Below are 52740 nucleotides of genomic sequence, written 5' to 3'. Positions count from 1 at the left end.
AGCGCAGCGGCCGGCGCCGCGACCATCACCATCGGCATCCTGGGCGACGGCACCGACCCGGGAGTCTCCAGGCTGGCCGCGGCCTTCCGCCGAAGCCGCCCCGGCATCGACGTCCGCATCCGCGAAGCCGACCTGAGTGACCCCACCTGCGGGCTGCGCGCCGGACTGGTCGACGTCGCACTGACTCGGGCGCCGTTCGACGAAACCGCCCTGACGGTCCGTACGCTGCGGGCCGACCCGGTCGGCGTGGTCCTGCGCGCCGACGATCCACTGGCCCGCCGCGACGGCCTGCAACTGGCCGAGCTGAGCGACCGCCGCTGGTTCCGGTTCCCGCAGGGCACCGACCCCGTCTGGCAGTCGTACTGGAACGGCGGCATGCCGCGCGGGGGCCCGGTGGTGCGTGCGGTCCAGGAATGCGTACAGGCGGTCCTGTGGAACGGCACGGTGGGCCTGGCCCCGCTCGGACACGAACTGTCCCCGGAGCTGGTCGTGGTGCCGCTGATCGACATGCCGCCGAGCCGAGTGGTGGCGGCGTGGAACGAGGGCGACACCAACCCCTTGATCCGGTCCTTCATCGAGACCGCGATGACCGCCTACCATCCCTGAGCACCGGCAACCGGCCTTCTCGCTGCGCACGTTGGCCCCTTGGGCGGGCCTGTTACGCGGTCAGCCGACAGAGGCCAACGGTCGGCGTGGTACGTCGTAGGCTGTAGCACGCCGCGGCGGGGGCAGGTAGCGCAGAGGTCGACGCGCCCTCTTGCCAGGAGGGGATGACGCCGGTTCGAATCCGGCCCACCCCCGCCGCGCGCCGTCGAGGTGCCGCTGTGCGCCCGTCCCGGTCTCGGTCTCCCCCTCGGGCCGAGTACCCGCCGCAGTCACAGGGCCGGGCTCGTCACTCGGCTTCATCGCCGAAGTCGTAGGGCGGGATCGCCCATCGCAGTGCCATCTCCCCCGCCTCATCGGCTTCGAGCGTGACCGGATAGACCTGGCTGGCTTCCCGCTCACCCCGATGCCGGATCGAGTGGTCGCCTTGGTCCCATTGAATGCCGAGCACCTGGCAACCACCCACGTCGATCGCACCCGCGTGGAGCGGATGGTGCCACCCGGCCCGCTCGAAGCGATGGAAGTCGGTGTGCTCGTTGACCGAAACCATGAGGCCCTTGCCGCCGTGCAGGCGGTCGCTCCAGGCCTCGAGCCCGGCCGCACGCGCCGCCGCCTCGGCCACCGGAAGGTCGAGCCACCCCTGCGGCCCGTCAACGCCGCGCCGCGCAATCCGCTCACCACCGAACTCCGCATGTGCGTCGTCCGCGTAGAGGCCCCAGCAGAAGACATCGGCGAGCCCGTCGGCCGGCTCGTCGTGCATTCCCGTCCAGGCATCCAGCCCTGAAGCATCGCCGACCACCATGCCGCACCGATCAACGGGCAGGTCCCCGAGCCGTACCGGTACCGACCGCTCCGGCTCGGGCCACGGAAGACCGAGACCGATCTCCAGAGTCGCGATCGCCGGTTCCCCGTCGAACGGAGACGGCGACGTGCTCGCCCTCACTGCCAAAGGCCTGTCAGCGGCTGCCGGAACCGCGACCGCCTCGCACAACCACTCACGGAAATGGCCGCCTCCCGTCGCCGCAGCCGCCCTGGCGCGCTCGGACAGCGGCAGGCCCAGTTCCCGCCACTGATCGATCCACCCGGCCATGCCGAGCACCAGCACACCCGACGGCGCAGTGACTTTCCCCAGGTCGACGAAGATCTCAGACATGGGCCGATTGTGCCTCCCCCGTACGACAAGGGTCCGCACGAGGTCGGTGGCCGACTCCGAGGCCTCCGCAAGCAGGTGGCGTGCGCAGGCCGGCGGTGAGGGTGGTCAGGGCCGACAGGCCAAGCCGGCCGTACGTTCCGCACCCTGGTCCGCCGCGGCTCCGATGACGGGCTGGGCGACGGGGACGGCGTACTAGGCTCCGGCCGCGTGGCGGCCCAGGATGGGTTCTGCCACCGTTCGGGCCAGGGGACAGAGGGTCTGGCCGTGGCGGGCGAAGAGGGCGTCGCGCGAGTCGAAGTGGCCGAGGTCCGTCAGGACGTACGCCGACAGGTCGCAGGGGGCTCCGCCGGTCGGGCAGAGCGTTGTGGCGCCGTCCCAGTCGATGGCCGTACGGGAGATCGCCTCGAAGAGGGTCTCGGGGCCGGCGTTGGTGAAGCCGCCGCCGGGGGCGGCGCCGCGTTCGTCGAGGCCGCCGAAGAGCTCCGAGACCGTCAGCCACCGCGACGCACCCGGCTCCGGCTCCAGCTCCGGCTCCACAGCGGGCTCAGGCAGGCGGAACTCCGGCCAGGCCAGGAGCACCTGGTCGGGGACGAGGTGGCGCAGCCGGGGGAAGCGCGGGTACCAGAAGGCCCCGTCGACGACGAGGCCCCGCACCCGTGTGGCCGTCCCCGTCGCCCGGGCGACGGCCTCGAGCACGGCCAGCCTCTGGCTGCACGAGCCGCGCCCCAGGCGCAGCACCTGCGACACGGGCCGCTCGTCCTGGACGGAGTAGACCGGGCGTACAGAAGTGGCGATCCAGCTGTGGGCCCGGCGCAGGGAGGCCACGGGATCCGCGCCCGCGGGAAGTTCGAGGGTCCGGGCGAGGGCGGTGACGCGTGGTTCGCGCCAGTCGAGGATGCGGGTCGGCTCCGTACCGCCCGCAACCCGTACCGGAGTTCCGGCCGCAGCGGGGTCCGTCGTCGTGGCCGTGCGGATGCGGCCCCGGGGCCGCAGGAGCGAGCTCGTCATGGCGCCGTCCTTTCCTGGGAACCGCATCATCACACATCGACTGAACGCGTTCAATACTGAGGTTTCGCAGCCGGCTCGCCCAGCCACAGGCCGGCTCCCCCACCGCCGGCGCGGCACGCGTGCTCAAGCGCTGTCGATGCGGTCGAGCAGCATCCGGGCCTCGGTGGTGCGGCGGTGATCCGGGCCGAAGGCGGACAGGCAGGCGCTCTGGGCGGCTGCGGCCAGCGAGCGGGCCTCGGCGCCACGGCCCAGCCCCAGGAGGGCGGTGGCGGTAGCCAGCTCGACGGCGCCGGTTTCCGGGCGGTGCTGCTCCTGGGGCAAGCCGCGGCGCAGCTCGTCGGCGCGCCCCGCCTCGGCGAGAGCCTCCTCGTGGCGGTCCTGGCCACTGAGGCTGCGGGCCAGACCGAGACGCAGGACCAGGGTGAACCGGTCCTGTACGCGATGGGCTGCGAGTGCCTCGCACGCGAGCGCCTCGGCCTCCGGGTGGCGGCCCAGCGCATTGAGGGCGAAAATCTGCCCGTTCCGGGCGGCCGTGGCTATGAGGGGCATGTCCGGTCCTGCGCCGCGGGCTGCGACCCGGGCGACGGCCGCACACTCCGCCTCGCATTCGGCATGCCGGGCCAGCGCGCTCAGTACTTGGGCCCGGTTCGAGCGCAGTTTCAGGGTCTGCGGGTGTTCGGCGCCGAAGATCCTGCCGAAGACCGGAAGCAGGGCGTCGTATGTGGCGAACGCATCATCATGGCGGCCCTGGGCGCCCGCCGAGAGCGCGGCGATACCGAGCGCCAGCGGCCCGTACATGTCGTCACGCGGCCGCGACCGGGCCGCAGCCACGGAGCGCGCCTCGGCCTCGGCCTCGGCGTACCTCCCCTCCTGATAAAGGGCCGTGGCCTGGGCCAAGGGAGTCTTCGCCATCCGAGCGGCTTCACTTCGGCCGCGCCACCGAAAGAATTTCATGCCCGGAGCATACGAATCCTGCGCACGCCCGTTCGAAGACGGGGGCAAGGACCACTCCGCGGATTCGGGCGCACGGGTGGCCGAGACGCAGACGCTCACCCGGGCCAACCACTCGGCGTCGGACGACCTGGACGAGGCGCTACGGATCTGCGAGGAGATGTCGGGCGATGCCGACGATCGTGCAGTCCTGGGAGCCCATCGGCTGCAGGAGAGCCTGGCGGAGACCGATCCCGTTCCTCGCCCCGCACATGAACGGGCTGTCGGTGGACAATCCGCGTGCACCGGTTGATCAGCGTGGGGAAGACTGTGCCGATGAGCTTTGGAACCTCCCGCACAGCGCAGGAACGGGCCCTCCGGCATGTCACGGATCTGGCGTCCGGCCCTCCGATGGATCCGACTCTGCGGGTGACCCTCAACTTCCACCCTGACCGTCTGCTGCACGGCAAGGCGATCCTGGACGCCATGGCCGAGGGTGGCGTCTACCACTCGCAGTTCGTCACTGGGACCAGCAACGGTGGCCTTACCGCGCATCCCGGCGGCGACCGATGGCGCTGGGAGAGCCGGATCTTCGACGGAGCGTACGACGAAGCGACGGCTCATGAGCGGCCCGTCTACGGGGCGTTGAACTTCCGTCGCAAGGCGGTCGGCGGAGCGCCCCGGTTCGGCTCGGCCCACTTCCGGCTCACGGCCCAGACGCTGACGCGGAGCACGTTCTGCTACCCGGACAGTTTCCTCGAGCCGTCGGACTTCGGCGTCGCAGCCCGCATGGGTCTCATCGACCTTGCCCTCGCCGATCGTCAGGACGAGCTGGACGACTACATCGAGGCGCAGGTGCACGGGCCGGTCCTCTTGCAATCCGCAGTAGAGGCGCTGGTCCTGGATCCCTGCTACCGAGGCACGGCGGTCGAGGCCGCTGCCTCGCGCCTTGGCTGTCCGGTGGAGTGGCACCCCGGCTTCCGCCTCGGGGTTGAAGAACTCCGACGTCACCCCGACTACCGCGGTCAGGAATACGTCGAGTTGGGCTCACGGATCGCGGTCGACGGCATGCTCGACCCTGGGATCGTCGGAGACGCTGCGCGCGCCGGCCTCCATGACCCACAGGCGGTCAAGAAGGTGTGGCACTACCTGGCGCGATTCGGGTCACCCTGCAAGGCCCCAGACCGCTCGGTGGCTCCGACACCGGAGGAGATGCTCGAGAATCGGCCGAGCTGATCGACGATGCGGCCCGCGGTGGGCGTGACGGTGCACGTCACAAGGCTGTGCTCCAGCCGACCCCTGCCCGGCGGTCAGGTGGTCTCAGTGCCATTGAACGCAGCGCCCAGCTTCACTTCTGCCCAACGGGCGTCCGTGGGCGGCACTACTCCGCCACCAGCCTGCCAAGACTTGACGCACAGCCAGAGACTGCACTTTCCACCACCCTTGGCAGCCATGGTCATCTCACCGGCCTCAGCGAATTTCGGCAGTTTTGGCCGGGGATTTCCTTCTGAGTCCGTCCCGAAATCCACCTCTCTGGGTACGAGCCGGATCTGTCCGCGCTTCGCGGATTTGAACTGGCCACCCCAGCTTCCTTCGGAATTCGCGATGATGCCACCAGCAGCACCGTGGAAGCTGCCGCCGGCTCCGTGCTCACTCCAACCGACAACACCCTCGTCTTTGTGCCCCAACCCGAGGACTCCGTATCCAAACCCGGGTCCCGGCAGGGATACTTCCCCTACGACACCCGATGCTGTTTTCAGATTGAGCATAGGATCTGTGCCGACTGCGGCCTCTTTGGACGTTGTTCCCCAGACACCGGCAGAGGCGGCAATTACGAAGTGCGCTGAAGACGGCGGCGCTTGCTCGCTATCGGCGTGAACACCCACGACTCCGCGCGCACCGGAAACCCATCCCCTTCCGACCACTCCATTACCCGTACGAGCCAGTGCCCCTCGGCGCGGCTGACATCGCGGAGCCCCGGCCTGTCCTGGGCCGCGCTGACCGCCGCTGCGGACAACCACCTGCCCGGTGGCAGCCCCACCGCCGCCGAACGAGCGCATGCCTCCTTCGATCAGGCTGCGGGTGGTGTGGTCACGGCACGGATATACTTCCGGGCAGCGTCGCGTGCCGGTGGCGAATGGAGCGTCAGGCATGGAGGCGTCGAAACGGAAGGTGGCTACGGCCATTCCCGCCTCAAGTCCACAGAAGATCCCACCTCACCCCACCAAGGTTCATTTCCTCGGCTCCCGACCGCGACGGGAGGGCGATCGTGCCGCATGATCGCGTAACCGCCTGGAGCGGGGAACTGCAGCAGGTCCACCGCAAGCTGCGCACCGCGTTGGCGCTGGCGCGAGCAGGACTGGACACTGGCGACCCCGCCGACGCCACCACCGACCTGCTGTTGTTCTGCCACGGGTTCTGCGCCGTCCTTTCCGGCCACCACCGCGCCGAAGACGGCTCACTGTTCCCGGAACTGCTGCGGACACGGCCCGACCTGGCGCCGGTGGTCGCGAAACTGACCCAGGACCACAACATGATCGAGCACCTCATCGGTGCGTTGCAGAAGGCGGTGGCCGAGTCGACCGACCCAGAGGTGGCACACCGTCACCTTGACGGTATCGAGGCGGTCATGGAGACACACTTCAAGTACGAGGAGAAGCAACTCGGCCCGGTCCTGGACGGCATGAACGCAGACTTCGACCGCACCGAGATCTTCGGACCGATCAGCTCAGCCGCGTCCCGGTCCTGACACCTGCCGACGGCGCGGCCGGAGACAACGACCAGGGCCCGCTGCGACTGCTCCTCACCGAGCGGCCGCAGCGGGCCAGCCGGTCTCTGTCATGCGAGACAGAGCCTTGCACGCAGGCATCCCGCCCCATCAGTCTCCGGAATGTGGCGGTACCGCAGCCGAGAGCTCGCGCGAACCGCGGACGGGGTTCCCCCCGGGATCGCTGGTGAGCCAGGAGCCGTCGCCCAGAGGCACCAGTCCGTACGGGCTGGTCACCCCGACGGTGATGTCGCTGCCGACCGTGCCCGTGCGTACGTCGACCAGGTGGTAGCGGAACCACTCCTCCTCGTCCTCGGTCTCGCCCCCCAGGGTGATGACGGCCAGGTCGGCAGTCAGGTAGCCGCCGCTCCACTCGACGAACGCGTCGTCCGGTTCGTATCCGAAGGCTTCCACGGGCAGGGTGAAGAGCACGTCCCCGCTCGGGTGGCGGTGGAACGCGACATCGGCTTGCCCGTGGTCGACCGTCATGAACTGCTGACCGTCCGGAGCCAGGTCGATCAGGCAGCGGTCCGACCACGGATAGGTCACGAACTCCGGCTCGCCGGCAGCCCCGGCCGCGGCTCGGAGGATGACCGAGCCGTCCTGGCCCTCACCGACGTTGAGGTAGACGCTGCCGTCCACAGGGTGCACGTACTGGAAGGCGCCGTGCCCGGCCGTCTCCAGCTCCCAGCGGGCCAAGACCGCCCCGCTGCCCGCGTCGTGCACGACCCACTGGTCCGCACCCCCGCGTCCTGCCATCACGTCCGGCCGATAGACCCACACGCTGCGGCCGTCCCCGGACAGCGCGCAGCCGGGCCGGTGTCCGTAGGGCTCGTCCGAACGCGGCTCGAAGTCCGACGCCCACACCAGGTCACCGGCACTTGTCAGGCAGACGACGCTGTTCAGCGTCGTGTACACGACTCGCTCCAGATCGGGCCAGACCGCCGAATCCACCATCTCGTCGCCGGGCCGGGGATGGAACACCGCGACCGGCTCCAGCGTGCCGAGCCCGCTGGAGCCCGGCACGTAGGCGTAGATCATCCCGCCGCGATGGCGCGTGATCACGTTCGAAGACCGGTCAGGAATCATGCGCCGAGGCTAGCGCCCAGCTCAGGCCACCCAACAGGCAGGTTCAACCTCCTCGACGCCGGAGGCCGGCTTCCCGAACACCAGCTGGGTGACGGTCGCTTCACCGAAGACCGTGGTGTGGTGCCGATCCCGCCGGGCCCTGTCTTCCGGCTCGGCAGGCCGCCCATCCGCGGCTGGATTCAGAAGCTCCAACGGGACGGCCCCGCCTCCATCGGCAAGCAGCAGTTGTACGGCCGACGCTCGTTCGCTCTGCCCGGAGCCCTGGCGTCGCAGGTTGCCTGACGCGCCGGTTCCGCTCGACGCCCGGTACCTCGCCGGAGGCGGTTCCCGAAGTCACCCTGTGGGGATGGTCCGCCAACTGCCAAGCCGTACGTCAAGCTCCACTGTCAGGTCGCTCCGCTGTGGAATCGGGACGTCCAACCGCCATGGGGCCGGCAGGGCAGTCAGCCTGATCGTCACCAGCTCCTCGGTGGCCGTCTCCAGGGCTCCGATCCAATGGGGTGCAGTGGCCATCAGCCGCTCGGGCAGCCAGGGCCCGGGCTCGGGAACGTATGAGGAAGGTCCGTCGGTGAGGGCGGCAACAGCGGAGCCCGCCAACAGCGTCAGCAGGCGGGCCAGCACCGCGCCCGGCAGGGCAGAGTCCCTGGTTTCCAGCAGCACGTAGCAGTCGTCGTGTCCGGAGAACAAGAGCCGGCAGGAGTCTCCCAGGCGACCGAGGAGGGGCTCGTCGACGCCCGCCGTACCGAGCACGAGGGCGAACGCGTCCAACTGCTCCGGGCTCACATCGGTGGGCAGATCGATCAGCGTCAGCTCGTACGGAGACCAGGTTCCGTCGAGAAGACGGGGCAGCTGGCTGCGCTCCATCACCAGGATCTCCTCCGCGAGCCCGTGCGTGCCGGACGCCCAGGGTCCGAGGGGGCGGACCGTGCACGGCACACCGAGCTCAGCCGCGATCAGCGAGGGACGCAACGGATGCCAGTCCGCATCCAGGTAGGAGTTGGTCTCCAGCGAGACCACCGCGACCGGGCCGCTCGCGGCGGCCGCGAGCAGGTCGGCCAACTCCCCCGCCTGCGCCGCGCCCGCGGCCACAACGTAGGTCCCCTCTTCCTGGCGGACGCTGAAACTCAACGGGAAAGGCCGACGCTCCACACCGACGCAGTTCACGCTGAACGCGCCCTCCCGCCCGACCTCGATCATTGCCCCACCCCTGATAGCCCACAGGCGCCCCAGCACCGCTCGCACCCATCATCGCCGTTCGGCGAAACGGGCCGGCCCGTGCCCACGGACCTCCAAGGTCGCGCCGCCGCAGGTCGCCCCCGGGTCCTGTTCCACCAGTGCAGGGCGCCGGCACGGTCGCCCTTCGGGTGCAGGGCCACCGCACTCCGGCCCCGGTTGCCGGGACTTCCGTTCGGCATCCGCGCGAGCGAGTACCCCGCCCGCTGCGCGTGAGTATCCGTACTCACGCGCAGCGGACGGCTTGATCCGAGACTCGGCGCATGAGACGAAACTCCGCCCTGACCAGCACGGCTGCGGGCTCCCCGCGACGCACCTTGCTCACGCCCGCGGTGGCGGCTCTTGCCGCTCTGGCGCTCGTCGGCTGCGGTACCCAGACGACGGGCGCCGCCGGACAGCGGAGCGAGTCCGCCGGCACTTCCGGGGTCCCGGCCGACGCTTCCTTCACGGCGATGCTGGACGAGGTCGGCCAGCCGTGTCCCCAAGGTGGCCCGCCAGTGGCGGCGTCGCCCGCTCCGACGCTGCCGCTGCCGCCCGGTGCGGTGGAGGTACCGCCGGAAGTGGAGCCCATCGCCCCGACGGCGGGACCGGAGGTGGAGCTGAACGCTCGCGAATGGTGTGCGAGTTTCCTCCACGAAGAGCGCATCGCCCAGGCTCTCTGGGATCTGGTGGACCCCACTCCGACCTCGGTCAGGGCGATCCTCAACGACCTCGGCTACGTCGACGTGCGCATACACGACCTCCAGCAGTCCGGTGCGACCACGCGGTTCTTCCTCGACCTTCGCGACAAGGGCGGACGGCTCTGCCTGGAGGGATCGGCAGCCGGCAAGAACACCGTCGTCGACATGTGCCTGGCACGCGCCACCGGGCCGTTCACACCCGAGTGGCGGAGGGCGGACGCGCTGGACACCGACGTGACATGATCGGAACCCGGCAGCGTGACGATGCGCACCGTTGCCCGAACTGAAGGGGGAGCCGGGAGCGACGACGTCTTGTCGGTCATTCCGACCGATCCGCGGTGGCAGCCGGACCGGGACGCGGCCGGCCGTGCCTTTCGCTGATCGAGGAGCTGGCTCCGGGAGTTGTCGGTGGCACGGATGCCGAGATCGACGTGAACCCCGAACGTACATGGTTCGACGAAGACGACCTGACGGCGCTGGCGGACCGGCTGGGGCATCCGGTGAGGCAGATCCGGGCCCATCTCTGAAGGGTGTAGCTCTCCCGGAGGGAAGATCGCAGTTCAGGCCGTGAGGTCGTAGTCGGGCTGGTCAGGGGTGGAGGCCTCGTGCTCGCGGGCGAGGTGGTAGCGCCAGTAGGCCTGGAAGTCGCTGTTGTCCTTGAGGGCGCGGAGCTTGAGGATGGCCTCGGCTCCGTCGAGTCCCCAGCGGGCACCGGTGATCTCGAGGCGGTCGCCGATGAGGTGTCTGCAGGCGCCCTCGATCGGGCCGGTGGCGATCGGCCAGCTGCGGGCGAGGGCGCTGTCGTAGTGGAGCTGGGCGAGGTGGCCGGTGAGGCAGCGGACGCAGGCGTCGGCGGCCCCACGCTTCGCGCCGCGCAGGTTGGCGGTATCGGAGAACGCGCAGACGCGAGGGGCTTCCCGCCGCTACCCCCGTGGACGGCGGGAACCCCTTCGCCGGCTACCTGATGGTGTAGATGAGGCGGGTGCCGTTGAGGTTGATGGCGGAGACGGCGCTGCCGCCCACGTTGCCGGAGATCCCGGAGACGGGGAGGTTGCGCCACTGGTCCCCACCATTGGCCTCGAACGCCGCCCTGCCGCTTGGCGGGCCGCAGTCGGGGACACCCGGGAGGACGTCGTAGGGGTAGTCGATCCACCAGGAAGGGATCCACCCGGACGTGCCGTGACTGGATGCGCCATAGACCCAGTACGGGTTGCTGCCGACGGTGTCCCCCTTGCACTGGCACGCAGGCAGGAAGCGGTCACCGACATTGATCGTATCGATCACTGGCCTGCAGTTGACGCTGCTCGGATAGGTCTGGCAGGCGGTGTTGGACTTGCCCACCGGGACACCATTCGTCGGGGCCGACGGCAAGGAGGCGCTGATCCGGTGGGCAGTCGATGGTCGGAGACAGCGCGCTGTTTCTGGCGTTGGGGTGTGAGTCAGGACGCTCACCGGTAGCGACGCGGCGGCGGGGATGGTCGGCCGCCCCGGCCGAGCTCGACGGCACCGTCGTGTCCCTGGACGACCTGTGGGGCCGGGAGGTTTCCCGGATCAGCGAGCGGTTGGGCGAAGTCCCGTCGTGGCAGGAGCGTTTCGCGCTCACGGAGGCGCTGCTGGCCCGCCGCCACGAAGCGGGGCCGCCGGTGGACCGGGAAGTGGCCCGGGCCTGGGACCGTATCGTCGCAGGCCGCGGCCCGGTCGCGGCCGACGCCGGCTACGCCGACCAGTCCCACCTGCACCGTGACGTCATGGCGTTCACCGGGGCGACCCCGGCGACCGTGGCCCGCGAGCGGTCCTCGCCGCGGAACACCATCGGCCCGGCCCCGCGGCCGTGGTTCAGCCTTCGGCAGCGCGGTGTCCGTCGAAGTCCTCGATCACGGCTGAGGAGAACGCTGCTGGACCCTCCCACAGTGGGAGGGTCCACCATGATGGCGTGCACGACGAACTCCTCACCATCGGGCGCTTCGCCCGCCTGTGCCGCCTCAGCGTGAAGCAGCTACGGCATTACGACGACATGGGGCTGCTGGCTCCCGTCCACGTGGGCGTCGCCTCCGGCTACCGCTATTACGCGGCCGAGCAAGCCCGTGATGCCCTCACGATCGCCCTGCTGCGCGAGATGGATCTTCCCCTGGCCGTCATCGCCCGGGCACTGGCTGCCGGGCCCGAGCGCAGGGCGGTCATCCTGCGCGCCGAGCGGGATCGGCTGGCCGAGCGGATCAGCAGGGACCAGGTCCGGCTGCAGATGCTGGAGCGGCTGGCAGAAGGCGGTCTGCCCGGCTATGAGGTGACGCTGGGCAGGGAGCCGGAGCGACGGCTGGTGGTGGTGCGAGCGGTCTGCAGCCCGACGCAGATCGGGGCCAGGGTCGAGGAGTGCCTGGGTCGGCTGCTGCCCGTGCTCGGAGAGGCGGGCATCCCATGGGAGCCGCCGCTGTGGGGGTTGTATCCGCTGGACCTGGAAGAGGGGATGGAGATGGCCGTAGGGGCGCAGACCCCGCACGGGGACGACGTACCCGGCCTGGAATACGAGGTGCTGCCCGGGGGACCCGTTGCCGAGACCACGCACATCGGGCCCTACGCGCAGCTGCCGCTGGCCTACAACGCGCTCTTCGCCGCCATCCACGAGCGCGGGCTGCGCCCGGCAAGCACCTCCACACCTGTACGCGAGGCGTACGTCGTCGGCCCGGCAGAGGCACCGCAAGAGGAACTGATGACCCGACTGGTCGTCTCCGTCCGGGAGGACACGGCATGAGCACGGTGACGGACATCGATGCCCGCGGCACGCAGCACTGCGAGACGTCGGCCCTGGGGGTGCTGCTGCGGCACCTCGGACTCGACCTGTCCGAGCCCATGCTGTTCGGCCTCGGCTCCGGTCTGTCCTTCATCTACTGGGACGGGAAGAACATGGGCTTCCCGTTCCTCGGGGGACGGGTCAAGCCGTTCGAGCTCACGAGGAACCTGGCGGGCAGGCTCGGGCTGGAGCTCCTGGTCCAGGAGACCACCTCCCCGCGCAAGGCATGGGACGGCGTGGCGGCATCCGTCGACGCCGGCCACCCCGTCGGACTCCAGCTCGACAGCCACTACTTGGACTACTTCGGCTCGAAGATCCACTTCGGCGGTCACGTCGTCGCCCTGTACGGCTACGACGACCACAACGCCTACCTGGTGGACACCGACCAGCAAGGCGGAGCGGTCTCCACCAGCCTGACCAGCCTCGCCCAGGCCAGGGCCGCGCGCGGACCGATGACCGCCAAGCACCGCTCCTTCACCCTCGCGGCTCCGGCAAGCCTGCCCGCCCCGCACGAGCGGATCGTCCCCGCCATCACCGCCTGCGCCGACGCCTTCCTCGACCCGCCCATCGCCAACCTCGGTCATCGCGGCATCGAGAAGGCCGGCAAGCTGGTGCGGACGTGGCTCCAGCGCACCGAGAGCCCACAGCGGGACCTGCCACAGGCCGCCCTCCTGATGGAGAAGGCCGGCACCGGCGGCGCCCTGTTCCGCAACCTCTACCGCGACTTCCTCGCCGAATGCGCCGATCTGCTCGACAGCAGCCACCTGCGCACCGGCCACGCGCTCTACACCGAGGCAGCCGCCCTGTGGACGGAAGCAGCAGCACTGATCAAGAAGGCTGGTGAATCGGGCGATGCCCGGTGCCTCGACCAGGCCGGCTCGGTCCTCGAGGACCTCTCCCGTCTGGAGCGCGAGGCCATGCAGGCACTGAGCCGCCTGGGGAGTGCGAGACCCTGAGCGTGATCCCTCCCTGAACACGGCCACCATCCCGAGGCGTACGACCCGCACCCGGACGAGAAGTCCGCGCCCTGACGGCGGCCCCTCGCCGTGCGGCAGCGGTTTCCGGGCCCGGACCGGACCGGGACCAGGTCCGAGGTGGACAACATGCCGCCGTCGGCGTAAGCGGCGGGCCTGGGCAGCCCGGCTCGAGACCGGCCCGCCGGTGCAGTGGCACCACCGGTTCACCCGGGGCGACGTCCTGCTGCTGGTCACGGACGGACTGGCGGAGGCCCGCAACCCCGACGGCGCCTTCCCACGGAGCCATCTCGGGCGCGGCGTGCTGGTTGCGCGGGCGTCGGCCGACGCCCGGCCGGTTTCAGGCCGGCGGGGCAAGGGTGAACCAGTGCTTGAGGAGTGCGCTGTCACCGGTGACGTCCAGGCCGGCGGCGGGGAGCCGTCCCCAGAGGAACAGCGTCAGGTCGGATGCCGTGCCCGCGGCCTCGACGCCCACCGGGCCGGTGCCGTCCGGTTCCAGCCGTACCCCGGTGCCGGTGAATTCCAGCGTCCAGGACTCGGGGCCGTCGGTGCGGCGGAAGCGGTAGCGCTCCCCGGTCCCCGCCGGGGCCGGCTTCCAGCCGCGCCGGGCGGGGACCATGACCTCGAAGGTCTGGGCGACCGCGTCCGTGGCGAAGGCGGGGTCGAAGGGGGCCGGGTCGCCGGTGACGGATTCCGCGTCCCAGCGGTGGACGGCCTGTTCGATGGTCTGCACGCGCAGCCAGAAGCCGCTGGTCCGCTCCGCCGACCAGCTCCACACCGGTACGTCCGGTCCGAGCTCGCGCAGCGCCTCCGCCAGGTCCCGGGCTGCGGCCGCCGACCAGTCGAAGAGTTCCTCGGGGACGGGGCCGCGGTGCGGTGTGGCGTCGTGCCGGGGCCAGGCGGCCCGTACCGCCGGGTCTTCGGGGAGTGCGTAGAGGGCGGGGTCCGTGGGGTCCGGCGGCTCCGTGTGCCGCTCCTGGAGGACGTGCGTGAGGTAGCGCTGGACGCTGCCGAGGTGGCCGGCGAGGTCGGCGACCGACCAGCCGGGACAGGAGGGAACCGGCGGGGCTTCGCGTCCGCCGTCGGCCGCCCGCCGTACGGCGCAGTCGAAGGCCTCCGCCTCGCTCCGGAAGACACCGAGCCTGGTGAGGTGATCCATGCGGTCCACCCTGCCCGGTACGGGGCGGTACGTATCGGCTTGCGCCAGGGGCGAACGCCGTCAGCGCCGCCGGCCTCCGCGGTGCGTGCCTCCATGGCGGGGGCGTCCCATGCACGGCGACTTCCGCACAGCGTCCGTGAGCGCGTGGCGGACCGGTGGATCGACACGGTGGGAACTAGGACGGAACCTGACCTGCTTCGGCCGTAGTGTCGTCACGTCACCAGGAACCGGCAGACAGGACGTACCGATGAAGCACTCTGCGCCCGAGGGCTGCACCAGCGTCGCACCGTGGGTCGTCACGGACGACACCGGCGCGCTCCTCGACTTCATCACCGCGGCGTTCGAAGGCGAAGAGCTCGCCCGGGTGCCCGTCGCGGACGGCACCATCGGACACGGCGAGATCCGCGTCGGCGACACGGTGGTCCTGGCCTTCGACCGCCGGCCCGACTGGCCCGCGATGCCCGCGCTCCTGCGCATCTACGTCCCCGACGCGGACACCGCCATGGCCGCGGCGGTCGCGCACGGGGCAACCGTGGTCACGGAGGTCACCGACAGCGCATGGGGCGACCGGGGAGGCAGGGTACGGGACCCGTTCGGCAACATCTGGTGGGTCATGAGCCGGACCGAGGACGTCGCACCGGACGAAGCCTGGCGACGACTGTCCCAGCCGGAGTACGCGCAGTCGATGCGCATCGCCCAGGAAACCCTGGACGCCGAACTCAGCGGACGCGAATCCGGAGTGTCGAGCACCCCACAGCACCCCACCGCCCCCTGACCTCCCCGAACGTTCTGCTCTGCGGCGGGCACGGAGACGGGGACGAAGGGGTTACGCCGAGAAGCGGGGCAGCGTGCCGACGATGCGGTTCCACACCGAGCGGGTGGCACCGAAGCCGCTCTCGTGCACCCAGACGTGGGTGCAGGCCGGGCACTGGAGGTGGAGCAGGCTCCCCGTGTTGGTGAGCAGGTAGCGCCAGTGCGTGGAGCAGGTCCGCCGCTGCCCGCAGGGCTCACAGCCCTGGGCGTCGTCGCACTTCGGGCAGGCGACCCAGGCGCGGCGCCCCGGGTCGGCCTGCGGATCAAGCGGGAGCACTGCCGTCTCCCCTCGCGGGAAGCACACCGGCAGCGACCAGGTCGTCGTAGACGCGCTGCTGCTGGGCGTCGAGTCCGGAGTACAGCAGGTCGTACGCGGCCTCCTCGCCGAGCAGCACCTCGACCGGGTTCCAGTCCGGGCCGATGGCTTCCATGACCTGTGCGCGCCGGAGAACCTCCTGCGCGGTGAGGTCAACCTCGAAGTCGACCAGCGCGGACGCATCGGAGGCGTCGCGCTCGTCCGGGAAAGGGGTGGGGTCGTGGGGGGCCATACATCCGAAGTTAGGTAAGCCTTCTTTCCCTGGTCAAGGGAGGGTGTGCGGAGTCACAGATCAGCTCCGAGGCCCTCGTGCCCCTGCGTGATCCCCTGCTGACCGATACCGGACGTCGACGCTCGGCCGGCCCGTCGTTGCCGACGCGTGGCCGGGTCCGGCCACACGCAGTCCTGGCAGGCGGACGGGTCAGACGAGGGGGCCGAGCAGGGTGCTCCCCGCGTCTTCGGAGTCGTCCGAGAGGACGAACGAGGTCCAAGCCCTGAGGTACTCGTCGCGGGTGATGCGGCCGTTGCCGTCCTGGTCGAGGCGTCCGGCCGCGGTCTTGGCCTCGTCCGCGTCCATGCCCCAGGCACGGAGGAACGCCTCCAGCTCCGCCACTGCGGCCACTCCGTCGGGGTCGGCCAGGGCCAGGTCGGGGCAGGCGTCGGCCAGCGCGGCCAGGGCCTGGTGGGTGAGGTGCCGGCTGAAGGCGTCGCCGGGGCAGTAGTGGATACCTGCGCCGAAGGCGCGGTGCGGCGGTGGTACGGAGCGGTGCGGGTCGAAGACGTCCGGGTCGGGCACACCGTGCGCCTCGTCCCGCGCCGCGGAGGCCAGGAGCAGGAGCAGGCGTGCGCCTGCCCGCAGCCGGACTCCGCCGACGCGGGTGGGGCGGGTGGTCGCGCGCAGCCAGCCGATGAGCGGGGTGCCGTGGCGCAGGGTCTCCTCGACCGCCCGGGGCAGTTCCCCCGTGTCGTGCGGTGCGTGGAGGGTTCGGGTGGACAGGAGTTGGTGCAGGGCGTTGGCGATGAGCCGGGGGGTGACTTCGGCGTTGGTGATGAGGGCCTCCATGAGGGTGGAGGCGACTTCCTGCGAGGTGAACGGGGTGCCGTCGGTGTCGCGGTGGGCGAGCCAGGCGCCGACCAGGTCGTCCGTCGGCGCCCCGGCCCGGCGCCGGACCAGGGTGTGGCCGTGGTCCCACAGCTAGTCCAGGGCGTGGGCGGCCACGAGCTGGCCCGGTGCGTCGAGGTGTCCCCACACCAGCCCGGACAGGACGGTGGCCTGCTCGGCGATGGCCGCGTGGTCTTCGGCCGGTACGCCGAGGAGGTGGCCGATGACGGACATCGACAGGGGGCGGGCGTAGTCGGCGACGAGGTCGGCGACCCGCTGCGGGCGGCCGGCGAAGGCGGCGGTGTAGGCGCCGCTGGTGTCGCGCAGGACGGTGTCGATGTCCGTCGACCGTGCGGGCCAGCTCTGCGACGGCGGTGTCGGGGCCATCGGTGTAGTGCAGGACCCAGGCCGCCACGGCAGCGTCGAACGCGGCCTCGGGGAGCGGGATTTCCTCGGCCCTGCCGGCCAGGACCCGTACGGTCGCGGCGCCGAGCGAGCGCAGGGACTCTTCGTGGGAGGCGTGCGGTTCCACGGTGGTGATGGCGTCGACGCGGCCGGCGATCTCACGGATGAGGGCGCCGGTCCCTCCCCCTACGTCGAGGACGGCGTGGTTGCCGGCCAGCATCTCCGCGACCACGGCGATGTCCTGGCGCTCGAAGCGGGCTTCCATGTCCAGCCAGCCGTGCTCGCTCAGCTCGTGCGGACCACGGTAGTCCTCGGGCAGGGGGTGGGGGCCGGTGAGCGCGTGCGCCGGTACGGCGGGCCCGCCGGGCTTCACCGCGTACAGGAAGAGGTGCTCTTCGGGGCCCATGCCCGGGAAGTCCGGGTGGAAGGTGCTGATCCGCTCGTGGACCACCTGCAGGCCGGCCTGCAGGTGACAACGGGCCGAAGGCCTCGGCGGGATGGCTGGTGCAGCGTACGCGCTGCCCCATCCACTGGATCTCCTCGTCCTCGGCGTCGAAGGGGACGGTGACGAAGACGAACATCCCGCCGGGTACCAGCCAGTCGGCGATCCGGGCCAAGTTGGCATCGAGGTCGGCGCGCGGCATCTGCAGGAGCGGGAAGAAGGCCGTCACCACGTGCCAGTGCGCGGGCCGGTCCTCCACCGCACGGACGCCAGCGAGTTCGAAGCGGGCCGCGGGCACCTGCGTGCGGGCGAGGTCGACCATGGTGCGGGAGACGTCGTGGCGCGGGTGCCGGTACCGCAGGACCTCGACGACCTGGCAGCGGCGGTGGAGACCGCACTGAAGGGCTACGGACGCGAGCGCACCGCGCTGAAGAAGCAGTGCGCACCCGTGAACTGGCTCTGGTCGGACAGCGCGGCCACCGTGAACCACCTCTGACGATCCATCATCTCGATCTGCTCCGCCACGGCCGGCTCTGCGGACGCGCCCAGGGCTACGCCTCTCCTCGCAGGCGTCGAGCGGTGTCAATGTCATCCTGCAACGCGCTGAAGCGGGGACAGGGCTCACGGGTGGCGTCGAGAACGCAGACGCGAAGCCTGTCACCGACGAGCGGCGCCGCCCCCTCACGCCACCAGGACGGGAGCTTCACCTGGTCGATGAACCCGCATACGCCTTCGTAGCCGTCCACTTCGCATCGCGCTCCCACGGGAGCGACCCCGACAACCGTCACATAGAGTTCCTGATGGTCGCGAATGGGCTCTGGTTCATTTTCATTCATTCCCGGCATCCCCCGATGCTGACGCTACATGGAACAGAACCGCGTCGGCCAGGAGTGCAACCGGGCCCATCCTCCCAAGGGTCAGCGTCGCGGCAGGCACTCCAGGATCCGGCCGTCGACGGTCCCGATGAGCAGGTGCCCTTGGGGAGCCACCGCGAGGGACAGGGCGGTTGTCGGTGCTCCGTCGACCTCGAGCTCGGTGTGCCATCGCACCGAGCCGTCGGCGGCGTCCAGTGCAGTCAGTGCGCCTGAGTTGTAGGCCACGAAGACGGTGTCCCCATCGGTGTCGAGAGCGGTGGCGGGATGATCCGTGCGGTGCTGCCACTGCACCGAACCGTTCAGGGACCGCCGCACGATGTAGGCGCCACCGGGTTGGAGTCCGTGGCCGTGGTGGACGGCTCCGGCATGGACGAGAGAGGGCCCGATTTCGACCGCCGGACCCCCGAAATGATGCTCTGCCGGCACCCAGGAGTGTGGGAAGAGCCGCCGCAGAGTCCCGTCGGAGCCCAGGGCTGCGACCCACTTGTCCCTGTGCGGCTCGTCCGGGTCAGTACCCACCAGGACGTACGGGCGGCTCGCGCGACGGACGGCGAACGGATGGTTGAACAGGTCGAAGCCGCCGACCTCCGGACCATTCACCTGACCGTCGAGGTCGAACATCAACAGCTGTGAGGGACGCTTCCCGCGGCCGTCCGACGGCCTCAGGATCGTCCTCTTGCCGCCTGCGACGAGAACCGTGGACACGCCCGGGCTCAGAGTCTCCAGCACCTGCCCGGTGTCGACTCCGATCCGGGCGACCAGGGGCGCGGACCTCTCCCAACACCTCCCCTTGCGACGGCTGCGGCGCTCGGCGTTGATCCAGACCGATGTGCCGTCGGAGGCCAGAACCAGCTGTCGGCCGCCCTCCTCGTCGTCGACCGCCCATTGCAGGTCTCCTGATGGCAGCCACGACTCCGCCAGGACCCCGTCCAGAGCGGCCAGTACGCGGCCGTCCTCCATGCCTTCGACAGCCCACACCCGCCGGCGCACGGACCACTGTCGGCCGGCCGATGCCGCGAGGGCCGCGAGGGTCCGTCGGGCCTCCGCGCTGTGATCCGGCTGGACGACCGGCACTGCCGGAGCGGCCAGCTCCTCGGCGCCGATCGTCCCCCGCCCGACCGCACCCCAGTCCGAGCGAGTCACAACGACCGTGTGTCCCTGCTCGTGTGCCCGGGGGTTCTCCCAGTCGTCCCATGGCGCCAGGACCAGACGAAGGGCCGTCTCGCTGCGCCATTCCACGGTCAAGACCTGCCGCGGGCACTGCAACGCCGACGCGATGTCGCCGGAGTCCAGGTGGATCAGCAGCAGTTCGCCTTCGAACGAGTGGCCGCCGTCATAGCGCCCCGTACCAATGGCCAACAGGGGAAGAACGGGGTGGAAGGCGAGGGACCGAACGGGGTACCGGGACCGCACCACGTGCCGACACCGCAGCCCGTCCTGCTCATAGACACCGACCCGGTGTCCCGTCCACCCGGAGTCCGCGGTCCCACTGCCGCTCCACTGGATGCGTCCGAGGTCCCCACCCACTGCGACCATCCGCGAGCGCTCGTCGACGACGGCCAGAGAGGGTTCTCCGATCTCGGCGAAAGGACCGTCGCCGAACACGCATCGGACCATCGGCACAAGGGTCATGCAGGTTCCTCCCAGGGGTGGCATACGAACGGCCCCCGCCCCTCAGCCCGGGGTCGGCGGCAGCTCATGGTCTGTCTTGCGGTGGGGTACGCCGATGGATGTCATACGGGCACACCGTCCGTCAGGGCGTCGGCTGCCCGGGCGGGCGTGACACCCGCCCACGCATGCCGGAATCGGGCTCGGTGCCCCTGAACACGCTGCACCGGAAACGGTGTTCGACCACGCCGACATCACGGGCGCGGCATCCTCAGTGCTCACGCATCCTTGACCACCACCAGCCGCCCACCGTGAAGGCGTTCACCGGCCCAGGATTCGGCAGAGTGCGACGCTCGAACTCGTCGTCGATGCGGGCGATCAGCCGGCCGAGATCGCGCCGGGCACCACCAGGGAGGTGGAGCAGGACCTGTTCCAGATCATCGCGGGCATACTCCACCTCCAGTCCGGGCTGCCAGACCTGGGATGCGTTCAGATAGCGGCCGGGTTGCCTGAACACCCACTCGAAACGGGCGAGCGCGTCAGCAACTGCGCCGGGCCACATCCGCTCGTCCTCGACGCGGCGGACGGCTGCACGAGTCCTCGCGGAAACGCCCCGGATCCGCCGAACCACAACATGTCTGCGAGGCCGCCACCGCTCAGCACGGACGACCTTCGGGCGCCTATGCGGCATCGCCCTTTCTGATCAGCATGCCGTCATCCTGCCACGAACGCAGCCGGCTCCGCATGTGCATTCGAGTTCTTGATCACCCGTTCGGGGTGCAGGAGGCACGTCTTCCGTACGCATTCGGGCCTGGTCCGGCGAGGGCGCGGGCCTGATCGCTGTGGAGCCACCACGCTCAGCCGAGGACCTCGGTCACCTCTCGGCGGGTCGCCTCCGACAGGAGCGGGGTCCAGCGCGTGAAGAGCTCGAGCAGGTCCGCCCCGTTGCGCTCGCGGAAGGAGGCGTTCACCTTGGCCAGGTCCAGTTCGTTGGCCACCGTCAGCTCGGCGAAGTCGCGGCGCTGCTGCAGGGACGGGGTGAACTCCTCGCCGGTGAAGCGGTCCCGGAAGGTCACCGACGCCTCGTCCGGGGCGGCGAGGGTGGGGTAGGAGGCCTTGCGGTCGCAGCTGGCGTAGAAGTACACGAGCCCTTCCGCCTCCGCACCGATCACTTCGACGAGGCGGGCGCGCTCGGAGAGTTCCAGGAGGCTCAGAGGCAGCCCGTCCGTACCGTAGAAGGCGTGGCACAGGGCCGCGGTCTGCAGGACGGGCCGTGCGCCCCACGCGGCGAGCAGCGCCTCGACGCGCAGCAGGTGGGTCAGGAGCGTACCGCCGGAGTGCTTGGTGGTCTCGGCTCCCAACTCCTTGAGCAGGGCAATCGCCGGAGAGTCGGTGTGCTTGTCGTCGCTGTGCATCATCTGCACATCATGACGAGGTCCCCGCACCGGCGTCCGCCGGGACCGGCATGCGGACACCGGGGCCCGGTTGGACGGTCCGGACTGGCGTGGGGGCGGGAGTCCGGGTGCGCGGATTGCCGCCGGCGGCTCCGGGCCGTCACGTCGGCATTTCAGCCGGCGAGGTGAGTGTCCTCGAGGTTCCGGCAGAACGGGCGATCCCGCTCCGCCGTCTCCGTCCGCGGACCGGCTGAGCGGAGGACGACGTCCAGGGCACGGTCAGGATCCGCGGCATAGCTGTTGCTGAACCACGCCATATTCGCCTCGACCACCGCCCACTGGCCGGCGGCGCCGTCCTCAGGTGCGGCCAGGAGCCCGATGTCCACCACCACCGCGCTGGGCAGGCCACCGCCGCACGTGGCCAGCAGATCGTCCGCGAACGCCAGGAGAGCCGCTTCATGGCGGTGCCCGTCCAATCGCTCCGCGTCGAGACGGCCGAAGGTGGCGTACTGCGACCCCGTGCGGACCTCGCCGTCCAGGACGTACAGCCGGAACTCCGCTGCCCAGGTCACCACGTCACTGACCTGTACTGGCACCTCCGGTGACAGCTCCGGCACCGTCGGGAGGCGACTACCGTCGGCGTAGACGGCGGCCGGGAAGCTCTTGTCGGTCGGCGGCTTGACGAACGCCGGTCCGGACAGACGGCGCGCCTCGCCCAAGGTCGCCATGGCGATGCGCCGTCGGGTGTACTCGTAGGGCAATGTGGCCAGCCAGTCGTCGGACGGCTCCAGGAGCGCGACCTCGAGGGCGTCCACGACGCGTGCCGCGAAAGCCGGGCCGCCGTAGTAGTGACCGCGCCGCTTCCCCAGGGCAATGCCCGCACCGCCATGGGCGGGAAGCACTTCCACATCCATCCCCCGCCGACGCGCCGACGTCGACAGCAGCTCGGCCGTGGTGGTGTATTGCGGGGCCAACGCCAGGAATCCGTGGTTCGTCATGATCGCTGACGATGCCACCGATACGGCTGAACCGTCCACAGCATTCGAGCCCACGACGGGTCACCCGCTGCCGCCGGCCCTCCCATTCGCACCCCGCGTCTCGCCCTGTGTGGCGGCGGTGGGGTGCCATTCGACGAGCAGGAGCGTGGCGTCGTCGCGGAGCCGGTGGTTCTGGTGGGCGCGCAGGCTCTGGATGAGGCGGCGCAGGGATTCCGGTGCGGGGTCTCCGGCGGCGGCGGAGCGGATGACGGCGTCGGTGAGGCGTTGCTCGCCGAAGAGGTCGCCGGTGGGTGAGCGGGCTTCGGTGACTCCGTCGCTGTAGAGGAGGATGCGGTCGCCCGGCTGGAGCCGCTCCTGGTGCGGGGTGGGCGGCTCCTTGGCGTGGAAGCCGAAACCCAGCGGGAGTTGTGAGGTTCGGTGCAGGGCGTCGGGCAGGATCCGGCCGTCGCGGATGAGGAGGGGTGGGGGGTGGGCGCAGTTGATCCAGGAGAGTCGGCCGGTGCGGGTGTCGAGTTGGGCGATGACGGCGGTCATGAGGCGGTCGGGGATCCACGCGCCCAGGACGTCGTCGATGGCGGTGGCGATGTCGGGGAGGGCTGCGCCGCTGCGTCGGGTGGACCGGCAGGTGGCCAGTGCTGCGGCGCTGGCGCCGCCGGAGGCGAGGTCGTGCCCCATGGCGTCGAGCAGGGTCAGGTGGAGGGTGTGCTCGGTGAGGCTGTGGTCGAAGGCGTCCCCTCCGATCTCGTAGGCCGGCTCCAGCACGGCGGAGGAGGTGACGTCGCGGGTACCGATGGTCCGGGGCGGCAGGAACGCCCACACCAGTTCCGCCTGCACGCTCATGGGCTGCGAGCGCTCGCGGGTGATCAGGCTGTCGCTGTGCAGGGATTTGGCGACGACCAGCAAGGCCGCCAGGTCGGCCAGGTGCTCGCAGGCGCGCAGGGTCTCCGCATCGAGCCGGGGCCCGGTGACGCGCAGGACCCCGACGCGCTCGACACCGTCGATCATCGGGAGGTGGGCCACCGTGCCGTCGCGGGTCCGCTGGGTCTTCTGGGTGCGGTAGGCAAGGCCGGCGAGCGAGGAGTCGATGTCCAGGGTCTCCTGCTCCTCGGCGATGACGTCCTGAGGGAGCCGAGGCAGCGCGACGAGCCGGATCTGCTGGAGGTCGGCGACGTACAGCCGCGCCGTCTGGGCTCCTGCTGCACGGGCGGCGCGCTCGATGAGACGGGGCAGCTCGTCGGCACGGGCCAGGTGTCCTTCGTCGAGGACGTGGCCCAGTGCGCGTGTGGTGTCGTCCGCTGCCACAGGCCTCCGATCGCGGTCACGCATGTGGTGACCCAGCCGGCCGAGTCCGTCATACCCATAGTCGCCAAGATCCTCACGATCGGCACCGGCACCGGCACCGGCACCGGCACTGGCACCGGCACTGGCACCGGCGCTGGCACCGACCAACCCGTACGGCGCCGGAAGCCGGCCCCGGCAACCAAACCGGTTACACCGATTCCTGGACAAACCCTCACTAGGATGTCCGCCATGTCCGGTCTGGTCGCCGTTCCGTACGTGTCCGCACCCGGCGGCCGGCTGCGGTCCGCCGCACGGCTGGCGCTCTGCGCAGCCGCCTCGTGGTACCTCTGCCTGTGGTGGGGCACGAGCACGGCCCCCGTCCCCGCCGCCCTCCCCGCGGTGCTGATCCTGCGCGAAGACGTCTACGCCTGGCCGCGGCTCGGATGGGAACGCCTCGCCGGGGTGCTCGTGGGCGTGGTGCTGAGCACCGTCCTGCTGCACTGGGTGACGGACCCGGCGTGGCCCTTCCCGCTCGTGCTCCTCTGCGGCTGCGCCGGGATGTACCTGCTGGGGCGGCCGGGTGCGCCCAACCAGCAGGTGCTCATCACGGCACTCATGGTCTACGCGACCGCGGTCCCCGGGTACCCGCTGGCACGGTTGGAGGAGAGCCTCGTCGGCATCGCCGTGGTCGTCCTGCTCGGGCCGCTGCTATGGCCTCCTGACCCCTACCGGTCCGCCACCGAGGGACTGGATGCGTACCGGACCGCGGTGGGCAGGCTCCTGACCGGGATCACCGGCGGACTGGAGGAGGGCGAGGGCGCTGCCGCCCCGGAGGCCCTGGGCGCCATGACACCGACCGACCTGCCGGAGCGGGCGCGCCTCTGGCTGCGCCCGCAGGCCTGCCGCGACGCCTTCGACCGCGCGGCGGGCGGCCGGCCCCTGCTGCGCCGCCGGGCCGGCCGCCCGCCGGAGGGACTCGACGGGCGCCTGGTCCTGGCCTCCCGTACCGCGCTGACCCTCCAGTACTTCACCCAGGAACTGTACGAACGCACGCGCCGCGGCAGCTCCGCCGGCCCCCCGGAACCCGCCGCGGACGATCCGCACGACCCCGCCCTGCACGCCCTCGCGCCCATGGTCCGGGTCACCGCGGCCGCCCTGGACACCGCGCTGCTCGGCAGCGACTTCGCCGAACTCCTGGGCCGGGCCCGCGCGCTCGACCTGGCCCACCGCAGGGCCCACCCCGGCCGGCACGACGCGGTACTGCGGGCCGGACTCCACCTGACCCACGAAGCCCTCGCCGACCACCTCCGCCTCGGCGCCGCCCGCGGCACCGGCTCCCGGGACCAGGACGACAGCAAGGCCAGCCGGTCCGACAGGCCACCGGCCTGACCGCACGCGCACCGGCCTTCTGCCGGACCGCCGGGACGCTCCCCGCGCTACTGCTGAGGCGGCGGCTGCTGCCGTCCCTGGTCCCCGCCCAGTTGCTCCTTGAGCTTTTCCTGGGCCATGTCGACCTGGCTGCTGTATTTGCCCTGGGTCTTCTCATCGACGAAGTCGCCGGCCTTGTCGATGCCCTGCCCCGCCTGTTCCTCGTGACCCTTCAGCATCTGCTTGAGCTTGTCCAACACGGACATCGTGGCCTCCTAGCCATGGCTTCATAACCTCCTCCAGGGTCACGTCCCCTCGCGCAAACCGCATCTGCTGCGCTCTGACCTGCGCATATGAAGGCGACGAGCACCGGTGCGGGGCCCGCAGCCATCGGTGTCGCCTCCGCCCGTCCGGGCGCTGCCACGGCTTGACGAGGGGACCGGACCTGTCCCCTCGTCAAGCCGTGGCGGGATCCGCAGACCCATGCGCGTTCCCCTCTCCCCGCCTGGAGTGCACCCCTGGCCCCGGCCGGAGTGCTGGCGGTCCGGTTGGCGCCCAACTCACCCTTCTCGTATGCGGTGATGACGTCGCCTCCGATACCCCGAGCCACCCGGGCCGCGGCTCGCTGCCTCCTACCCGCGCCAGGACGAAGATCCGTCGGAGGTGCGAGACTTTGCACCTCCGCCGTACTCCGGGAGTTGTGATGCAGGTAGCAGTGGTCACGTTCGACGGGTTCAACGAGCTCGACAGCTTCATCGCGTCCGCACTGATCAACCGGTGCCGCAGGGACGGCCTGGAGGCATTCATCACGACGCCGACGCCCGTCGTCACGTCGATGAACGGTGTCGAGGTGACCGGGCAGCGGCCGATGGGCTTCGTGACCGAGGCCGACGTCGTCCTGATCGGGAGCGGGGTGAAGACCCGCGATGTGGTCGCCGACGACCGGCTGCTCGCCATGCTGCCGCTCGACCCTTCGCGCCAGCTGATCGGCTCGCAGTGCTCAGGGGCGCTCGTTCTCGCACGACTCGGGCTGCTGGGGACCATGCCGGCCTGCACGGACATGACGAGCCGGCCCTTCGTCGAGGCCTGCGGAGTCACCGTGCTGGACACGCCGTTCCACGCCGAGGGGAACATCGCCACGGCGGGCGGCTGCCTGGCATCGGAGTACCTCGCCGCCTGGACGATCTCCCGGACGCTCGGGGAAGACGCAGCGCGCGGTGCCATCGACTACGCGGCTCCCGTCGGCGAGAAGCAGGCGAGGGTCGAGCACGTCATGCGCGCCGTGCACGCCGGCGAGACCGCGCTGCGCTGACGTCCCGCGGCTCAATGCCCAATGCCTGATGCCCGATGCCCGTGCCAGGCGGCTTCGACCAAGTGCCCGTGTGGCGAATCCCACCCCCGATGGACGCAGGTCGACTCCGACGGACGCCACGGCACCGTCACCACCTCCGGTACGGGGCCGCGCTGGACCGGCGGGTCGGCCGCGCCCGGGTGGGAGCGGCCTGCGGCGGGTATCGGCGGTGTGGAGATGCCCGGGAGAAACGGACAGGCCCCGGGCGCTCGCCGAAGGCCCAGTCGTTGCTGGACCGGCGAAAACACTGGCGCGCACGGCCGACGGAACCGGGTAACGTCTGTGTCATGTTCTTCCAGACACCGATTTACGAGTGAGAGCGTGACGGGCCCCCGCTGACGTCCCTCGACGTCGCCGCACCCGTCCCCCACCGATGAATCCGTAGATCACTGCACATCACCACCGGGAGAACCCGTGACCGACAGCAAGAACATCAACAACCCCGTGGGCCAGGGCGGCGGCCAGCGCAAGAAGCTGTCCCGCGCGGAGCGGCAGAACAACGGTCCGCACCGCAACCTCGACCGCCAGAGTGCGGCCGACAAGAAGGCGGAGCTGGTGCGCAAGATGCGCGAGAAGGCACGCGCAGCCGAGAGTGCCGCGCAGACGGGCGACGACACCGCACAGAGCTGACGCACCCGCCCCCACGGGGTGGCACCGCACGCATCAGGGCCCGGACCGCCACGCACGGTCCGGGCCCTGCCGCTGTACCGGGATCCTGCAGCCGTACCGGGCGCTGCCGTAACTCCTCCGTCGCGACTGGCTCCGCGGTGCCGGCTGTCAGTGCCGTGGCCCAGGATGAGGGGCATGATCCAGACGCTTCCACTGGCCCTGCCGGGCACACTGGTGGACCACCACCGGATCGACATGACCGCCCTCTACTCCAAGGGCTGGGGCGTGCACCTCTTCGACGTCGCCGGCTCGCCGAGCGGTGAGGTCTACGCCCTGTACGGCGTCTACCGCCACACCTACGGAGTCGCCGACGAGGAGCAGGACCCGCAGAAGGCGAACTTCGGATACCGGGTCATCAACCGGTACTCCGCCGGAGGCGAGGTCCTGGCCAGCGCCGTGTTCCGCACGGGCGGCGCGGAAAAGGGGGACTCGGCCGTCGCCGACGGTAAAGACATCAGCCTGTGCGTCCTGCCCGACGGGGTCCTCGCCATTACGGCGACACCGGACACGACCACCCTCGTCGCCCCTGATCTGAGCCGGGTCCTGGCCGTCTACGACTCGAAGGACGGGCGCCCCTTCAAGGGGTTCACGCCGGGTGAAGGCGACGCGTTCGCCGGCAGCATCAGCGTCACGCCCTCCGGGCGGCTGCTCTGCACCGTCGCCGAGTACGGTGTGTGGCGGTACGGCAACGTCATCAACAACCTCGTCGGTGTGGCCGACGGCGCCCTGACCGCCGACGCCAAGCCCGTCATCAACGTGCTCGCCTCACTCGACCCCGAACCGGCACACCAGAGCGCCGTCGACCTCCGTCCGCACGCCACGTACCAGGGCGCACCCGTCGGCATGGCACACCGGCCCCGCCCCTCACTGACCGAACTCGCCGCCGGCGAGGACAGTCTCTTGAAATGGGACGGCTCCCGGCTCGGTCGTCCCGTAGCGCTCTCCGACAGCCTCTTCGTCGTCCCCTTCTACGCCAGGACGTTCCGAGGCGGAAGCCGCGGCCAGCCCTTCGTCTTCGCCCTCCTCGACGACCAGGGCGAGATGACCGGACGTCTCCACGGCCTGCACGAATGGCGTGACTCGCCCTTCACCGGCTTCTGCCGCAACGTCGCCGCCGATGCGCACCGGGGCCACGCCTTCCACCTCAACCGCTACGGCCTCTACGCCTGGAACAAGGCAGGAGTGCTCCGCGCCAAGCTGGACACCGGGACCAAGCCGTTCAAGCCGCTGACCCACTTCACACTCGCCGCCTGCGCCCCCAATGGCGACCTGCTGCTGGTCCACAACAAGCAGCACCTCATCCTGCGCATTCCCGCGCCCGACGACCTCACCCGCCTCGCGGCCACGGCCGAGGAGGCACTGCGCGCGTACGCACGCGAGCGCACCACTCTGAAGAAGCAGTGGGGCCCGGTCAACTGGCACTGGACGACGTCATCCACGCCGGTCCACCGCATCTGACACCGCCCGGAGTGGACCACATGCGCTCGCGTTCAGCGGTGGTGGTGAGGTCGAACAGCCGCTTCGGTCACCGCCGACACGGCGGGGCTGCCAAGCACCGGTGGGGAGCAGTCGGACTGCTTCATGTCCGCTGCCCGGGCCCGATGACCGTGAGTCCCGCCTGCCCGGCGAGCCAGTGCGCGTAGGGCTCTCTCGTCTGGCGGCCGTCGAACACGGCGCTGCGGACGTGGACGAGGACGGTGTGGTCACCGGCGGGCTCGTCGAGCTCGCGGGTGCGGGAGTTGAAGAGGAGCGTCACCTCGGCGTGCTTGGACTCTCCGTGGAATCCCGCCTCGGGCGCGTCCGGCCAGGACAGCGTCTCCCAGTTGATGCAGCCCATGTTCGTGCCGATCGCCGCCGCGAAGGCGTCTTCGATGCTGCCGACCGGCTGGTCACTCAGCCTGCATTCCACCGGCAGCCGTCCTTCGTACGCGGCCGGATCGGCCGGCAGACCAGGCCCCTGCACGCCGACGGCCAGCGGGGGCTGCTGCTCCCACGGCACGCCGTCGAACTCCGCATACTCCGCCTGTCCCTGGAACCACGCCCCGGGCAGCTCCTTCGCCGCACGCCGCACCTCGGCGAAGGAGTGGAACTCTGCGTATGCGGAGACCTCGGAGTACTCGCACCGGCCGAACTCCATGAGACTGCGAGCCGTGCTGAGGGCGAGTGCGAGGTCGGTGGTACGGAAGACGGGGTACGCGATGTCGTTGGACATGCGTGCACTGTGCCACGGCCCGTCATCGCAGGTCACCGCAATTTCGGGCGACCGTCCGGGCAGCTCGTACGACGGTCCGTGCGGCCGCTACTGGATGCTCCTGAGGTGTGGATGTGCCGGGTCGGCGGGGCAGGCGAAGACATTGAGCTTGCCCCAGCGGCCCACCGTGACCCGGGTGGGCTCGCTGTCCTGGCCGACGGCCGGCTCCCGTTCCTCGAGCGGCGTCCAACTGCTGCTTCCGCCGTCCCACTCCTTGCTGTCGATGGTCAGCAGCAGTTCCATCGGGGTCGCGCAGGCCGGGCAGTCCGTGGCGGCCGCGTCGGTCAGGTTCCAGCACGCGTAGCCCCCGGCACGCCAGCCGGGAGGGATGGACAGGTCGAACTGGTAGGTCGGCCAGTCCCATTCCTCCAGGTCCGCTTCCTCCGCCTCCTCTTCGAGGGCCTCTTCTCTGGCTTCGATCCGGGCACACAGCTCTTCGGGCAGCAGACCTGCGAAGGGGTACGTGACCACCTGCTCGGGGTGCAGCACGCACGGCTCCGGTACGTATCCCTCGTAGCCCACGACCTCGGGCACGGGCGGCTGCGCCATCACCTCGCCGACTTCCCACGACCGGCGCCAGCGCAGGTCCAGCAGCATGCCGGTCCGGTTCTCGCCGTGCGCGTCGAAGGGGCACCAGAACACCTGGAGCAGGTCGTGGTCCTCCGGGCCCGCGAGCAGGTCGGGCACGTCCCGGCGGTACAGCTGGGCCAGACCGATCATCGGGAGCGGACCCGTCTCCCCCCTCTCCCCCGCCGCCCGGTGCTTCCGGCTGAGCTCTTCCAGGAGCCGCCGCTCCTCGTCCGTGGGGCCTGAGTCCGGGTCCCGGGCCCACACGGCGGTCAGCAGCTGCCGCTCCCGGTGGATGTCTGCGGGGCGTCGGCCGCGCCCGTGGGGATGCGGATCCGTGCACACCGGCCACGGTTCGTCCGCCGGCCAGAGCATCGGCCCGCCCACGGAGCTCACCGACGCGTCGGGGCTGCCCGGCCGCGGGTGCAGTCGGGTGGTGGTGCCCCGGTGGGCGGCGAGCCCGGGGAAGAGCCCCTCGACGTCGAGCGGGCGCGGTGGCGTGGTCCTCGTCATGATCCTGAACCCTACGGCCGCGGCCGATCCGGCCCTCGGCCGGCCGGCCGCCGGCATCGACAGGTCCCCGGCATCACGGTCAAGGTCCTCGCCTCCCACCTGCGGGAGTTGGAGGAGGACGGCATCGTGCGACGGCCCGCGTACGACGAGGTCCCGCCTGCAATGATCGTGCGCGGTCCAGGACGACGTCTCAGACCTCGTCGAGGATCCGCTCCATTTCCTTGAGTTCGGGCTCGCTCAGCACGGTCCGGAGTCGAGGAGCTCCGCAGTCCGTGCAGAGGTGGACGGTGCGCCCGCCGTGGTCGACGTCCAGGATCCACTGGTCGGTCGCCAGGTAGCGCAGGGTGCCGGTCTCGCCGGACTTCCCGGCCGCGAAGACCGTGCGGAACGAGCAGGCCGCCTGGGGCGGATCCGCGGCGAGCAGCAGTCCGAGGAGGGTGGTGTGGTCCATGCCCTGCCTGTTCCGTTCCGGGCTCGGTATCGCCCTTGTTGAACGTGCGACGTGCAACTCGTTGTTTTGTAGCCGGTGGCACGGCCGCTTCGAGACGGCACCGCCGTGTACACGGCGGTGCCGTCTATCCATGGATGCTGTTGAGGACCCAGATGCCCCATACGACGACACCGACCGGCACGATCACGGCGACTGCCCCGAGGGCGATCCCGGCCCGGGCCCGCCCGCGAGCCGGATCCGGCAGGCCGCGCATGTCGCGCAGCGCGCCGATGCCGGAGACCAGCGCGCAGATGCCCATCGGCACGATCAGGTAGAGCGGGAAGTACCTCAGCCACTCGGGGAAGACCGCGGCCGGAAGCCACGGACATCCGCCCATCGCCATCGCCAGGGCACCCGCCGTCAGGGAGAACGTTCCCGTACGGGTCCGCGGGCCGGGAAGATCTTCGTCGCCGGGACCGGAGGGTGCGCAGGCCGCGTCGGGTTGCGAGTCGTATGCACCGAGGGGCGGGTCAGGGATGCTCATGCCCCAAGCCAACCCTGCCCCGCCCCTCGGCCGTACCCGCGTTCGTACTCAGTTTCCCCGGACCCCGGGCCTCACGGCCGCCGGCGGGGTTCACCGTCTACTCCCTGTCGACGGCTTCGGTCACGTGCTGCCAGCCGTCCAGGTCTGCGATGCGCGCCTCCAGAGCGGGGCGCATGCCCGTCGTGCTGGAGGCGCCGAGTGCCAGGCGCAGCGGGGGGTTGGGGCTGTCCACCGCGTTCCGGATGCCTTCGGCGATCCGTGCCGCAGCGGAGAACGCAGACGGCGGCATCTCTCCGATGCCCTTCTGGACCTCACGGACGGTCTGGTCGTAGTCGCCCAGGCCGGCTGCGACATCGAGGTTGGCGAGGAAGGGGGTCGCGGTCATCCCGGGCTGGATGATCGTGACCTTGATGCCGAGCGGTGCGACCTCGGCCGCGAGCGCGTCGGACAGCCCTTCGACCGCGTACTTGGTGGCGGCCAGCAGACCCACGCCGGGATGGGCGGACTGCCCGTAGACCGACGAGCCCTGGAGGACGTGTCCGGACCGCTGGGCGCGGAGCACCGGCAGCGTTGCGCGGAGCACGTTGAGCACGCCGAAGACGTTGGTGTCGAACACGGCACGGGCCTGCGTGTCGGAGGCCTCCTCGACGGCCCCGAACAGTCCGTATCCCGCGTTGTTGGCCACGACGTCGATGCGGCCGAACCGTTCGAGCGTGCCGTCCACTGCGTCCCGGACGGCCTGCTCGTCACGTACGTCCGCCGGGATGAGGAGCAGGCGTTCGCCGTGCGCCCCAGCCAGTTCGTCCAGGGAGGAGGTGTCGCGGGCGAGGGCCGCGACGGTGTCGCCGTTCTCCAGTGCCTGGAGCGTCAGTTCGCGGCCGATGCCGGACGTCGCGCCGGTGATCAGCCATGTGCGGAGGTGGGTCTGGTGGTTCGATGTCGTGTTCATGTTGCGACCGTAAGCGGTTAGCTCGCAACAGGTCAAGCGAGATCGACTAGTGGGTTGCCCACTAGTCGGGTTAGCGCCGCTGACGCTGATGTAGTGTTGGAGGATGATCGCTACGGCATCCGGATCCCCCAGACCCAGCCCCCGCACCGTCACGCCCACGGTGGAGACCGTGCTCGCGTTCGTGAACACGCGCGCGGACGGGTCGGGTCGCCAGGAGTCGTTCGGGGACGGGGACTCGTTCGCGGCATGGCTGGCGGAGCACGAGGAGTTCGGCGGCGAAACCGTGGCGACCGATGCCGACGCCGCCGTCGCGCGCGAGCTGCGTGATGCCCTGGTGACCGTGCTGCTCGCGCATTCGGGCGACGAGGAGAGTCTGGGTGAGCCCCTGCTGCGTGCCGAGCGGCACCTGCGGCGCGTGGGTTCGCTCTACCCGCTGGCGACGGTGGTCACGGCCGGCGGTGTGGAGCTGGCCTCGCCGCAGGCGGGGGTGCCGCGCGTGTTCGGGACCGTACTGGCCGCGGTGACGACCTTTGCGCAGAGCAGCGACTGGGGGCGCATCAAGGCGTGCCGGAACCCCCCGTGCCATTTCGGCTTCTTCGACCGCACCCGCAACGGGGGCGGGCTGTACTGCAGCACCGGCTGCGGCTCCCAGGTGTCCATGCGCAAACACCGCCGGCGACAGCGGGACGGCGGTGTTGCGCCGTCCGGGGCGTGAGGCCGTCCGGCCGGCGAGGAGGCTGAGTCCCCACCGGCAGGGGCAGGGTCAGGGGCCAGGACCCTGGCCGGCTCTCGTGCTCCGTGCCGGGGAGGTGCTCCGCGCCGAGGTCCACGACGGGCGCGGCGGGCGGACCCCGCCGGATCCGCCCGCGCCCCGCGCGTCAGGCGGGGACGGAGCAGCGAGCCACCGGGCGCGGGCCGAGCGCCGAGTCGTCGAAGGTGCGCGCGCCGGGCAGCCCGTACCGGGCCGCCGTCAGGGCGGCGTGCACGTCCGACGTGCCCGTCGCGATGCACAGCATGTGCGCGACGTCCGCCAGACGGCCGCGGTCCTGCGGCCTCCCGCTCTCGGCGGTCAGGACCGAGAGCGCCCAGTAGCGTTCGACGAGGCCGGCGAGTACGGCGGGGTGGGCCATCAGCATGAGCGGTTCCTCTCGGGTGGCCGGTCGGTTCCACCTGCCGGGTTCCCCTGATCGGCGCACGTACACATGAGGGGTGTCATTCCGGCCGACGGGGGCACGCGAGCGGCATGACCTCGATACCGTCCCTCCCCCTTGCCCTGACTCCCGCGCCCGGCCCCGCCTGGCTCCACCTGGTCGTCATCGCCTTTGCCGTCCTCGTCCTCGTCCACTCCCTGGTCCGACACCGGTAGGACGCCGACAAGAAGACGCCCTCGGGGCAGACGCGCAGGATCAGTGGACCCAGCAGGCCCAAGAAGGAGAATCACGGCGTGGACGCGCACGCGAAGGACACTTCCCGGAGGCGACGGGGCGGTCCGCCCCGGGGCCGGTCAGGAGCGGAGGCGGAGTGCGATCTCCCTCTCCTGGTCGCCCGAGACGGCTCCGGCTTCCTCGACGGCGAAGTACCCGGCGAGCGCGGCATGCACCCGCTCCACGGCACGGGGGCCTCCCTGGAGGGTGACGCTGACCGTGTCCTTCAGGCGAGCGGGGGTCTCCCGGCGCTCCGCAGGCTCCGTCGCGTCGAGGGTCGCGCTCCACACCGTCGCCGCTGCTCCGCCTTGGGCCGGACTGCCCGCCACGGCCTCCGCCGGGAAGGAGTGCTCGAGCAGGCCGAGGACGGTGCGCGCGTCCTCCTCGGAGCAGTCGCCGACCGCCACCACCACTTCGGCCGCCGGTTTGTCGTCGTGCCCGCTGTCCATGGGCTGCCACCTCTCTCGTGTCGTACCGCCGGCCCCAGGCATGCATGCAGGATGCGGCCCCGCGACGCCGAGGCGCCGGGGGCCGCGTCCTGGTCACCCGGGGGCCCGGAAGGGGCCTCACCGGGGCGGGATCAGGTCCTGTCGGGCTTGCGCTGGAGGTCGTCCTTCATGCTGCGGGCACGCTTTTCCGCTTCGCTCATCGCTTCCTTCGCCTTGCCCTTGGCCTCGTCCATCTTGCCTTCGGCCTTCATCCGGTCATTGCCGGTGACCTTGCCGACGGCCTCCTTGGCCTTGCCCTTGGCCTGGTCCATCTTTCCCTTGTCAGCCATGGTGACGACTTCCTTCGTGTCGGGTCTCTGACGGGTTCAAACTAAGACGAATCCGGAAATTGCGCGCGGCGGCGACCGGTCGAAATCGGCGACCGCGGGCAGGGCACGTGCACGGCAGGTGGCCGCGGATCACCGGCGGGCGACTGCCGGCCGCCGGACCGTGGACGTGTCCTCACACCCGGGGCCAGACAGCCATGGCCCAGGAGAACACGCCGAACAGCAGCAGGCCGGTCGCGACGGCGACCAGCAGCCAGGGACCGGCGGGAGTCCCGGCGAAGGAGCGGAGCGTGTCGTCCATGCCCTTGGCCTTCTGCGGATCGTAGGAGACGGCCGCATGGACGAGGATTCCACCGGCGGCCGTGAACACGACGCCGCGGGCGACGCCCCCGATGACGCCGAGCGCCTCCACGCCCTGACGGACGCGCTCGTGCAGGCGGGCGATGTCCATCTCCTCGCGGAAGGTGAGTCGTACCGCGCTTACGATGATCACGATGCCGCCGACGGCGATGCCGATGCCGACCAGCGCCACGAGCCATTGGCCCGCCGGGGCGCCCAGCACCTTGGCGGTCACGTCCCGGGACTGCTCGTCGCTGGAGCGCCCGCCGCCCCGGCCGACGGCGAAGGACACCACCGAGAAGGCCACCACCGCGTAGAAGACGGAACGCGCGGCGGCCCCGGCCCGCTTGGTGAGCTTGCGTCCGTCGGGGCCCGAGGCGCCGAAGACGGCCTCCGAGAGCCGCCACAGCGCCATCGCCACCAGGCCGAGGGCCACGGCCCACACGAGCACCTGCCCGAACGGGCGGCCGGAGAGCTCGCTGAGCGCCCCCGACCGGTCGGCCACCTCCTCGGTGTCCCCGAACGCGATCTGCAGGGCCAGCAGGCCCACCAGTACGTACAGCACACCGCGCGTGGCCAGGCCGCACCGGGCGGCCACGGCCACCGCCTCGTGCGTGCCGCGGGCCCGGACTCCGTCCATGGATGCCGTCATGAGTCACCCGCCGTCCTGAGGGTCTCGCACGCCAGCCTGCCCGCTCCGGCCCGCGCCATGCGGGGCCGCGGCGGGTACATCGGTCGTCGTGACAGCTCAGTTCGGTGCGGATCCGGCCCGCGGGCACGCTCCGGCGCCTGAGCGCCCCGTGCCGGCCGCCCACCGGACGTCCGGCCGCGGTGGAGCGGGCCGCCCGGACGCACCGGGTGGCTACGCGTTGAGCGCCGACCAGAGCCACTGGCCGCCGACCCGGACGTAGAGCCGCTTGTTCGCGGAGTCGACGGCCATGGTGCCGTCCAGGGGCTGACGGGTGAAGGAGGCGTCGGTGACCGGGCCGGGCACCAGCCGCAGGGGCGGGTTCGGCGCGTTCTTGACGGGAATCGTTCCGGTCGCCTGGGCACCGGTGGTGCCGTAGCTGTTCTCCACCCGGAAGTCGCCGGTCGAGGACTGCTCGTAGTAGATGTGGGTGCCGGTGGGCGCGGTGGCGTAGAGCCCGACGACGTTGCGCAGCACGGCCGTGGAGCCCGGGCCCGAGTAGAGCGCGACGCCCGCGTTGACGGTGGCCTTGTCCCGGTTGGCGATGACCACGTTCTCGAGCGCACTGGCACTCGCCGCCCAGCTGATGATGTTGCGCGCGGTGGCCGGGGTGCCCGCCGCGAAGTCACCTGCGTAGCAGTAGATGTTGGTGGCGTAGACGTGCCGGCATCCTGCGTCGGTCTTCAGGTGCGGGCCGCCCTGCATGCGGGAGGTCTCGAACTTGCAGTCCGTGATGTAGATGCCGTTGGGGTTGTTGGTGGTGACGGCTCCCTGGCCGATCCACAGCGCGCCGGTGCCGAAGGCCTCCAGGCGGCAGCCGATGAAGTGGATCTGATTGATGTTGTCCTTGCTGTGGCCCCAGGCGCCTTCGGTGGCGGAGGAGGCGTTGCGCAGCCAGATGTTGGGCTGGGTGGTGCTGGCGGTGGTGCCGGTGCAGTCCTCGATGACCAGGTTGTAGAAGCGGGAGTCCCAGAACTCCACGGCGTCGATGCACAGGTCCTTGTTCGAGGTCATGAAGACGTCGCGGAAGTAGGAGTTGTTGTTGTAGTAGAGCTCCAGCAGGAGGCCGGTCTTGCCGTTGCCGTTGAAGCCGAGGTTCTCGACGGAGCAGTAGCGGCGGTGGGTGGCACCGGTGGAATAGGCCGCTCCCGTGCCGGACATCCGGAGCAGGATGCCGTCGCCGCCCTTGATCAGCATGGACGCCTTCGCCCCGGCGCCGGCCAGGCGGATGCCGTCGGCCTTGACGGCGAGCGCGGGTGTCCCGGCCGCGGGCTTGACCAGGTACTTCCCGACGGGGAAGTACACGGTGCCGCCACCTGCGGCGGCCGCCGCGTCGAGTGCGCGCTGGACGGCGGCGGTGTCGTCGGCGGAGCCGTCGCCGACCGCGCCGTGGGCCTTCACGTCGAACCAGTCCGGCGTTCCCGCGGCAACGGCCGCGGTCGCCGCGGCGGCCGTGCCGGTGCCGGATATCAGTGCGGTCCCGGTGAGCCCGGCCACTGCCCCCGTCAGCAATGCACGGCGGGCCGTCTTCGGCTGTTCGGTCATGGTCTCCCCCTTGTGATGACGGACAACAGTGATGATCTTGCCATCCGCCGCCGACAATCGAGCGGCCCGACGCCACCCGACTGTGGGGTTCGGATATCCGAACCCCACAGTCGGGTGGCGGCACCATCGTTCCCCGCGCTCCGCACACCCCCGATGGCTTCATGACCTTCTCCACGACACCGACCGCCGCCCGCGCCGAGGATCTGCACCGCCGCTACGGCCGTGGCCCCGCCACCGTGCACGCCCTGCGCGGAGTGACCGTCGAGTTCCGTCCTGGGACCTTCACCGCAGTCATGGGCCCTTCGGGTTCCGGCAAGACGACGCTGCTGCACTGCCTCGCGGGGATGGACCGCCCGACCACCGGCACGGTCCGGTGGGACGACACCGAGATCTCCCGGCTTCGCGAGCGCCGCCTGGCCCAACTGCGCCGCAGCCGTGTCGGGTTCGTCTTCCAGGCGTTCAACCTCATGCCCGGCATGACCGTCGCCCGGCGCGCTCCCTGCGCCCACGCCGGGCCCGCGTGCCCGCAACATCGTTCCGGGCCATGCGGACATGGACGCCTTGGCGGCCGGCCTTGGTCCCGGTCCTCCCCCGCGGCGCGTCGATGTACGTCATGTGCTGCGCCAACGGTCTGCGGCAGAAGAGGTGGCTGTGGGCGTGAGCGACGCACCGTCGGAAGACGTACTCGCACAGTTGTGGGAGTAACACGGACGCGCTCCGTACCCCGACGGCTTCCGCGGCATTGCCGTTGAAGGCGTGGAACCGATCCTTCTGGACTCGGACGTCGCCGGCCTCGTCGACACAGAGCCGAAGGGCGAACTCGACGGCAGTGGCATCGTCATCCTCTGGGCCTGCATCGCAGACCTCGACGAGATCGTGCCGCTGATCAACTCGGAGTATTGCGCCGCCTATTTCGCGAACCTTCGGACCATGGCCAGACTCGCAGCAGCACGCCACATCCCCACCGCGACCTGACCCGTGAAGCCGAAACCGGGTTCGAATCTGCCGCGACCTCGCCAAGGCCCGGCCCGATCCCGCCCGATCAGGCCACAGACCGTCCTGACTCAGAAGCCGTATTCATACCGATCACCGGGTGTGGTGATCGGGTTTCCTGATCGGGTGATCTCGGGATGGTCGGCGCATGAGAGCAGGGCCTCTTGACGGCTCGGAGGTGTTGAGTCCAACCGAGTGCCCAGGAGACCCTGTTGTCACAGCTGCACGCGCTCCTGGCTTTGTCGTTCAACTTGTCAGCCGTGTCGTGCGATTGCCTCGCCCCTGTGTACGGGACGGCGGCGGCCCGGCCGACTGGCGGCGGGTGTACCCGTCCAACATGACGGACGCGGAACGGGCGGCGGTGCGGTCGCAGCTGCCGGTGCCAGCCTGCTGGAGGGCATGGGCGGTAAGCCGAGGGCCACTGCCACCGGCCGATGGTTCGGCCCCCTTCGCGAGCACGGGCCGGAGCTGTTTGCGGTTGACCGCGTCCGTGGTGGCCCGACTGTTGTGGGCGACCACGGACGCTGACCCGTCAGTGGTCCTGCTTGCGCCTGCCTCCGATTTGGTACGGCCGCATCATCTCGTTGTCCTCGTGCTCGACGATGTGGCAGTGCCAGACGAAGCGGCCAGGGCGGTCGAACCGGGCCTTCACCCGGGTGATTTCTCCTGGAAAGGCGATCACGGTGTCCTTGAAGCCGCGTTCCCAGCTCTCCGGCGGAATGGGCGGCCCGTTGAACGGTTGCCGGTCCACCACCTCGAACGCCACCTCGTGGATGTGGATCGGGTGGGCGTCCACGGTGAAGTTGTGCAGCTCCCATGTTTCGGTCGCGTTCAGCCTGGGGTTCTCCGTGACCGGGTCGGCCCATGCGAGTGCCACCGGATTGCCGGCCGCGTCGAGCGTCCCGAGCAAGTTCTGGACAGGTGTTCCCGGCGGCACCAGGGGGCTGCTGGAATTCGCCTCGGTGAGAGAGAGCCGACGGGTCACGCTCGCCGAGCCGAGTGGCCTGATCCTGGGCAGCCTGAGCCGGTCCGGCGGAACGCTGGTGTCCTTGCTCGCCAGCGGGCCGACCACGAATTTCATCACCTGCCCAGTGGTGGCCGGATCTGCCACGGGGAAGGCCACGCCTGGTTCCCCCCGGCCGAAGGGTTCGTCCGCGCCCTCGTTGATGAGGTACAGCTCGGTCCCTTCCGGGATCCCGGTGAAGTCGACGATGACGTCGGCCCGCTCCGCGTTGGCCAACAGCAGCCGCTCCAGCTGCACCGGTGCGGGCAGGAACCCGCCTTCGTTGCCGATCTGCCAGAACGGTACGGCCGACTGAGCCGGCCGGGCGGTCGGGCTGTCCGCGATCTTCAGGATGAGGAACCGGGCATTGCATCCGTTGAGCAAGCGCAGCCTGTAGCGACGCGGTTCGACTTCGAGCTTCGGCCATGTCCGGCCGTTGACCACCATGGTGTTGGCGAAGAACTCGGGGTTCCAGATGGGGGACACGTCGGTCGTGGGAATGTAGGGACCCGCAAACCCGTCGAAGAATTCCCGGCTCGTGGGGTAGAACAGCGAGCCGTCCGAGTTGAACGAGCGGTCCTGGATGGCCAGGGGGATCTCGTGGTACCGCGTGCCCGGCGGATCGCCGAAGGCGGGCGCCGGTCCGGGCAGCTTCCCCTTGGGCAGGTCGGACTCGCCGCCGCGGAGCAGATAGAACCCGGCGGGTCCGGCGTAGACGTTGAGCCGGGTCAGGCCCAGGGTGTGATCGTGGAACCAGAGGGTCGACGCCCGCTGGTCGTTGGCGTAATGGAAGGTCGCGGTACCCGGCTCCCACTCCAGGCCGTGCGCTTCGGCGAACTTCTCCCGGAACTCGTCGTAGAACGAGCCCACGGTGGCGAATTCAGGAGGAATGTTGTTCGCGCGCGGCAGGTACCACGCTTCGGTGTAGCCGTCGCTCTCCTCGGTGGAATGCCCGCCGTGCAGGTGAGTGACGATCGGCACCGGGCCGGTATATGGACCCGGCGTCGACGTGAAGGTCGGCCGGGAATCACGCCCGGCGTCTCCGCCCGGCGGATTCGCCCAGTGCAGGGTGGGGTCGACCGCCAGCAGGTGCGGGAGGAAACGGCCCTGGCTGTCGACGAGATCGTTCACCCAGGTGACCCGGACAGGCCGGTTGGTCTTGGCCTCGATGGTGAACGACGGGTAGTTGAACGTGCTGTTGTCCCCGAGCGAGCCGTATCCCCACAGAGTGGTGGACGGCAGAGTGGGAGGCAGTACCTGCTGGCTGAACTGCCGGACGCCGATGACGTACGTGTCGATGCCGTGCCGCTCCGAGTGGCGGGCCTTCGGCATCACCGGCGGGATCACCAGGTTGGTGACGTACTTCGGAATGGTCGTGGGGTCCAGGGTGGGGACCGGGAAGGTGCCGACAGCCCCGGCCCCTCGGGCCGCCCCGGTACCCTTCGGGAGTGCCACGGCTCCACTGGGTCCTGGAAGAACCAGTGACGCCCCGCCAGCGGCTCCGGCTACGAGCACGTCTCTTCGCGCGATCATTTCTCTCGCCTTCTGCAGCCCGAGGGCGCGGATCATTTCCGCACCAGATGTTACGAGTCACGCACAGTGAGTGACGGGACGACGCCTGGCGTGTCGGCGGACCGGCGGTACCGGGCGGTGCGCGGGCTGTGGTCGGCGCGGTGACGGCCCGAATCCGCTACCGCGATTTTCGGACCTGGCATGGGTCAATGACGGATTGTGATCGCTGAATGCCGCTGGCATGCGGGATCCGGAGGACGCGGGCGTGACTGCTGAGCGCCGGGCGTTTGGTGAAGGGATCCGGCTGAAGGCCGGAGTCGGGTTGGGGGGGGGTACGCGGGTCTCCACCGGAAGGCCGGCGCTGCCCCTGCGGGTAACACGGCGGCACCGGCAGTCCGCCCCTTCGCGCGGCGCCGCTACGGAATACGCCGCAGCGGCACCGCCGTGCGGGCCCCGCCCCCGGGGCGGGGCGGAGCCGTCAGGCCTGGCAGAGGCCGCGGGCGTAGTCGTACGTCGCGGTGGTCTGCGAGTAGCGCCACTGCGGGTCCAGCAGGTCGCGCTTCAGCTGCTCGGCCGCGGCCGGGCTCTCGACGACGTACCCGAAGTCCTGGAGCCAGGACGGGTAGAGGTTCTTCGAGCCGATGTAGAAGGCCGATCCGTCGACGGAGACCAGCTTGTGGTGCTGGGCGTACGGCTTGCCGTCCGCCCAGGTCGGCCGGTCCGAGGCACGGAAGGTGGCCAGCTGGAGGTTCTCGCACAGGGCCGTACGCGCCCGCGTGCCGTCACCGGTCAGGGACGCCACCCGGCCGCGCAGGGCGTCGCTCACCTCGGAGAGGGACTTGATCTGCGAGTAGCCGCCGCTGCCGATCGTGCCGCGGTTCGCCGGGTCGCTCACGACGATGCGGACCTTCACGCCGGACACGAGCTTCGCGGCCAGGGCGTCGTACAGGCGCACGTCGTAGCGGGGCAGCGGCGGGCAGGTGGCGTGGACGTCCTGCTGGGAGATCTCGATGTGCGAGGTCGCACTGGAGACCAGGGCGCGCAACGCGCTCTCCTCCGGGTTGACCGTGTCGTAGTCCCGGTCGGCGTTCGTGTTGTCGTGCAGTCCGATCCCGCACTTGGTGTCGCCGGCGGTGGGGAGGACGGGGCGGAAGGAGGAGGTGGGGTCGCTCTGACGGATGCCCACACCGAGACCGCCGACGGCGAGCGCGGGCACGTTCCCCCCGCCCTCCGGGACGGCGGGCCGGGGCAGGGTGGGCATGCAGTCCGCGCCGGACGAGGCGGCGAACCAGACGGAGCCCCAGTTGCCCTTGTTGCGGCAGGTCCAGTCCCACAGGGAGTCCAGGTAGCGGCCCGCGGAGCCCGCCGCGGGCCCGGACAGCGCGAGGTCCACGTCGCTCACCGGGTGGGCGGTCTCCAGGTAGTCGTCCTTCCAGCTGTTGATGCCGCCGGTGATCACCGAAGTGCCGTCCACGACGACCAGCTTGGAGTGGTTCCAGGAGAACGCTGTCTTCGAGGTGGTCATCGACGCCACGTTGAGGGTGATGCTGCCGGCGGCGGGGCCCAGCTTCGCGATCAGTTCGTCCCGGTAGGACGAGGGGATCACCGTGGAGTGGTAGACGGGCGCGGCACCCACCATGATGCGCACCTTCAGCCGGTTGCCCTTCCGGGCGGACTCCCGGAGGCCCGCGACGATCGCCTCCTGGTAGCCGCCGTCGGGGAAGGGCGCCAGCGTCGATATGTCCACCGTCTGCCGGGCGTCGGCGATGTCCTGGCGCATCTTCTCCAGGAGGCGGCGCGAACCGGGCCGGTCGGAGCAGGCGTCGTCGCCCCAGCAACCGGGGGTCTGGAGCAGCCAGTCGGCGCCCCCGGGCGTGGACGAGCCGAGGCGGTTGCCCGAGGTGCGCTCCCAGACGGACCCCTGGAGGCCGGGCGAGACCTGACGCAGGGTCTGCTCGACCGAGTCGAGGTGCGGTGTGGGCGCCTCGGCGGCGGCCGCCGGGGCCGCGGTGGCGAAGAGGGAGAGGCCGAGTGCGAGGGCCGAAGTGGAGACGAGAGCCGTCGTGCGGACGGTGCGTGCCAATGTGGTTCCTTGAACTGGGGGGGGTGGCTCTGGTCGGGAGCGTGGTCGACCACGGCTCCGACCTTGATCAACTCCAGCAAGTTACCAGCTGGTAGCCATCTGTTCACCTGACCCTGTCGAGTTCCGGCCACGGGGGGCGGGCCCCGCTGGCATCCTCGGCTCCGCGCGGCTCGGCATCACCCCTGAGTGCGCAGCAGGACCGCCTCTCCGGTTGACGAGGGACGGTCCTGCTCTCGGCTGCTCCGGCGGCAGGGCTATACGACGCAGGCGAGCGGCACGTAGCCCTTGACGCCCCGGTAGGTGATGTAGGACCACCGGTTGTCGCCCTTCCAGCCGCAGAGCGAGTAGGTGCCTGCGAGCGATACCTGGCAGGCCGCATAGGTCGCCTTCGCTCCCTTCGGGAGAAGACCGAGGGCGGTGGCGTTGACCTTGGCAGCATTACGGATCTTGACGTTCTCGTGGGCCACCGCCGGGTCGAGGGCGCATGCCGCCGTGGCCTGCGTCGGCACGACGCCTGCCTGAGCCGGGACGACGCCTGCCTGCGTCGCGGCGGAGACGGTCCCGCTCGCGAGGACCAACAGCCCTGCTGCGGCACTCCCGAGCACCGGCGTCAGCTTCCTCGTCTTCACCAACAGCTCCCCGTGTTTGACGGCGCAATTCGTTCGGGTTCGGACCATACGGGAGGTGTGCGGGCGTGACCGACCAGGCACGGCCGTACCGCTCTCCTCGACGGAGACCACATGGTGCTTGCTGCCAGGCAGAGGGGTCGGGGGACGGGATTGCGGGAAGTCTGCTCGCGGTAGCCACGGTCGACGCTGAGGGAGATTGCTGACGTGCGTACTCTGACCTTCGTTGTCGGTACGGGCCGGAGCGGGTCGACCGCGTTGTCGGGCATCCTCAACGCACATCCGGATGTGCTCAGCCTGAACGAGCTCCTGTCGTCCGTGCAGAGCCGGGGATTCCCCGAAGGCCGCCTGGGCGGAGAGGAGTTCTGGCGGCTGCTCGCCGATCCCAATCCCCTCTTCGAGCGGATGATCCGCAACGGGGTACCGATGCCCGAGTTCGTCTACACGCGCCGTCCCGGACGGTTCGCGACCGAGACCACCGGCATCCCCGCCCTGTCCCTGATGGTGCTTCCGCACCTGAGCGATGACCCGGACGGGCTCTTCGACGAGCTGGAGAAGCAGGTGCGGGGCTGGCCGAACCGCACCGCCGCCGACCATTACGAGGCCCTGTTCCGCCTGCTGTGCGCACGATTCGGGCGCACAGCCGTGGTCGAGCGGTCGGGCTACTCACTGGAACGGGTGCCGCTGCTGCGCAGGGTCTTCCCGCAGGCACGCTTCGTGCACCTGTTCAGGGACGGGCCCGACTGTGCGCTGTCCATGAGCCGGCACACGGGATACCGGCTGATCTTCCTGCTACGGGACATCCTCGCCCGGACCGGCGCAGAGCGCGTCGAGGAACTGACCGAAGAGCAGATCCGCTCCCTGCCGCCCGAGCTGTCGCAGCTGCTGGCCGAACGGTTCGATTCCGCACTCGTGCTGGACCGCGAGCTGCCGCCGACCGGCTTCGCGGCGCTGTGGTCGCAACTCATCCTCCAAGGTGTGGCCCATCTCGACACGGTGCCCGCTCCCGAACGGACCACTCTCGCCTACGAGGACCTGCTCGACGAGCCCCACGAAGAGCTGGCCCGGCTGGCCGCCTTCATCGGTGTCGAGCCGCTCCCGCAATGGCTCGAGGCCGGCGCCGCACGCCTGGACGGCAGCCGCCGAGGCGCCTCCCGGCGTCTGCCGGCGACAGAACTCGCCGCCGTTCGGGAGGCGTGTGCCCCCGGTGTGCGGGCCTTGGCAGACCGCCACGGGCAGAGGCCGTAAAGCCCACGGCCTCTGCCACCGTGATCGGCAAGGAGCCGAGTCCGTCCAGCCGCCCCGTCGACGAGACGGGCGGCCGGACCAGCCGGAACGGGCCGCCAGGCCCGGCTACTCGTCGCCCTTCGGCCGGTCCTTCTCGCACCACTCGTCTTCGAGGATGCTGAACATTTCGGAGTCCCGCCAGCCGTCCCGGATCAGCGCGGTGTGACGATGACGTGCTTCCCATGTCATACCGAGCTTGCCGAGCACCCGCGCCGAGCCGCGGATCCGCGGGTCACAGGTGGCATGGATGCGGTGGAGCCCACGATCCCAGAACCCTCTCGGGCGGTCAGCCGACCGTCCAGCCGTACTCCCTGTGGGCGGCATCTGCTTCCTCTGCGCCGAGCCGGACAAGCCCGGACTGCTCGCCCCGCAGTCGAAAGATGCCCGCTGCCCAGTCGGCAAGCTGCGCCGCGGCCACCTCGACGGTGTCGAAGACCTCGCCCGGTCCCCCTCGTTCGGCGTCCGCCACGGAGACGGCGAGCAGCTTCCGGATGCCGACGAGCACCGGGTGTCCGGAATCCGGCTCGGACCCGGGTGCCGTGCGATCGCCGTCGGCCCCGGCCGTCACCAGGAGCGGCGCTCGGGCATCGGCCCCGGCTACGTCAGCCGCTCGGCCCGGTCCGGATCCATCCCGGGCAGCACGCCGAGCGCGATGAGCGGGGCCATGACCACGAGGACGGCCCCGTACAGCGTCAAGGGGACACCGGTCAGCAGGGCGGGGACCAGTGACAGCAGGCGCGGGACCCGTCGTCCGGACAGGAACAGCGTCCAGCGGGGGAACACCTGCCCCCACGCGTGCAACAGCCCGAGCAGCAGGAAGACCCCGACCATCGCGGCCAGCACGGTCACGTCGACGCCCACCTCCGCGGCCGCCGCCGACAGCCCCGACGCGCCGGCGCTCGTCGTCCTCTGCCAGTCGGCAGCCGAAACTCCGAGCGCATCGCCGCCCAGCGTCCAGATGCTCTTGGCTCCGGCCCACGGCACGAGTCCGCACATGAGCAGATACACCGTCCAGACATGCCCCGCCCCCCTGCACGGTACCTGCCCGGCTCAGCGGTCGTCGGCCGGCGCGGCACGCAGCCGGTCGAGCCGGGACACGGCGCGGGCGGCCCAGCCGTTGCGCAGGTGCAGCGGCAGGCTCACCGTCACCCCGCTACGCCCGGGTCGCGGACCTCCACCACGAACGGGTCCTCGCCGCGCAGCCGCAAGCAGGCGCCGCGACCCGCGGCGGGGCAGTCGGTGACGGAGCCGTCCGGCAGGGAGCCGTCCTCCTCGACGGCGGCACCGCCGAGAGTGCCCCCGGCCCTCGGGCCGTTGGTCTGCGGCCGAACGGGTCGTCGGCACGACCCGCCGCCGTTGCGGCCAGGTCGTCGCGGACGTGCGCCGTAGGGTGGCCGTCGCTCACCGGCGCCGGAAGGACGGGACGTCCATGTGGCAAGACCAGAGGGACCGGGCGATGTTCACCGTCGCGTCGTCCCCCGGCACCACCGTGACCCACGACGTGGGTCTGCTGGTGCTCCGGATCGTCGTGGGCCTCGCGATGGTCGGTCACGGCACGCAGAAGCTCTTCGGATGGTTCGGCGGTCCGGGGCTCGCCGCGACCGGCAAGGGCTTCACCCTCGCCGGATACCCCGCCGGCGACGCCATGGCCGTCATCGCCGCCCTCTCCGAGACCCTCGGCGGCCTCGGCCTCGCCCTCGGCTTCCTCACCCCACTCGCCGGAGCGGCCCTGATCGGCACCTTCGTCAACGTCCTCGACGTGCGGGGGCTCAGCGCCTTCTTCCCCCCGAAGGGCGTCGAACTCGAAGTGCTGCTGCTCACCGGAGCCCTCACCGTCACGCTCACCGGGCCGGGGCGCTTCTCCGTCGACCACTTCCTTCCCGTACTGCGCGAGTCGCGGCCCCGGTACTCCCTGTTCGCCGTGGCGCTGGGCGTCGTCGCGGGGTTCACCGTTCTGCTCATCCGGGACTGATCCATTCCGCGGGCGGCGGCAGCGCCCGGGCCGCAGGCCGCGCCCCGTGACCAGAGCGGGTCTTGTCCTTCGACATGACGCGATCCTCCTGCCGTCCTCCCGCCTGAGATCAGGAGTGTGAGCGGGTGGGCGTGGGCAGCTGTCCCGCGACGATCGCGGCGAGTGCGAGCCCGAAGCCCAGGAGTTGGACCGGACCGAAGGTCTGTCCGAGGACGACGGCACCGAGCAGCGCGGCGACCAGTGGTGAGAGCAGGACGAGTACGGCCACCGAGGTGACGGGCAGCGTGGTGATGCCGCGGAACCACAGGACGTACGAGATCAGTCCGCCGACCAGGCCCAGCCAGAGGTAGCCCAGGGCGGCGGTCAGGTCGACGGCGGGCGGTGCCCCCTCCACCAGGAAGGTGACGGGCAGCAGGAACAGCCCTCCTGCGGTGAGCTGCCAGCCTGCGAAGGCGGTCGGGCCTGCTGTGGGAGGTCGTCCCCAGCGTTTGGTGAGCGTGATGCCGAGTGCCATGGACGCTGCGCTGCCGAGGGCAGCCAGGATCCCGAGGTCGTCGAATGCCGCGCTCGGCCCGATCACCACCAGGCCGACGCCGGCCATGCCGGTCAGTCCCCAGGCCAGCCGCCAGGCGGACAGCGCCTCGCGCAGGACCGCCACGGCCAGGAGGGCGATGATGAGCGGCTGGGCCGCCGCCAGGGTGGCAGCCACGCCTCCCGGCAGGCGTTCGGCCGCGGTGAACAGCAGCGGGAAAGGGAGGCCGATGTTCAGCAGGCCGAGCGCTGCGGCCCTCCCCCACCATCCTCCGCGCGGCAGCGTCCGGGTGAGTGCCAGCGCGATCAGGCCGCCGGGGAGCGCCCGCAAGAGCCCGGCGAACAAGGGGTGTCCCGGGGGGAGGAGCTCCGTGGTGGCGATATAGGTCGTGCCCCACACGATGGGGGTGAGCGCCGTCAGGACGGCACGCGGCAGATGTCGATGGGGGACGCCGCCGACGGTGCCGGCCAGAAGGCTCCGAGTTGCTGGACTGGTCATGTCCGCAGTCTGATCCGGCAGTGATCAATGAGTCCAACACATGTTTGTCACCTCATTGATCGCGGTGGAAGATGGATCGATGGAGCTCCAGCAGATGCGCTACGTCGTCGCCGTCGCCGAAACGAACAGCTTCACCCGGGCTGCCGGGCGGTGCCTGGTCGTCCAGTCGGCCCTCAGCCACCAGATCGCGCGCCTGGAGAAGGAACTCGGTGCGAGACTCTTCGAGCGCACCAGCCGCCGGGTGCGGCTGACACCGGCCGGTGCCGCGTTCCTCCCCATCGCCCGTCAGTGCCTGGACGCCGCCGAGCGCGCGGTCGCAGAGGTCGCCGCGGCCGTCGGGGAGGTACGCGGACGGCTCGCCGTGGGTCTGATCCCCAGCGTCGCCGCAGTCGACATCCCCAGCGCCCTGCGCGACTTCCACCGGCAGCACCCGGACGTGCGCATCACCCTGCGCGTGGGTGCGAGCGAGGAACTCACCGAGCAGGTCAGGGAAGGGGCACTCGACGTGGCCTTCCTCGGACTTCCGACCACCGCGCGCCCCGAAGGCGTCGAGGCCGTCGAACTCGCCCGTGACCCGCTCGTCGCGGTGGTCGCCCCGGACCACCCCCTCGCCCAGGAACCGACAGCCGACCTCCGCAGGCTCTCCGCCGAGGTGTTCGTCGACCTGCCGGCCAACACAGCCGGCCGCGTGCAGTCCGATCAGGCATTCGCGGCCGCCGGTCTCAGCCGAGACGTCGCCTTCGAAGTCACCAACGCCGACTTCCTCGCCCGCCTGGTCGGGCAGGGCCTGGGCATCGCCCTGCTCCCCTCCGCCTACGCCGCCCAGCTGGCCGGCGTCACCTCCGTGCAGGTCACCGACGCGCCGACCCGCGTCGAGCACCTCATCTGGAGCCACGCCGGCCGCACACCCGCGGCAACTGCCTTCCTCACCCTTCTCGGTCTCCCGAACGCGCTCCGCCCGAAGGAGGACGCCCCTGTCGCTGTTTCACAGGTGGTCGGCGGACGAGGCGTTGGCCAGTAGGCGCTCGGCCCAGATGGGCGAGACGGCGTGAGAAGTGAAGGCCTGCGAGGCGACCCGGAGGGCGCGGCTCAGGCATTCCGCCAGTTGACGAAGGACACCTCGTCCCCCAGGACCACACTGATCTTCCGCTCCCGGAAGGCCTCGTCGTTCAGGACCTTGAGGAGGAACTCGGCCATCCCGAGGGAGTGCAACTGCATCTCGTCGGTGTACCTCACGTACGTCAGGACGGGCCATCGATCCGGGTCCTCGTCCGTGGTCACCCAGCAGTAGATGTCCGCGCCCGAGGTCACACCCCAGGCCACGATGGACTCGAGGTCCACGTCGAAGCCGCTCTCCCCACGGCAGCTCTCCCAGAGCTCACGGGCGATGCCCGTCTCGTCTTCAAGGCCCGGTCCGTCCGTGTACGGATAGCCTTCGACATGCAGGGACGGCAGCAGGATGCTGATGACTCCGCTGATCACCCCCGACCCGTACACCTCCATGAAGCGGACGTAGTCCGACGGGAAACGGGTTTCCCAAGCCGCTTCGACCTCGCCCCAGTCGACACGCTCGTCGACCCCGTGAGCCACCGGCATGAGCTCGGCCAGTGCCGCTACCGCTTCCGTCCCGCGCATGTCCCACCCCTCGTCTCGCTGACCGCACGGTGCGGAGCGTCGTCCTGGAAATGCCCAACCTACGAGGCCCGGTCCTGCAATGGATCTCCGGGGCGCAGTCTCCGGGGCCCCGGCGGCCGGCGGCGGCTTCTATGATCATCCGTATGGCAACGCGACTCGTTCAGATCAACATGAAGGCCCACGACGACTCCGCGCTCGGCCGGTTCTGGGCTGAGGCACTCGGTTGGGGTGTCGACAGCGAGGGGCCCGGCGTGACCAACCTCGAACCTTTCGGCTTCGCCTACCCCGACCCGGTGGCCGTCTGCATCGACATCATCGCCCGCCCGGAGCCCAAAACGGTGAAGAACCGGGTGCACCTGGACCTGGCCACCACCTCGACGGCCCATCAGGCGGAGTTGGTCGCGCGCCTGAAGGATCTCGGTGCGACGCTCGCCGACGTGGGTCAGGGTGATGTCCCCTGGACGGTCATGGCCGACCCGGAGGGCAACGAGTTCTGCGTCCTGGAGCCCCGACCGGTCTACCGGGACACCGGGCCGATCGCCGCGGTGGTGGTCGACTGCACCGACCCGCGGGGCATGGCCCGGTTCTGGGGCGAGGCGATGGACTGGACGCTGCACGAGGTCACGGACGTACAGGCGACCATGCGCTCCGCCCAAGGGGTCGGCCCCTACCTGGAGTTCATCCGCACCCCCGACACCAAGAGCGGGTGGAACCGCGTCCACCTCGACGTCAGGCCGTACCCCGGTGACGATGTGAAGGTGGAAGAAGCCCGGCTGCGCGCCCTGGGCGCCACCGACCCCGGCATCGACCAGTCCGCGATCCACTGGACGGTTCTGGCCGACCCGGAAGGCAACGAGTTCTGCCTCCTCTCGCCTCGCTGACCCTGCGGCGTCGCTCGGCCGAGCCGCCGGGAACCGTTCGGGGCGGGGGCTCGTCCCTTCCCCTCGAGAAGCCCGCACCGGCGGACGGTGGCGTCCCGCTGACGTCGGGGAACGGGGAACGGGGGACGGATGGCCGGGATCAGGGGCAGACGGATCGGCAGGGCCGGGCTGGTCGTGGTGGTGGCCGCCACGGCCGCAGGCGCGGGCGCCTTGTTCCTGATCGACCGGTTCGGCGGCCCGGCGGAGAGTCGAGCGGCGATCACCGAGGCCTGCGAGGGGCTGGTGGATCCGGACGCGTTGATGCGGTTCGCCGGCGGCAGGAAGGTGGAAGCCGAGTCTCCGGGTGACCGCGTGTGCCTGCTCAGCCGACAGGTGACCTTCGAAGGCGAGCACAGGATGGACGACTTCTTCTCGCTGCGGGTGGTCGCGTCCAAGGATGCCGAACCGGGCGAGAGCCGCTTCGACCTCTCCTCCCGGGCTGTCACAGTGACCGCGAAATGCGCCGATCCGGTCCGGTCGGCCGGAGTGACCTCGCTGCGGGTGACGGCCGGCACCGAGTTCGAAGCCGCGACGCGCGGCGAACCGGGAGCACTGCCGGCGCTGGCGCGCGAGGCGGCCCTGCGCGCGGCGGCGAAGGCAGGCTGCACGACCACCCTGCCGGCGGCCCCGAAGCTCTGACGGCGCACGGCTCAGGGCATGCGTCCCCGTCCCTCGGCTCCTTGCCGGGACGAGCGTGCTCCGGTGCCGGTTCGGCGGTCTGCGGGTGTCGACGACGTACGACCGGCTCCGTCCCGGGAACATCAGGGGGCACCACCGGCCGCACGAGGCAGAAGGAGAATCCGGCATGGCGATTCAGCGGATGGACAACGTCGGCATCGTCGTCGAGGACATGGACGCCGCCATCGCGTTCTTCGTGGAACTCGGCATGGAGCTGGAGGGCAGGGCTGAGGTCGAGGGCCTCTTCGCCGACCAGTGCACCGGACTCGACGGCGTCCGGTGTGACATCGCGATGCTGCGGACCCCCGACGGTCACAGCCGGCTCGAGCTGGCGAAGTACCGCAGTCCCGCGGCGATCAGCGCCGGGCCGCGTGACCGGCCGCACAACGTCCTGGGTACGCACCGCGTCATGTTCGCCGTCGACGACATCGAGGACACCGTTGCCCGGCTGCGCCCTCACGGCGCCGAACTCGTCGGCGAGATGGCCCGGTTCGACGACAGCCATCTGCTCTGCTACCTCCGCGGCCCGGAAGGCATCATCATCGGACTCGCCCAGCAACTGCGCTGAGAACGAGAAGCCGGGCCGACCCGAAACCAGCCGGGTCCGTGTGGCCGGCTGAACGCAGGCGCGCCGCACAGCCGGGGACCGAGCCCGGTTCAGCCGCGGCGCGACGGGATGCGGCCCGCCTCGTGGGCGGCGACGGCCGCCTCCACCCTGTTGCGGGCGCCCAGTTTCGTCAGGACGGCGCTGACGTGTGCTTTCACCGTGCCTTCGACGAGGTGCAGTCGGGCCGCTGTCTCAGCGTTGGGACAGCCCTGCGACGAGCCCTGCCAGGACCTCGCGCTCCCGCTGCGTGAGCCGGTCCAAGGAGCGGTGGGGATGGGCGGTGCGGTGGGCGCGCATTCCGGCGATGACCCGGCCGGCGACACGGGGGACAGGTGGGCGCCGCCGGCGCCCACCGCCCGTACGCCGTTGAGGAGCTCTCTCGGGTCGTCCGCCTTCTGGATTCCGCGACCCCGGCCAACGCCCATGTCCTGTCGCCGGCCACGGTTCTATACCCTGACCGTGATACCGCCGCGCTCCTGCTGCCCTGGCTGGCGGGACGGCACTGGCGCGGCAGGCGCGAACTCGTACGGGACGGCTGGAGGTTGGCCCGGACGGGTCGAGGCTCTGCAGCTCGGCCATTTCCGGTACCTCCTCTCGCTGTCGCCCGGCGGGTGTCGGCGGGCCCACGTCCTGGGGATGCCGGCGGAGTCGGGCGCGTCGGCGTCCGGGCCCTGGGTGCGGACCGCGGACTTGAGGTCCCGCGGGCTCAGACGAGGGCGGTGACCAGCAGGGTGAAGGCGGCGATGATGACGGCGACGCGGGCGTAGTGGTAGCGGTCCCAGCGGTTCATCTGCTCCTTCCAGTCGGCGGGCCGGTTCTCCGGGGTCCACGTCTTGCCCCGGTCGTTGATCGGGACGAGCAGCAGGATCGACATGATCACGCTGACGATCAGCAGCGCGCCGGCGGTGACGACGAGACCGGTGCCGGGGTTGCCCCATCCGGCAACGGCCCAGACCGCGGTGAGGGCGAGTGAGCCGATGTACCAGACCGGCATCACGGCGCCGAGCATCCGGCCCCCGTGGGAGCGGGCGAGCTGGTCGCCGTCCTCGGGGAGCGCGCTGAAGATCCGGTTCATGACGAAGGCGACGGAGAACTCCACCCCCACCATCAGGCCGACGACCACGGTGGTGAATACCTCGAGTGCGTTGAACATGACGCCCCTCCCAGGGATCTAGCACTGCTAGCTGTTGAGGCAACGCTAATACTTCTGCCGCTCGCTTGTCTAGCGGTGCTAGCATCGAATCATGTCGGTACAGGAACGCAAGGCACGCGAGCGGGCGGAGCGCGAGCGCCTCATCGTGACCACGGCCCGCGAACTCGCCGAGCAGCAGGGCTGGGACGCGGTCACCACCCGTCGGCTCGC

General features: G+C 70.6%; 60 protein-coding genes, 1 tRNA gene and 6 pseudogenes (1 of these 67 only partly in view). 27 read left to right on the top strand and 40 right to left on the bottom strand.

Annotation, left to right across the window (positions count from 1 at the left end; translation table 11 throughout):
- On the top strand, window positions 1-606 hold the 3' portion of the coding sequence (locus tag ACIGFK_RS02975) for a LysR family transcriptional regulator (RefSeq protein WP_376660782.1). It extends 246 nt beyond the left edge of the window; the window shows 606 of its 852 coding nt (coding positions 247-852); its start codon lies off the left edge, out of view; it ends in the stop codon at window positions 604-606.
- Window positions 607-724: 118 nt separating this feature from the next.
- Window positions 725-801 (top strand) — tRNA-Gly (locus tag ACIGFK_RS02970).
- Window positions 802-892: 91 nt separating this feature from the next.
- Here ACIGFK_RS02970 and ACIGFK_RS02965 read toward each other — a convergent pair.
- The 3 genes from ACIGFK_RS02965 to ACIGFK_RS02955 all read right to left on the bottom strand — a co-directional run bounded on the left by ACIGFK_RS02965 (window position 893) and on the right by ACIGFK_RS02955 (window position 3676).
- On the bottom strand, window positions 893-1756 hold the full coding sequence (locus tag ACIGFK_RS02965) for a hypothetical protein (protein ID WP_376660781.1): 864 nt from the start codon (window positions 1754-1756) through the stop codon (window positions 893-895).
- A 192-nt stretch (window positions 1757-1948) separates the two neighbouring features.
- Complete coding sequence (locus ACIGFK_RS02960) at window positions 1949-2764, bottom strand: transglutaminase domain-containing protein (RefSeq protein ID WP_376660780.1); 816 nt, start codon at window positions 2762-2764, stop codon at window positions 1949-1951.
- Between the two features lie 123 nt (window positions 2765-2887).
- The gene (locus ACIGFK_RS02955) at window positions 2888-3676 is read right to left on the bottom strand and encodes a tetratricopeptide repeat protein (protein ID WP_376660779.1); all 789 of its coding nucleotides are present in this window, start codon (window positions 3674-3676) and stop codon (window positions 2888-2890) included.
- A gap of 354 nt (window positions 3677-4030) precedes the next feature.
- Here ACIGFK_RS02955 and ACIGFK_RS02950 point away from each other — a divergent pair, with 354 nt between their 5' ends.
- Entirely contained in the window at window positions 4031-4930 is a 900-nt protein-coding gene (locus ACIGFK_RS02950) for a DUF3626 domain-containing protein (RefSeq protein WP_376660778.1), read from the top strand.
- Between the two features lie 74 nt (window positions 4931-5004).
- Here ACIGFK_RS02950 and ACIGFK_RS02945 read toward each other — a convergent pair whose 3' ends face one another.
- A complete protein-coding gene (locus tag ACIGFK_RS02945; RefSeq protein WP_376660777.1) occupies window positions 5005-5580 on the bottom strand; it encodes a hypothetical protein in 576 nt (191 codons plus the stop codon).
- Window positions 5581-5963: 383 nt separating this feature from the next.
- Between ACIGFK_RS02945 and ACIGFK_RS02940 the strand changes: the two genes are divergently transcribed.
- A complete protein-coding gene (locus ACIGFK_RS02940) occupies window positions 5964-6443 on the top strand; it encodes a hemerythrin domain-containing protein (protein ID WP_376660776.1) in 480 nt (159 codons plus the stop codon).
- 129 nt (window positions 6444-6572) lie between these two features.
- On the opposite strand, the gene ACIGFK_RS02935 is transcribed toward ACIGFK_RS02940, so the two are convergent.
- Both ACIGFK_RS02935 and ACIGFK_RS02930 read right to left on the bottom strand, forming a co-directional pair.
- Complete coding sequence (locus ACIGFK_RS02935; RefSeq protein WP_376660775.1) at window positions 6573-7550, bottom strand: hypothetical protein; 978 nt, start codon at window positions 7548-7550, stop codon at window positions 6573-6575.
- Window positions 7551-7883: 333 nt separating this feature from the next.
- Window positions 7884-8747: a hypothetical protein gene (locus tag ACIGFK_RS02930; RefSeq protein ID WP_400050277.1), complete on the bottom strand. Its 864-nt coding sequence runs from the start codon at window positions 8745-8747 to the stop codon at window positions 7884-7886.
- Between the two features lie 299 nt (window positions 8748-9046).
- On the opposite strand from ACIGFK_RS02930, the gene ACIGFK_RS02925 reads away from it, so the two are divergent.
- The gene (locus ACIGFK_RS02925) at window positions 9047-9706 is read left to right on the top strand and encodes a hypothetical protein (RefSeq protein ID WP_400050275.1); all 660 of its coding nucleotides are present in this window, start codon (window positions 9047-9049) and stop codon (window positions 9704-9706) included.
- Between the two features lie 95 nt (window positions 9707-9801).
- The gene (locus tag ACIGFK_RS02920; RefSeq protein ID WP_376660242.1) at window positions 9802-9990 is read left to right on the top strand and encodes a hypothetical protein; all 189 of its coding nucleotides are present in this window, start codon (window positions 9802-9804) and stop codon (window positions 9988-9990) included.
- Between the two features lie 33 nt (window positions 9991-10023).
- On the opposite strand, the pseudogene ACIGFK_RS02915 reads toward ACIGFK_RS02920, so the two are convergent.
- A pseudogene (locus ACIGFK_RS02915) lies at window positions 10024-10275 on the bottom strand (ISKra4 family transposase); the annotation flags it as partial.
- Window positions 10276-10420: 145 nt separating this feature from the next.
- Window positions 10421-10804, bottom strand: coding sequence for a hypothetical protein (locus ACIGFK_RS02910; protein ID WP_400050273.1), 384 nt, complete (start codon window positions 10802-10804; stop codon window positions 10421-10423).
- A 107-nt stretch (window positions 10805-10911) separates the two neighbouring features.
- Here ACIGFK_RS02910 and ACIGFK_RS02905 point away from each other — a divergent pair.
- The 3 genes and pseudogenes from ACIGFK_RS02905 to ACIGFK_RS02895 form a co-directional block, all read left to right on the top strand.
- Window positions 10912-11253 (top strand): annotated as a pseudogene (locus ACIGFK_RS02905) (AraC family transcriptional regulator); the annotation flags it as partial.
- A gap of 143 nt (window positions 11254-11396) precedes the next feature.
- On the top strand, window positions 11397-12212 hold the full coding sequence (locus ACIGFK_RS02900) for a MerR family transcriptional regulator (protein ID WP_400050271.1): 816 nt from the start codon (window positions 11397-11399) through the stop codon (window positions 12210-12212).
- Window positions 12209-13207 carry a BtrH N-terminal domain-containing protein gene (locus tag ACIGFK_RS02895; RefSeq protein ID WP_376660237.1) on the top strand — a complete coding sequence of 333 codons (999 nt, stop codon included), beginning with the start codon at window positions 12209-12211 and terminating at the stop codon, window positions 13205-13207. The genes ACIGFK_RS02900 and ACIGFK_RS02895 overlap by 4 nt, the downstream gene beginning before the upstream one ends.
- A gap of 358 nt (window positions 13208-13565) precedes the next feature.
- Here the strand turns inward: ACIGFK_RS02895 and ACIGFK_RS02890 are convergent, their stop codons facing one another.
- Window positions 13566-14384 carry a maleylpyruvate isomerase family mycothiol-dependent enzyme gene (locus tag ACIGFK_RS02890; protein WP_400050269.1) on the bottom strand — a complete coding sequence of 273 codons (819 nt, stop codon included), beginning with the start codon at window positions 14382-14384 and terminating at the stop codon, window positions 13566-13568.
- Between the two features lie 247 nt (window positions 14385-14631).
- Between ACIGFK_RS02890 and ACIGFK_RS02885 the strand changes: the two genes are divergently transcribed.
- A complete protein-coding gene (locus tag ACIGFK_RS02885; RefSeq protein WP_386470961.1) occupies window positions 14632-15159 on the top strand; it encodes a VOC family protein in 528 nt (175 codons plus the stop codon).
- A gap of 51 nt (window positions 15160-15210) precedes the next feature.
- On the opposite strand, the gene ACIGFK_RS02880 is transcribed toward ACIGFK_RS02885, so the two are convergent.
- The 5 genes and pseudogenes from ACIGFK_RS02880 to ACIGFK_RS02860 all read right to left on the bottom strand — a co-directional run.
- Complete coding sequence (locus tag ACIGFK_RS02880) at window positions 15211-15474, bottom strand: hypothetical protein (RefSeq protein ID WP_376660234.1); 264 nt, start codon at window positions 15472-15474, stop codon at window positions 15211-15213.
- Window positions 15461-15745, bottom strand: a complete 285-nt coding sequence (locus ACIGFK_RS02875; RefSeq protein WP_376660233.1) for a DUF6400 family protein — start codon at window positions 15743-15745, stop codon at window positions 15461-15463. The genes ACIGFK_RS02880 and ACIGFK_RS02875 overlap by 14 nt, the downstream gene beginning before the upstream one ends.
- Window positions 15746-15934: 189 nt before the next feature.
- A complete protein-coding gene (locus tag ACIGFK_RS02870) occupies window positions 15935-16576 on the bottom strand; it encodes a cytochrome P450 (protein WP_400050266.1) in 642 nt (213 codons plus the stop codon).
- A gap of 132 nt (window positions 16577-16708) precedes the next feature.
- Window positions 16709-17002, bottom strand: coding sequence for a hypothetical protein (locus ACIGFK_RS02865; protein WP_400050265.1), 294 nt, complete (start codon window positions 17000-17002; stop codon window positions 16709-16711).
- A gap of 22 nt (window positions 17003-17024) precedes the next feature.
- Window positions 17025-17240 (bottom strand): annotated as a pseudogene (locus tag ACIGFK_RS02860) (class I SAM-dependent methyltransferase); the annotation flags it as partial.
- Window positions 17241-17517: 277 nt separating this feature from the next.
- Here ACIGFK_RS02860 and ACIGFK_RS02855 point away from each other — a divergent pair.
- Complete coding sequence (locus ACIGFK_RS02855; protein WP_400050264.1) at window positions 17518-17958, top strand: hypothetical protein; 441 nt, start codon at window positions 17518-17520, stop codon at window positions 17956-17958.
- 421 nt (window positions 17959-18379) lie between these two features.
- On the opposite strand, the gene ACIGFK_RS02850 is transcribed toward ACIGFK_RS02855, so the two are convergent.
- The 5 genes from ACIGFK_RS02850 to ACIGFK_RS02830 all read right to left on the bottom strand — a co-directional run bounded on the left by ACIGFK_RS02850 (window position 18380) and on the right by ACIGFK_RS02830 (window position 23639).
- Window positions 18380-19969 (bottom strand): PQQ-binding-like beta-propeller repeat protein, encoded by a 1590-nt coding sequence (locus ACIGFK_RS02850; protein ID WP_400050262.1) that lies wholly within the window; start codon window positions 19967-19969, stop codon window positions 18380-18382.
- A 247-nt stretch (window positions 19970-20216) separates the two neighbouring features.
- Entirely contained in the window at window positions 20217-20507 is a 291-nt protein-coding gene (locus ACIGFK_RS02845) for a hypothetical protein (RefSeq protein WP_386470977.1), read from the bottom strand.
- 295 nt (window positions 20508-20802) lie between these two features.
- Window positions 20803-21363, bottom strand: a complete 561-nt coding sequence (locus ACIGFK_RS02840; protein ID WP_376660228.1) for a DUF6817 domain-containing protein — start codon at window positions 21361-21363, stop codon at window positions 20803-20805.
- A gap of 149 nt (window positions 21364-21512) precedes the next feature.
- The gene (locus ACIGFK_RS02835; RefSeq protein ID WP_376660227.1) at window positions 21513-22337 is read right to left on the bottom strand and encodes an ATP-grasp domain-containing protein; all 825 of its coding nucleotides are present in this window, start codon (window positions 22335-22337) and stop codon (window positions 21513-21515) included.
- Window positions 22338-22397: 60 nt separating this feature from the next.
- Window positions 22398-23639: a PP2C family protein-serine/threonine phosphatase gene (locus tag ACIGFK_RS02830; protein ID WP_400050259.1), complete on the bottom strand. Its 1242-nt coding sequence runs from the start codon at window positions 23637-23639 to the stop codon at window positions 22398-22400.
- Between the two features lie 228 nt (window positions 23640-23867).
- Here ACIGFK_RS02830 and ACIGFK_RS02825 point away from each other — a divergent pair, with 228 nt between their 5' ends.
- On the top strand, window positions 23868-25007 hold the full coding sequence (locus tag ACIGFK_RS02825; protein WP_400050258.1) for an aromatic acid exporter family protein: 1140 nt from the start codon (window positions 23868-23870) through the stop codon (window positions 25005-25007).
- A gap of 47 nt (window positions 25008-25054) precedes the next feature.
- Here ACIGFK_RS02825 and ACIGFK_RS02820 read toward each other — a convergent pair whose 3' ends face one another.
- Window positions 25055-25252: an antitoxin gene (locus ACIGFK_RS02820; protein ID WP_400050257.1), complete on the bottom strand. Its 198-nt coding sequence runs from the start codon at window positions 25250-25252 to the stop codon at window positions 25055-25057.
- A 437-nt stretch (window positions 25253-25689) separates the two neighbouring features.
- On the opposite strand from ACIGFK_RS02820, the gene ACIGFK_RS02815 reads away from it, so the two are divergent.
- The 3 genes from ACIGFK_RS02815 to ACIGFK_RS02805 all read left to right on the top strand — a co-directional run bounded on the left by ACIGFK_RS02815 (window position 25690) and on the right by ACIGFK_RS02805 (window position 28464).
- Window positions 25690-26298, top strand: coding sequence for a DJ-1/PfpI family protein (locus tag ACIGFK_RS02815; RefSeq protein ID WP_376661298.1), 609 nt, complete (start codon window positions 25690-25692; stop codon window positions 26296-26298).
- 453 nt (window positions 26299-26751) lie between these two features.
- A complete protein-coding gene (locus tag ACIGFK_RS02810) occupies window positions 26752-26967 on the top strand; it encodes a DUF6243 family protein (protein WP_376661299.1) in 216 nt (71 codons plus the stop codon).
- A gap of 174 nt (window positions 26968-27141) precedes the next feature.
- Window positions 27142-28464, top strand: coding sequence for a hypothetical protein (locus ACIGFK_RS02805; protein ID WP_400050254.1), 1323 nt, complete (start codon window positions 27142-27144; stop codon window positions 28462-28464).
- A 121-nt stretch (window positions 28465-28585) separates the two neighbouring features.
- On the opposite strand, the gene ACIGFK_RS02800 is transcribed toward ACIGFK_RS02805, so the two are convergent.
- Window positions 28586-29218 carry a hypothetical protein gene (locus ACIGFK_RS02800; protein WP_386470995.1) on the bottom strand — a complete coding sequence of 211 codons (633 nt, stop codon included), beginning with the start codon at window positions 29216-29218 and terminating at the stop codon, window positions 28586-28588.
- A gap of 87 nt (window positions 29219-29305) precedes the next feature.
- Window positions 29306-30337 carry a hypothetical protein gene (locus ACIGFK_RS02795; protein WP_400050253.1) on the bottom strand — a complete coding sequence of 344 codons (1032 nt, stop codon included), beginning with the start codon at window positions 30335-30337 and terminating at the stop codon, window positions 29306-29308.
- 57 nt (window positions 30338-30394) lie between these two features.
- Here ACIGFK_RS02795 and ACIGFK_RS02790 point away from each other — a divergent pair.
- Window positions 30395-30562: pseudogene (locus tag ACIGFK_RS02790) on the top strand (winged helix-turn-helix transcriptional regulator); the annotation flags it as partial.
- On the opposite strand, the gene ACIGFK_RS02785 reads toward ACIGFK_RS02790, so the two are convergent.
- The 3 genes from ACIGFK_RS02785 to ACIGFK_RS02775 form a co-directional block, all read right to left on the bottom strand.
- On the bottom strand, window positions 30528-30788 hold the full coding sequence (locus tag ACIGFK_RS02785) for a hypothetical protein (RefSeq protein ID WP_400050251.1): 261 nt from the start codon (window positions 30786-30788) through the stop codon (window positions 30528-30530). The pseudogene ACIGFK_RS02790 and the gene ACIGFK_RS02785 sit on opposite strands and share 35 nt — an antisense overlap.
- A 124-nt stretch (window positions 30789-30912) precedes the next feature.
- Window positions 30913-31311: a hypothetical protein gene (locus ACIGFK_RS02780; RefSeq protein WP_400050249.1), complete on the bottom strand. Its 399-nt coding sequence runs from the start codon at window positions 31309-31311 to the stop codon at window positions 30913-30915.
- Window positions 31312-31408: 97 nt separating this feature from the next.
- Window positions 31409-32260, bottom strand: coding sequence for an SDR family NAD(P)-dependent oxidoreductase (locus ACIGFK_RS02775; RefSeq protein ID WP_376661303.1), 852 nt, complete (start codon window positions 32258-32260; stop codon window positions 31409-31411).
- A gap of 160 nt (window positions 32261-32420) precedes the next feature.
- On the opposite strand from ACIGFK_RS02775, the gene ACIGFK_RS02770 reads away from it, so the two are divergent.
- Window positions 32421-32975: a CGNR zinc finger domain-containing protein gene (locus ACIGFK_RS02770; protein ID WP_400050247.1), complete on the top strand. Its 555-nt coding sequence runs from the start codon at window positions 32421-32423 to the stop codon at window positions 32973-32975.
- Between the two features lie 163 nt (window positions 32976-33138).
- Here ACIGFK_RS02770 and ACIGFK_RS02765 read toward each other — a convergent pair whose 3' ends face one another.
- Window positions 33139-33396: a DUF5133 domain-containing protein gene (locus ACIGFK_RS02765; RefSeq protein ID WP_376661305.1), complete on the bottom strand. Its 258-nt coding sequence runs from the start codon at window positions 33394-33396 to the stop codon at window positions 33139-33141.
- Between the two features lie 107 nt (window positions 33397-33503).
- On the opposite strand from ACIGFK_RS02765, the gene ACIGFK_RS02760 reads away from it, so the two are divergent.
- Window positions 33504-33626, top strand: a complete 123-nt coding sequence (locus ACIGFK_RS02760; protein ID WP_376661306.1) for a hypothetical protein — start codon at window positions 33504-33506, stop codon at window positions 33624-33626.
- A gap of 138 nt (window positions 33627-33764) precedes the next feature.
- Here the strand turns inward: ACIGFK_RS02760 and ACIGFK_RS02755 are convergent, their stop codons facing one another.
- From ACIGFK_RS02755 to ACIGFK_RS02740, 4 genes are all read right to left on the bottom strand, one after another.
- Window positions 33765-34133: a hypothetical protein gene (locus ACIGFK_RS02755; protein ID WP_376661307.1), complete on the bottom strand. Its 369-nt coding sequence runs from the start codon at window positions 34131-34133 to the stop codon at window positions 33765-33767.
- A gap of 131 nt (window positions 34134-34264) precedes the next feature.
- Window positions 34265-34462, bottom strand: a complete 198-nt coding sequence (locus ACIGFK_RS02750) for a CsbD family protein (RefSeq protein ID WP_376661308.1) — start codon at window positions 34460-34462, stop codon at window positions 34265-34267.
- A gap of 172 nt (window positions 34463-34634) precedes the next feature.
- Window positions 34635-35450, bottom strand: a complete 816-nt coding sequence (locus tag ACIGFK_RS02745) for a DUF1206 domain-containing protein (protein ID WP_400050244.1) — start codon at window positions 35448-35450, stop codon at window positions 34635-34637.
- Window positions 35451-35660: 210 nt separating this feature from the next.
- Entirely contained in the window at window positions 35661-37031 is a 1371-nt protein-coding gene (locus ACIGFK_RS02740) for a glycosyl hydrolase family 28-related protein (RefSeq protein ID WP_376661310.1), read from the bottom strand.
- Window positions 37032-37192: 161 nt separating this feature from the next.
- On the opposite strand from ACIGFK_RS02740, the gene ACIGFK_RS02735 reads away from it, so the two are divergent.
- Window positions 37193-37783 (top strand): ABC transporter ATP-binding protein, encoded by a 591-nt coding sequence (locus ACIGFK_RS02735; RefSeq protein ID WP_376660829.1) that lies wholly within the window; start codon window positions 37193-37195, stop codon window positions 37781-37783.
- Between the two features lie 4 nt (window positions 37784-37787).
- Window positions 37788-38006: a hypothetical protein gene (locus tag ACIGFK_RS02730; RefSeq protein WP_376660827.1), complete on the top strand. Its 219-nt coding sequence runs from the start codon at window positions 37788-37790 to the stop codon at window positions 38004-38006.
- A 550-nt stretch (window positions 38007-38556) separates the two neighbouring features.
- Here ACIGFK_RS02730 and ACIGFK_RS02725 read toward each other — a convergent pair.
- The 3 genes from ACIGFK_RS02725 to ACIGFK_RS02715 all read right to left on the bottom strand — a co-directional run bounded on the left by ACIGFK_RS02725 (window position 38557) and on the right by ACIGFK_RS02715 (window position 43251).
- A complete protein-coding gene (locus ACIGFK_RS02725) occupies window positions 38557-40359 on the bottom strand; it encodes a multicopper oxidase family protein (protein ID WP_400050242.1) in 1803 nt (600 codons plus the stop codon).
- 658 nt (window positions 40360-41017) lie between these two features.
- Window positions 41018-42622 carry a phospholipase gene (locus ACIGFK_RS02720; protein ID WP_400050240.1) on the bottom strand — a complete coding sequence of 535 codons (1605 nt, stop codon included), beginning with the start codon at window positions 42620-42622 and terminating at the stop codon, window positions 41018-41020.
- A 254-nt stretch (window positions 42623-42876) separates the two neighbouring features.
- Window positions 42877-43251 (bottom strand): hypothetical protein, encoded by a 375-nt coding sequence (locus tag ACIGFK_RS02715; RefSeq protein ID WP_400050238.1) that lies wholly within the window; start codon window positions 43249-43251, stop codon window positions 42877-42879.
- Window positions 43252-43455: 204 nt separating this feature from the next.
- Here ACIGFK_RS02715 and ACIGFK_RS02710 point away from each other — a divergent pair, with 204 nt between their 5' ends.
- Entirely contained in the window at window positions 43456-44496 is a 1041-nt protein-coding gene (locus tag ACIGFK_RS02710; protein WP_400050236.1) for a sulfotransferase family protein, read from the top strand.
- A 105-nt stretch (window positions 44497-44601) separates the two neighbouring features.
- On the opposite strand, the gene ACIGFK_RS02705 is transcribed toward ACIGFK_RS02710, so the two are convergent.
- The 3 genes from ACIGFK_RS02705 to ACIGFK_RS02695 form a co-directional block, all read right to left on the bottom strand.
- Window positions 44602-44724, bottom strand: a complete 123-nt coding sequence (locus ACIGFK_RS02705) for a hypothetical protein (protein WP_386471025.1) — start codon at window positions 44722-44724, stop codon at window positions 44602-44604.
- Between the two features lie 97 nt (window positions 44725-44821).
- On the bottom strand, window positions 44822-45040 hold the full coding sequence (locus ACIGFK_RS02700) for a hypothetical protein (protein WP_376660821.1): 219 nt from the start codon (window positions 45038-45040) through the stop codon (window positions 44822-44824).
- Window positions 45041-45132: 92 nt separating this feature from the next.
- Window positions 45133-45531 carry a hypothetical protein gene (locus ACIGFK_RS02695; RefSeq protein WP_400050234.1) on the bottom strand — a complete coding sequence of 133 codons (399 nt, stop codon included), beginning with the start codon at window positions 45529-45531 and terminating at the stop codon, window positions 45133-45135.
- A 460-nt stretch (window positions 45532-45991) separates the two neighbouring features.
- On the opposite strand from ACIGFK_RS02695, the gene ACIGFK_RS02690 reads away from it, so the two are divergent.
- Window positions 45992-46507, top strand: coding sequence for a DoxX family protein (locus ACIGFK_RS02690; protein ID WP_400050578.1), 516 nt, complete (start codon window positions 45992-45994; stop codon window positions 46505-46507).
- Window positions 46508-46616: 109 nt separating this feature from the next.
- Here the strand turns inward: ACIGFK_RS02690 and ACIGFK_RS02685 are convergent, their stop codons facing one another.
- Complete coding sequence (locus tag ACIGFK_RS02685; protein ID WP_400050232.1) at window positions 46617-47537, bottom strand: EamA family transporter; 921 nt, start codon at window positions 47535-47537, stop codon at window positions 46617-46619.
- Window positions 47538-47616: 79 nt separating this feature from the next.
- On the opposite strand from ACIGFK_RS02685, the gene ACIGFK_RS02680 reads away from it, so the two are divergent.
- Window positions 47617-48558 (top strand): LysR family transcriptional regulator, encoded by a 942-nt coding sequence (locus tag ACIGFK_RS02680; RefSeq protein WP_386471035.1) that lies wholly within the window; start codon window positions 47617-47619, stop codon window positions 48556-48558.
- Window positions 48559-48626: 68 nt separating this feature from the next.
- On the opposite strand, the gene ACIGFK_RS02675 is transcribed toward ACIGFK_RS02680, so the two are convergent.
- On the bottom strand, window positions 48627-49172 hold the full coding sequence (locus ACIGFK_RS02675) for an SMI1/KNR4 family protein (RefSeq protein ID WP_376660816.1): 546 nt from the start codon (window positions 49170-49172) through the stop codon (window positions 48627-48629).
- A gap of 143 nt (window positions 49173-49315) precedes the next feature.
- Between ACIGFK_RS02675 and ACIGFK_RS02670 the strand changes: the two genes are divergently transcribed.
- The 3 genes from ACIGFK_RS02670 to ACIGFK_RS02660 all read left to right on the top strand — a co-directional run bounded on the left by ACIGFK_RS02670 (window position 49316) and on the right by ACIGFK_RS02660 (window position 51338).
- Window positions 49316-50053, top strand: a complete 738-nt coding sequence (locus ACIGFK_RS02670) for a VOC family protein (protein WP_400050230.1) — start codon at window positions 49316-49318, stop codon at window positions 50051-50053.
- A gap of 210 nt (window positions 50054-50263) precedes the next feature.
- Window positions 50264-50731, top strand: a complete 468-nt coding sequence (locus ACIGFK_RS02665; RefSeq protein ID WP_376660814.1) for a hypothetical protein — start codon at window positions 50264-50266, stop codon at window positions 50729-50731.
- A gap of 166 nt (window positions 50732-50897) precedes the next feature.
- Window positions 50898-51338, top strand: a complete 441-nt coding sequence (locus ACIGFK_RS02660) for a VOC family protein (protein ID WP_400050228.1) — start codon at window positions 50898-50900, stop codon at window positions 51336-51338.
- 89 nt (window positions 51339-51427) lie between these two features.
- Here the strand turns inward: ACIGFK_RS02660 and ACIGFK_RS02655 are convergent.
- Both ACIGFK_RS02655 and ACIGFK_RS02650 read right to left on the bottom strand, forming a co-directional pair.
- Window positions 51428-51772, bottom strand: a pseudogene (locus tag ACIGFK_RS02655) (helix-turn-helix transcriptional regulator); the annotation flags it as partial.
- Between the two features lie 311 nt (window positions 51773-52083).
- Complete coding sequence (locus tag ACIGFK_RS02650; protein WP_376660812.1) at window positions 52084-52530, bottom strand: anthrone oxygenase family protein; 447 nt, start codon at window positions 52528-52530, stop codon at window positions 52084-52086.
- Between the two features lie 91 nt (window positions 52531-52621).
- On the opposite strand from ACIGFK_RS02650, the pseudogene ACIGFK_RS02645 reads away from it, so the two are divergent.
- A pseudogene (locus tag ACIGFK_RS02645) lies at window positions 52622-52740 on the top strand (TetR family transcriptional regulator); the annotation flags it as partial.

Origin of the sequence: Streptomyces sp. NPDC085524 (assembly GCF_044541755.1) — a bacterium.
Lineage (GTDB): Bacteria > Actinomycetota > Actinomycetes > Streptomycetales > Streptomycetaceae > Streptomyces.
The sequence above is the reverse complement of the archived record's forward strand: the minus strand, read 5'-3'. Positions and strand labels throughout refer to the sequence as shown.

Bases quoted from the DNA above. Each gene is read 5' to 3' on its own strand.
- ACIGFK_RS02845 (WP_386470977.1), bottom strand. From the start codon at position 20,507: ATGTGGCCCGGCGCAGTTGCTGACGCGCTCGCCCGTTTCGAGTGGGTG.
- ACIGFK_RS02795 (WP_400050253.1), bottom strand. From the start codon at position 30,337: ATGACGAGGACCACGCCACCGCGCCCGCTCGACGTCGAGGGGCTCTTC.
- ACIGFK_RS02850 (WP_400050262.1), bottom strand. From the start codon at position 19,969: ATGACCCTTGTGCCGATGGTCCGATGCGTGTTCGGCGACGGTCCTTTC.
- ACIGFK_RS02870 (WP_400050266.1), bottom strand. From the start codon at position 16,576: ATGGAGGCCCTCATCACCAACGCCGAAGTCACCCCCCGGCTCATCGCC.
- ACIGFK_RS02840 (WP_376660228.1), bottom strand. From the start codon at position 21,363: ATGATGCACAGCGACGACAAGCACACCGACTCTCCGGCGATTGCCCTG.
- ACIGFK_RS02950 (WP_376660778.1), top strand. From the start codon at position 4,031: ATGAGCTTTGGAACCTCCCGCACAGCGCAGGAACGGGCCCTCCGGCAT.
- ACIGFK_RS02755 (WP_376661307.1), bottom strand. From the start codon at position 34,133: ATGGACAGCGGGCACGACGACAAACCGGCGGCCGAAGTGGTGGTGGCG.
- ACIGFK_RS02685 (WP_400050232.1), bottom strand. From the start codon at position 47,537: ATGACCAGTCCAGCAACTCGGAGCCTTCTGGCCGGCACCGTCGGCGGC.
- ACIGFK_RS02815 (WP_376661298.1), top strand. From the start codon at position 25,690: ATGCAGGTAGCAGTGGTCACGTTCGACGGGTTCAACGAGCTCGACAGC.
- ACIGFK_RS02875 (WP_376660233.1), bottom strand. From the start codon at position 15,745: ATGGCCCCCCACGACCCCACCCCTTTCCCGGACGAGCGCGACGCCTCC.
- ACIGFK_RS02780 (WP_400050249.1), bottom strand. From the start codon at position 31,311: ATGAGCATCCCTGACCCGCCCCTCGGTGCATACGACTCGCAACCCGAC.
- ACIGFK_RS02885 (WP_386470961.1), top strand. From the start codon at position 14,632: ATGAAGCACTCTGCGCCCGAGGGCTGCACCAGCGTCGCACCGTGGGTC.
- ACIGFK_RS02785 (WP_400050251.1), bottom strand. From the start codon at position 30,788: ATGGACCACACCACCCTCCTCGGACTGCTGCTCGCCGCGGATCCGCCC.
- ACIGFK_RS02750 (WP_376661308.1), bottom strand. From the start codon at position 34,462: ATGGCTGACAAGGGAAAGATGGACCAGGCCAAGGGCAAGGCCAAGGAG.
- ACIGFK_RS02895 (WP_376660237.1), top strand. From the start codon at position 12,209: ATGAGCACGGTGACGGACATCGATGCCCGCGGCACGCAGCACTGCGAG.
- ACIGFK_RS02725 (WP_400050242.1), bottom strand. From the start codon at position 40,359: ATGCCGAAGGCCCGCCACTCGGAGCGGCACGGCATCGACACGTACGTC.
- ACIGFK_RS02695 (WP_400050234.1), bottom strand. From the start codon at position 45,531: ATGTGCGGACTCGTGCCGTGGGCCGGAGCCAAGAGCATCTGGACGCTG.
- ACIGFK_RS02775 (WP_376661303.1), bottom strand. From the start codon at position 32,260: ATGAACACGACATCGAACCACCAGACCCACCTCCGCACATGGCTGATC.
- ACIGFK_RS02760 (WP_376661306.1), top strand. From the start codon at position 33,504: ATGACCTCGATACCGTCCCTCCCCCTTGCCCTGACTCCCGCGCCCGGC.
- ACIGFK_RS02960 (WP_376660780.1), bottom strand. From the start codon at position 2,764: ATGACGAGCTCGCTCCTGCGGCCCCGGGGCCGCATCCGCACGGCCACG.
- ACIGFK_RS02660 (WP_400050228.1), top strand. From the start codon at position 50,898: ATGGCGATTCAGCGGATGGACAACGTCGGCATCGTCGTCGAGGACATG.
- ACIGFK_RS02805 (WP_400050254.1), top strand. From the start codon at position 27,142: ATGATCCAGACGCTTCCACTGGCCCTGCCGGGCACACTGGTGGACCAC.
- ACIGFK_RS02925 (WP_400050275.1), top strand. From the start codon at position 9,047: ATGAGACGAAACTCCGCCCTGACCAGCACGGCTGCGGGCTCCCCGCGA.
- ACIGFK_RS02835 (WP_376660227.1), bottom strand. From the start codon at position 22,337: ATGACGAACCACGGATTCCTGGCGTTGGCCCCGCAATACACCACCACG.
- ACIGFK_RS02680 (WP_386471035.1), top strand. From the start codon at position 47,617: ATGGAGCTCCAGCAGATGCGCTACGTCGTCGCCGTCGCCGAAACGAAC.
- ACIGFK_RS02670 (WP_400050230.1), top strand. From the start codon at position 49,316: ATGGCAACGCGACTCGTTCAGATCAACATGAAGGCCCACGACGACTCC.
- ACIGFK_RS02650 (WP_376660812.1), bottom strand. From the start codon at position 52,530: ATGTTCAACGCACTCGAGGTATTCACCACCGTGGTCGTCGGCCTGATG.
- ACIGFK_RS02825 (WP_400050258.1), top strand. From the start codon at position 23,868: ATGTCCGGTCTGGTCGCCGTTCCGTACGTGTCCGCACCCGGCGGCCGG.
- ACIGFK_RS02800 (WP_386470995.1), bottom strand. From the start codon at position 29,218: ATGTCCAACGACATCGCGTACCCCGTCTTCCGTACCACCGACCTCGCA.
- ACIGFK_RS02745 (WP_400050244.1), bottom strand. From the start codon at position 35,450: ATGACGGCATCCATGGACGGAGTCCGGGCCCGCGGCACGCACGAGGCG.
- ACIGFK_RS02935 (WP_376660775.1), bottom strand. From the start codon at position 7,550: ATGATTCCTGACCGGTCTTCGAACGTGATCACGCGCCATCGCGGCGGG.
- ACIGFK_RS02675 (WP_376660816.1), bottom strand. From the start codon at position 49,172: ATGCGCGGGACGGAAGCGGTAGCGGCACTGGCCGAGCTCATGCCGGTG.
- ACIGFK_RS02735 (WP_376660829.1), top strand. From the start codon at position 37,193: ATGACCTTCTCCACGACACCGACCGCCGCCCGCGCCGAGGATCTGCAC.
- ACIGFK_RS02890 (WP_400050269.1), bottom strand. From the start codon at position 14,384: ATGGATCACCTCACCAGGCTCGGTGTCTTCCGGAGCGAGGCGGAGGCC.
- ACIGFK_RS02765 (WP_376661305.1), bottom strand. From the start codon at position 33,396: ATGCTGATGGCCCACCCCGCCGTACTCGCCGGCCTCGTCGAACGCTAC.
- ACIGFK_RS02820 (WP_400050257.1), bottom strand. From the start codon at position 25,252: ATGTCCGTGTTGGACAAGCTCAAGCAGATGCTGAAGGGTCACGAGGAA.
- ACIGFK_RS02705 (WP_386471025.1), bottom strand. From the start codon at position 44,724: ATGACATGGGAAGCACGTCATCGTCACACCGCGCTGATCCGGGACGGC.
- ACIGFK_RS02855 (WP_400050264.1), top strand. From the start codon at position 17,518: ATGGCTGGTGCAGCGTACGCGCTGCCCCATCCACTGGATCTCCTCGTC.
- ACIGFK_RS02955 (WP_376660779.1), bottom strand. From the start codon at position 3,676: ATGGCGAAGACTCCCTTGGCCCAGGCCACGGCCCTTTATCAGGAGGGG.
- ACIGFK_RS02690 (WP_400050578.1), top strand. From the start codon at position 45,992: ATGTTCACCGTCGCGTCGTCCCCCGGCACCACCGTGACCCACGACGTG.
- ACIGFK_RS02865 (WP_400050265.1), bottom strand. From the start codon at position 17,002: ATGGCCCCGACACCGCCGTCGCAGAGCTGGCCCGCACGGTCGACGGAC.
- ACIGFK_RS02930 (WP_400050277.1), bottom strand. From the start codon at position 8,747: ATGATCGAGGTCGGGCGGGAGGGCGCGTTCAGCGTGAACTGCGTCGGT.
- ACIGFK_RS02740 (WP_376661310.1), bottom strand. From the start codon at position 37,031: ATGACCGAACAGCCGAAGACGGCCCGCCGTGCATTGCTGACGGGGGCA.
- ACIGFK_RS02965 (WP_376660781.1), bottom strand. From the start codon at position 1,756: ATGTCTGAGATCTTCGTCGACCTGGGGAAAGTCACTGCGCCGTCGGGT.